Annotated in this window: 42 protein-coding genes; 20 read left to right on the forward strand and 22 right to left on the reverse strand. The window is 34.2% G+C overall.

From position 1 onward, the window contains the following. Positions 1–439 precede the first annotated feature (439 nt). The 3 genes from HNS38_RS13005 to rsmD are packed head-to-tail and all read left to right on the forward strand — an operon-like array spanning position 440 to position 2,474. Positions 440–1,048, forward strand: coding sequence for a hypothetical protein (locus HNS38_RS13005; protein WP_172281588.1), 609 nt, complete (start codon positions 440–442; stop codon positions 1,046–1,048). Positions 1,049–1,053: 5 nt separating this feature from the next. Further along, positions 1,054–1,944 carry a DUF3822 family protein gene (locus tag HNS38_RS13010; RefSeq protein WP_172281589.1) on the forward strand — a complete coding sequence of 297 codons (891 nt, stop codon included), beginning with the start codon at positions 1,054–1,056 and terminating at the stop codon, positions 1,942–1,944. After that, positions 1,935–2,474 (forward strand): 16S rRNA (guanine(966)-N(2))-methyltransferase RsmD, encoded by a 540-nt coding sequence (gene rsmD / locus HNS38_RS13015; RefSeq protein ID WP_172281590.1) that lies wholly within the window; start codon positions 1,935–1,937, stop codon positions 2,472–2,474. Before HNS38_RS13010 ends, rsmD begins: the two co-directional genes overlap by 10 nt. On the opposite strand, the gene HNS38_RS13020 is transcribed toward rsmD, so the two are convergent. From HNS38_RS13020 to HNS38_RS13030, 3 genes are all read right to left on the reverse strand, one after another. After that, positions 2,449–3,834, reverse strand: coding sequence for a redoxin domain-containing protein (locus HNS38_RS13020; RefSeq protein ID WP_172281591.1), 1,386 nt, complete (start codon positions 3,832–3,834; stop codon positions 2,449–2,451). The two genes, rsmD and HNS38_RS13020, sit on opposite strands and share 26 nt — an antisense overlap. A gap of 91 nt (positions 3,835–3,925) precedes the next feature. Then, positions 3,926–4,402: a pantetheine-phosphate adenylyltransferase gene (gene coaD, locus HNS38_RS13025; protein ID WP_172281593.1), complete on the reverse strand. Its 477-nt coding sequence runs from the start codon at positions 4,400–4,402 to the stop codon at positions 3,926–3,928. 55 nt (positions 4,403–4,457) lie between these two features. Next, positions 4,458–4,985 (reverse strand): gamma carbonic anhydrase family protein, encoded by a 528-nt coding sequence (locus HNS38_RS13030; protein WP_172281595.1) that lies wholly within the window; start codon positions 4,983–4,985, stop codon positions 4,458–4,460. A 103-nt stretch (positions 4,986–5,088) separates the two neighbouring features. On the opposite strand from HNS38_RS13030, the gene HNS38_RS13035 reads away from it, so the two are divergent. The 6 genes from HNS38_RS13035 to HNS38_RS13060 all read left to right on the forward strand — a co-directional run bounded on the left by HNS38_RS13035 (position 5,089) and on the right by HNS38_RS13060 (position 10,800). Then, positions 5,089–5,994: an LD-carboxypeptidase gene (locus HNS38_RS13035; RefSeq protein WP_172281597.1), complete on the forward strand. Its 906-nt coding sequence runs from the start codon at positions 5,089–5,091 to the stop codon at positions 5,992–5,994. 50 nt (positions 5,995–6,044) lie between these two features. Beyond that, on the forward strand, positions 6,045–6,422 hold the full coding sequence (locus HNS38_RS13040) for a DUF5684 domain-containing protein (RefSeq protein WP_172281599.1): 378 nt from the start codon (positions 6,045–6,047) through the stop codon (positions 6,420–6,422). Between the two features lie 2 nt (positions 6,423–6,424). Beyond that, positions 6,425–6,787 (forward strand): YraN family protein, encoded by a 363-nt coding sequence (locus HNS38_RS13045; RefSeq protein WP_172281601.1) that lies wholly within the window; start codon positions 6,425–6,427, stop codon positions 6,785–6,787. Positions 6,788–6,806: 19 nt separating this feature from the next. Then, positions 6,807–8,135 (forward strand): tRNA lysidine(34) synthetase TilS, encoded by a 1,329-nt coding sequence (gene tilS, locus HNS38_RS13050; RefSeq protein WP_172346588.1) that lies wholly within the window; start codon positions 6,807–6,809, stop codon positions 8,133–8,135. Positions 8,136–8,207: 72 nt separating this feature from the next. Then, positions 8,208–10,046, forward strand: a complete 1,839-nt coding sequence (locus HNS38_RS13055) for a DegV family protein (protein WP_172281606.1) — start codon at positions 8,208–8,210, stop codon at positions 10,044–10,046. Positions 10,047–10,065: 19 nt separating this feature from the next. Beyond that, positions 10,066–10,800 carry a DNA-binding protein gene (locus HNS38_RS13060; RefSeq protein WP_172281608.1) on the forward strand — a complete coding sequence of 245 codons (735 nt, stop codon included), beginning with the start codon at positions 10,066–10,068 and terminating at the stop codon, positions 10,798–10,800. 407 nt (positions 10,801–11,207) lie between these two features. Here the strand turns inward: HNS38_RS13060 and HNS38_RS13065 are convergent, their stop codons facing one another. After that, positions 11,208–13,367 carry a S9 family peptidase gene (locus HNS38_RS13065; protein ID WP_172346589.1) on the reverse strand — a complete coding sequence of 720 codons (2,160 nt, stop codon included), beginning with the start codon at positions 13,365–13,367 and terminating at the stop codon, positions 11,208–11,210. Between the two features lie 361 nt (positions 13,368–13,728). Between HNS38_RS13065 and HNS38_RS13070 the strand changes: the two genes are divergently transcribed. Further along, positions 13,729–13,950 carry a DUF2795 domain-containing protein gene (locus HNS38_RS13070; RefSeq protein WP_172281612.1) on the forward strand — a complete coding sequence of 74 codons (222 nt, stop codon included), beginning with the start codon at positions 13,729–13,731 and terminating at the stop codon, positions 13,948–13,950. A 48-nt stretch (positions 13,951–13,998) separates the two neighbouring features. Here the strand turns inward: HNS38_RS13070 and HNS38_RS13075 are convergent, their stop codons facing one another. The 6 genes from HNS38_RS13075 to HNS38_RS13100 form a co-directional block, all read right to left on the reverse strand. Then, the gene (locus HNS38_RS13075; protein WP_172281614.1) at positions 13,999–14,919 is read right to left on the reverse strand and encodes a GYDIA family GHMP kinase; all 921 of its coding nucleotides are present in this window, start codon (positions 14,917–14,919) and stop codon (positions 13,999–14,001) included. Between the two features lie 63 nt (positions 14,920–14,982). After that, positions 14,983–16,299 (reverse strand): hydroxymethylglutaryl-CoA reductase, degradative, encoded by a 1,317-nt coding sequence (locus HNS38_RS13080; protein ID WP_172346590.1) that lies wholly within the window; start codon positions 16,297–16,299, stop codon positions 14,983–14,985. 2 nt (positions 16,300–16,301) lie between these two features. Then, positions 16,302–17,285 carry a type 2 isopentenyl-diphosphate Delta-isomerase gene (locus HNS38_RS13085; protein WP_172281618.1) on the reverse strand — a complete coding sequence of 328 codons (984 nt, stop codon included), beginning with the start codon at positions 17,283–17,285 and terminating at the stop codon, positions 16,302–16,304. A 150-nt stretch (positions 17,286–17,435) separates the two neighbouring features. Further along, positions 17,436–17,969, reverse strand: coding sequence for a DUF4468 domain-containing protein (locus HNS38_RS13090; protein WP_172281620.1), 534 nt, complete (start codon positions 17,967–17,969; stop codon positions 17,436–17,438). 225 nt (positions 17,970–18,194) lie between these two features. Next, complete coding sequence (gene groL, locus HNS38_RS13095; protein ID WP_172281622.1) at positions 18,195–19,847, reverse strand: chaperonin GroEL; 1,653 nt, start codon at positions 19,845–19,847, stop codon at positions 18,195–18,197. Positions 19,848–19,882: 35 nt separating this feature from the next. Beyond that, on the reverse strand, positions 19,883–20,152 hold the full coding sequence (locus HNS38_RS13100) for a co-chaperone GroES (RefSeq protein ID WP_172281625.1): 270 nt from the start codon (positions 20,150–20,152) through the stop codon (positions 19,883–19,885). A 196-nt stretch (positions 20,153–20,348) separates the two neighbouring features. Here HNS38_RS13100 and HNS38_RS13105 point away from each other — a divergent pair, with 196 nt between their 5' ends. The 3 genes from HNS38_RS13105 to HNS38_RS13115 all read left to right on the forward strand — a co-directional run bounded on the left by HNS38_RS13105 (position 20,349) and on the right by HNS38_RS13115 (position 23,541). After that, on the forward strand, positions 20,349–20,693 hold the full coding sequence (locus HNS38_RS13105) for an MmcQ/YjbR family DNA-binding protein (RefSeq protein WP_172281627.1): 345 nt from the start codon (positions 20,349–20,351) through the stop codon (positions 20,691–20,693). A gap of 263 nt (positions 20,694–20,956) precedes the next feature. Next, positions 20,957–21,532, forward strand: coding sequence for an acyltransferase (locus tag HNS38_RS13110; RefSeq protein ID WP_172281629.1), 576 nt, complete (start codon positions 20,957–20,959; stop codon positions 21,530–21,532). A gap of 59 nt (positions 21,533–21,591) precedes the next feature. Next, complete coding sequence (locus HNS38_RS13115; protein WP_172281631.1) at positions 21,592–23,541, forward strand: long-chain fatty acid--CoA ligase; 1,950 nt, start codon at positions 21,592–21,594, stop codon at positions 23,539–23,541. A gap of 83 nt (positions 23,542–23,624) precedes the next feature. On the opposite strand, the gene fabD is transcribed toward HNS38_RS13115, so the two are convergent. The 8 genes from fabD to HNS38_RS13155 all read right to left on the reverse strand — a co-directional run bounded on the left by fabD (position 23,625) and on the right by HNS38_RS13155 (position 30,255). Beyond that, positions 23,625–24,512 (reverse strand): ACP S-malonyltransferase, encoded by an 888-nt coding sequence (gene fabD, locus HNS38_RS13120; RefSeq protein ID WP_172281633.1) that lies wholly within the window; start codon positions 24,510–24,512, stop codon positions 23,625–23,627. A gap of 144 nt (positions 24,513–24,656) precedes the next feature. Continuing rightward, complete coding sequence (locus HNS38_RS13125; protein WP_172281635.1) at positions 24,657–25,391, reverse strand: Bax inhibitor-1/YccA family protein; 735 nt, start codon at positions 25,389–25,391, stop codon at positions 24,657–24,659. An 86-nt stretch (positions 25,392–25,477) separates the two neighbouring features. Beyond that, the gene (gene folE, locus HNS38_RS13130; RefSeq protein ID WP_172281637.1) at positions 25,478–26,077 is read right to left on the reverse strand and encodes a GTP cyclohydrolase I FolE; all 600 of its coding nucleotides are present in this window, start codon (positions 26,075–26,077) and stop codon (positions 25,478–25,480) included. 28 nt (positions 26,078–26,105) lie between these two features. Next, entirely contained in the window at positions 26,106–26,519 is a 414-nt protein-coding gene (locus HNS38_RS13135) for a 6-carboxytetrahydropterin synthase (RefSeq protein ID WP_172281639.1), read from the reverse strand. Positions 26,520–26,588: 69 nt separating this feature from the next. Next, positions 26,589–26,978: a hypothetical protein gene (locus tag HNS38_RS13140; protein ID WP_172281641.1), complete on the reverse strand. Its 390-nt coding sequence runs from the start codon at positions 26,976–26,978 to the stop codon at positions 26,589–26,591. Between the two features lie 4 nt (positions 26,979–26,982). Beyond that, positions 26,983–27,195 carry an AtpZ/AtpI family protein gene (locus HNS38_RS13145; protein ID WP_216663719.1) on the reverse strand — a complete coding sequence of 71 codons (213 nt, stop codon included), beginning with the start codon at positions 27,193–27,195 and terminating at the stop codon, positions 26,983–26,985. Further along, a complete protein-coding gene (locus tag HNS38_RS13150; protein WP_172281645.1) occupies positions 27,170–27,538 on the reverse strand; it encodes a polymer-forming cytoskeletal protein in 369 nt (122 codons plus the stop codon). The genes HNS38_RS13145 and HNS38_RS13150 overlap by 26 nt, the downstream gene beginning before the upstream one ends. A 50-nt stretch (positions 27,539–27,588) precedes the next feature. Next, a complete protein-coding gene (locus tag HNS38_RS13155; RefSeq protein ID WP_172346591.1) occupies positions 27,589–30,255 on the reverse strand; it encodes a lipopolysaccharide assembly protein LapB in 2,667 nt (888 codons plus the stop codon). Positions 30,256–30,499: 244 nt separating this feature from the next. Here HNS38_RS13155 and HNS38_RS13160 point away from each other — a divergent pair, with 244 nt between their 5' ends. After that, positions 30,500–31,318, forward strand: coding sequence for a M23 family metallopeptidase (locus HNS38_RS13160; protein ID WP_172281649.1), 819 nt, complete (start codon positions 30,500–30,502; stop codon positions 31,316–31,318). A gap of 62 nt (positions 31,319–31,380) precedes the next feature. Here HNS38_RS13160 and HNS38_RS13165 read toward each other — a convergent pair whose 3' ends face one another. From HNS38_RS13165 to galE, 4 genes are all read right to left on the reverse strand, one after another. Next, entirely contained in the window at positions 31,381–33,366 is a 1,986-nt protein-coding gene (locus HNS38_RS13165; protein ID WP_172281651.1) for an LruC domain-containing protein, read from the reverse strand. A 74-nt stretch (positions 33,367–33,440) separates the two neighbouring features. Continuing rightward, positions 33,441–35,480: an LruC domain-containing protein gene (locus HNS38_RS13170; protein ID WP_172281653.1), complete on the reverse strand. Its 2,040-nt coding sequence runs from the start codon at positions 35,478–35,480 to the stop codon at positions 33,441–33,443. Positions 35,481–35,663: 183 nt separating this feature from the next. Further along, positions 35,664–36,725 (reverse strand): dTDP-glucose 4,6-dehydratase, encoded by a 1,062-nt coding sequence (gene rfbB, locus HNS38_RS13175; protein WP_172281654.1) that lies wholly within the window; start codon positions 36,723–36,725, stop codon positions 35,664–35,666. Positions 36,726–36,741: 16 nt separating this feature from the next. Beyond that, positions 36,742–37,761 (reverse strand): UDP-glucose 4-epimerase GalE, encoded by a 1,020-nt coding sequence (gene galE / locus HNS38_RS13180; protein ID WP_172281655.1) that lies wholly within the window; start codon positions 37,759–37,761, stop codon positions 36,742–36,744. A 187-nt stretch (positions 37,762–37,948) separates the two neighbouring features. Between galE and HNS38_RS13185 the strand changes: the two genes are divergently transcribed. The 6 genes from HNS38_RS13185 (at position 37,949) to HNS38_RS13210 (ending at position 43,479) form a co-directional block, all read left to right on the forward strand. After that, on the forward strand, positions 37,949–39,262 hold the full coding sequence (locus HNS38_RS13185) for a polysaccharide deacetylase family protein (RefSeq protein ID WP_172281657.1): 1,314 nt from the start codon (positions 37,949–37,951) through the stop codon (positions 39,260–39,262). Further along, on the forward strand, positions 39,259–40,194 hold the full coding sequence (locus HNS38_RS13190; RefSeq protein WP_172281659.1) for a hypothetical protein: 936 nt from the start codon (positions 39,259–39,261) through the stop codon (positions 40,192–40,194). The genes HNS38_RS13185 and HNS38_RS13190 overlap by 4 nt, the downstream gene beginning before the upstream one ends. A gap of 187 nt (positions 40,195–40,381) precedes the next feature. Next, on the forward strand, positions 40,382–41,038 hold the full coding sequence (gene upp, locus HNS38_RS13195; RefSeq protein WP_172281669.1) for a uracil phosphoribosyltransferase: 657 nt from the start codon (positions 40,382–40,384) through the stop codon (positions 41,036–41,038). Positions 41,039–41,086: 48 nt separating this feature from the next. Next, entirely contained in the window at positions 41,087–42,328 is a 1,242-nt protein-coding gene (locus tag HNS38_RS13200) for an ABC transporter permease (protein ID WP_216663721.1), read from the forward strand. Positions 42,329–42,512: 184 nt separating this feature from the next. Further along, a complete protein-coding gene (gene rplS / locus HNS38_RS13205; RefSeq protein ID WP_172281661.1) occupies positions 42,513–42,866 on the forward strand; it encodes a 50S ribosomal protein L19 in 354 nt (117 codons plus the stop codon). A 79-nt stretch (positions 42,867–42,945) separates the two neighbouring features. Further along, positions 42,946–43,479: a DUF5063 domain-containing protein gene (locus HNS38_RS13210; protein WP_172281663.1), complete on the forward strand. Its 534-nt coding sequence runs from the start codon at positions 42,946–42,948 to the stop codon at positions 43,477–43,479. Positions 43,480–43,528: the final 49 nt, after the last annotated feature.

The following is a 43,528-nucleotide window of genomic DNA, read 5'->3' on the forward strand; positions in this document are numbered from 1 at the left end:
TTTATTCTTTTTCACAACTAGAATAAGCTCAAAGCACTATCTTTGCTCGCTAAAAGTAAGATGTTTTCCATATCTTACTTTTGATTTAACTTTTATAATCCCTCCTCTCCTTATATTATTTTAAACAAGAAAAACTATTTTAATATCTTAGCCCAATTCCCTTTTAGTTATAATTAATCATAAAAGTATTCGAGCATTTTGTTTATAAACAAATGATTAGGCAATTGTTAAGAATATGTCAAGATTAAGTATACTATAATAATGAGTCTCTTCATATTTCAATAAAATATGGAATGATATTTGCTAGATATTGTTGATTATTAGATAAATGAAAAAACGAAGAAATATTTTTAAAATATATGCTTTCTTCTAATCAAAAATCTTATTTTTGCCCTTAGTTGAAGTATTTAATTTGAGATAATAATAAAAAGATAGAAAGATGAAAATCATACTTAAACTTGTTCTACTTGTTACAATTATAGTATTAGGTTACTTTGTAGTTGAAAGTATTATGGAACCCGTAAGATTCAATAAAGAAAAAGACCTAAGAGAAGAACTAGTCATTCAAAAATTAGAAGACATTAGAGCAGCACAATTGGCATACAAAACCATTAATGGGACTTACATGGCTGACTGGGATACTCTAATCTCCTTTATTAAGGATAGCGAATTTCCAATTATTAAAGAAATAGCAGACCCTAATGATACCACAAATACTTTAATTATACGTGATACTCTAGGGTATATTCCTATTGTTGATTCATTATTTAGTCATAGAGAGCTATTTAATGCAGATCATCTTAAATATGTACCCATTCCGCAAAAATACTTTGCAAACGAAAAATTTGAACTCGCTTCTGGAGCTATTACTAGAGGAGGGTCGCCTGTAAATGTTTTCGAATGTCAGGTTTCATATGACGTTATCTTAAAGGGATTGGACAAACAGTTAATTATAAACTTGAATAAGAAATTAACTGAAATGAGTAAATACCCAGGTTTAAAAGTTGGAAGTCTAACAGAAGCTTCTACTGAAGGTAACTGGAAGTAATATTTATGCCAAGGCAAGATTCTTTAAAAGCAAGGGCAGAATATTTCGATTCAACTTATTCAGTTGAAAATCATAAAAATTACAGACTATCCATTCAGCTTCGGCTGAATGGATTTTCTTTTGCCATATTTTCTGCAGAGACCAAGAAGATTTTGAAAATTCAGGAATATGGAATTCATTGGAATAAAGATGGTAGTTCTGAGCAAAAATGGCAGATGCTCAACCAATCCTTATTGGATACTCTAGAAAAAGAGAATTTTGAATTTATGGTCTTTCCCTCAGTAAAGGTAATCCTTGACCATAAAGAATATCATCTACAGGCTCCAATATATGCAGATGATGCAAAAAAAGATAAAGAAATTGATTTTAATCAAAGCATTGGATATTCTCATACTACTCTTAGCAAAAAAATTTCAGGTGTTGATAGTATCATCTCATATGCCATCCCCTCCTTTATAAAACATACAATATCAGACTATTTTTCAAAAGCTCAAACCTTACACATAATAGATGTGTTAATCAATGATATTAGAATTCTACATCAAAACAAGGTTATTGGTAAAAGGCTTTATGTTAATATTTCAGATAGAGATATTCATATTATAGCCTATGATAGTGAACTTATCTTCTCAAACTCTTTTACTTATAGTACTAAAGAAGATTTCATCTATTTTATTTTATTAGCTTTTGAACAGCTAGCAATGAATCCGGAAGAGGATCCTCTCTATTTCATGGGAGAAATCAGCCGTTCTTCAGCCCTATTTAATATTGCTTGGCAATATATTAGAAATGTACATTTCATGGGAATGCAATTACCTGCAATGCTAAGTCAGGATTTTGATCAATTACCTATTCACCAATATTACTTACTCTTACAATCGAATATATGCGAATAATTGCAGGGAAATTTGGAAGGAGACGCCTTAAAACTCCAAAAAACCTATTGCTCAGACCTACAACTGATATTGCAAAAGAGGGCCTTTTTAACATCTTAAACAATCGCCTTTATTTTGACGAGCAAAAGGTTTTAGACCTATTTGCAGGAACAGGTAGTATCTCCTTTGAATTTATTTCTAGAGAAGCCGAACACGTAACATGTGTTGAGAATAATCTAATACATTTCAAGTTTATTACTTCGGTAAAGAATGATTTGTCTATGGAGAATCTACAGCCTTTAAAAACTGATGTATTCAAATTCCTAAGTATTAACAAAAGGTCATTTTCTTTAATTTTTGCTGATCCTCCATTTGAGTTAGACCATATTGAAACCTTACCTGGGTTAATATTTAATGGAACACATTTATCAGAAGGTGGACTATTCATATTGGAACATTCCGATAAGCATAGTTTTGAGAAACATGAGCACTTTGTAGAACTCAGAAAATATGGAAAAGTTCACTTTAGTTTTTTCGAAAGAAATCACTAGCTTCTTGCTCCTGTTCCTCTTTTAGTTTGTCAAGACTTTGCAAATAAGATCTCAGATTTTCTCGAGGGTTAGGTGGGAAGTAATCTAATAAATGGGTTTGCTCATCGAGGAGGATATATTGAGGGAAAATTTTTACTCTATATTCATTGAGCAGGGCAAAATCATCATTAAACCATAAGAAATCCCAATTTGCATTTTGGGCTTTTGCCCATTTTACAGATTCCTCTTTTTCCAGACCAGTAAACACAGTTAGTACTTGCAAGTTACTGTTTTCTTTAATCAACGATTTTAAAACTCTTATATCTGCCTCGCAAGTTTCACAGTTTGGTGAGACAAACATAAGATAAGTTCTTTTTCCTTTAAAATCTTTTATTGATTTTTGCTGATCGACTAGATTAGATAAAGAAAATGGAGGCACTTCCCCTCCCGAAACAAACGTGTTTAAACTTTTCAGAAGGTTAGCAGAAATCTTTCGATTCTCTACATACTTGCTATCCATTGCTAATTGATTGATTATTTCATTCAATTGTACTTTCTTCATTCCACTATTATAGAATAATTGCTTAATAGAATAGAGGAGAACCAGCTCTCTCAGTTTTTCTTTGACAAGTATAGGGTCTTTTCCCATTTTATCTTTCAATTCAAAAATAGGTAAGCCTTCGTTTAAAAGGTTTTTATATTCACTAAAATGAATTCCTTTATCATAATCATTCATATATTTATCAAAATATTTTAAGAAAAACATAGAATAAGCGGTATTAGAAAATTTAATGGGCTGTTCTGTCAGCCAATCATTAGCGATTTTTTCTCGTCCCTCTACCCTTGCTGTCCATCTTAACTCAGCCATTCTATAATCTATATAAGTATTGAAATAATTGGCTGTAGCAGAGTCCTCTATAATAGTCTCCTCAAGAATACTAGCTATTTTGTTTTCAAAACTATAATACAAACTTTTCTCTCTCAGTTTAATTAGATATACAAAGTTATTCTGCAGAAAGTTTTGGTATTCATATTCAAAACCATCAATCACTAGATTGAGTATATCTTCTTCCTCAAAAACAACATGCAGGGGCTTTTCAGGAAGGAAAATACTCTGATCCTCCAAAGTGATTTCATTGAAATCAAGTTTATAGGATTTACCAGGAATTACATAAAACGAAACGCTTTGGAGTCCAACTCTTATAGATACTTTCTGTATTTCGGTTGCTTCAAAACCCAACATAAAGACACCATTTTCATCGGGCCTTTGTTGATCTAATAAAACCTCTAAGCCACTTATGGGATCTGCTTCATGGTAAACCCTAAATACAAATGCATCAGCTGCTGCAGACTTACCATTAATAATGACAGGTAATGCCATATTATTAGCTATTGAAACAATCAATATTGCAAACAACAAACTAAAACGAAAAAAAAAGGAGTTTTTCATATTATGAAAACGGTGAATTGGACTAAATATTTTCTAAAATAATATTCCAAGCTTTTTTAGGTACAAATTGCTGTGCATTCCCACCATGTTTCAAAATATCCCTAATAATGGAAGAGTTTAAAGGAGTATGCTCTGGCTGAGTGAGCATAAATATGGTTTCAATTGAAGTATCCATTTGTTTATTGATTTGACCAATGCTTCTTTCAAATTCAAAATCTGCAGCTGTTCTTAGTCCTCTCAATAAATAATTTGCATTAACAGATTTGCAATAATCAACAGTTAAGCCAGAATAATGGCTTACACTTATATTATCGAAATCCTCAAAAGTAGCTTCTATCATTTTAACACGAACATCCATATCAAAAAAAGTATTTTTCTGAGAATTAACTCCTATGGCTACAATAATTTTATCAAATAATAAAGCTGCCCTTTTAATAACAGACTCATGACCTTTCGTAATTGGGTCAAAAGAGCCGGGGAATACCGCAATTCGTTCCATAAGTATTGTTTAAGATTCAAAAGTAGTAAATAATATGATGATGAAGAGATCCGAATTATTTGTTCTCCTCTTCACCATACCAACTGGCATACATATTATAGGATGAAGAGATTCTATTCACTTCACCTTCCAATAATGATTCATCAATATCCTTAATTTTCTTGGCGGGTACTCCAGCCCAGACCTCCCCTGATTTCACTCTAGTTCCTTTTGAAACTAATGCACCTGCAGCAATAAGGCTATTGCTCTCCACATAAACATCGTCCATTAAAATAGCACCCATTCCAACTAACACATTGGCTTCTATGGTACAACCATGGATAATGGCATTATGAGCAATGGAAACATTATCACCAATAATAACTCCTGCTTTTTGATAAGTACAATGGATAACAGCACCATCCTGAATATTTACATTCTTACCAATTCTAATAGAATGAACATCGCCTCTCACCACTGCATTAAACCATATACTACAATCGTCGCCGATTTCAACATCACCAACTAGGGTTGCATTGTCAGCTAAAAATACATTTTTGCCTATAATGGGTTCTATCCCTTTTACTTTTTTGATCAGTGCCATAATTTTCTAAATAAATATTCTGCAAATTTAAACAGATAAATATGTAATCGCATCAATAAAAAGCCATAAATCTTATTAAATTTGTTAAATCAAAATCGATATCATGAAAAGACCTCCCTACTTAAAATCAGGTGATAGAATTGGTTTGGTTTCACCAGCAAGAAAAATATCATCACAAGAAGTAAAATCAGCGGTAAAGTTATTGCAAAGATGGGGTTTAGAACCCGTTTTTGGACGCCACATTTTCTCATCTCACCATCAATTTGGAGGGAAAGATGCTGAAAGGACTTCCGATATGCAAGAGTTTCTTGACGATATTAATGTGAAAGGAATACTATCGACCAGAGGAGGATATGGAAGTGTAAGGATTATTGACCAATTAGATTTCTCTAAATTTAAAGTTCACCCCAAATGGCTAATAGGGTATTCTGATATCACTGTTTTTCATTCGCATATTCATCAAGTTTTAGAAATTGAAACCATTCACGGCACTATGCCCATTAATTTCCCAACAAATCTAGTGGAAAATGAGTCTATACTAAGTTTGAAACAAGCTTTATTTGGCGAATTAGAGGCCTATCAATTAAAGAATTGTCAAGTTTTACGAGAAGGAAATGTAACAGCTCCACTAATTGGTGGCAATTTATCCATACTATACAGCTTATTAGGTAGTATAAGTGATATAAATACGGATGGAAAAATACTATTTATTGAAGACTTGGATGAATATCTATACCACATGGATAGAATGATGATGAACCTCAAACGCACTGGTAAACTTCATCATCTAAAAGCCCTAATCGTTGGTGGAATGAATGATATGAATGACAATACCATCCCCTATGGACAATCTGCAAAAGAAATTATTTGGGAGACGGTGAAAGAATATGATTATCCAGTTATTTTTGATTTCCCTAGTGGACATATAGAACCCAATATGGCACTTTATTTAGGACGAAAGATTGATTTACAAGCATATAATAATGAATTGAAAATAAGTTTTTTGTAACTTAGTCGCATATTGTTCATCTAAGAGTTATCAAATTAAAAAATATCACTATGAGCGAATTTCAAGAATTATTTTTAGGGCTTACCGTTTCAACTTGGTTATCCATCTCTCTATTTATTGCTGTTGTATATATTGTAGCCCAGTGGAAAATATACGAAAAAGCTGGTCAAAAGGGTTGGGCAGCACTTATTCCATTTTACAACCTTTATATTCTTTTAAAAATTGTCGGTAAACCTGGATGGTGGTTATTACTCATCATTTTTGTACCATTTTTCAATATTATCCTAATCATTTGGATGACAAACCTTCTTTCAAAAAGTTTCGGTAAAGATGTGTTATTTACTATAGGACTAATATTCTTTGGAATTATCTTCTACCCCATTTTAGGTTTTGGTGACGCTAAATATATAGGCCCAGCAGGAAAATAAAAATGGCAGATCACAATGACTTAGGAAATTTTGGAGAAAAGTTAGCTCTCGAATATTTGGTAAAAAAAGGATACAAAATCTTAGAAACCAATTGGAGATTCATTCACAAAGAAATAGACATCATTGCCCGAAAAGATGATTTCATTGTTTTTATAGAAGTAAAAACCCGGAAAACTAACTATTTTGGAGAGCCATATACCTTCGTTAACAAGACTAAACAAGGCTTTTTAGTTAAGGCGGCCAATGAATATATTGTCCGTTTTAACATTCAAGAAGAAGCCCGATTCGACATTATTTCAGTGCTATATAACGAAAACAAAAAAGATATTACTCATATTGAAGATGCTTTTTATGCCAGAATGTAAAGATTCCTAAATTTGCATCATGTTAAAATCCTTTTTAAATTTTAGTCAGCACCATCAACTCACCTCCTCCTCTCCCGTTTTAATTGGTGTATCAGGAGGTAGAGATTCTGTAGTTTTATGTGATTTATACCATCTTGCAAAAATTGATTTTGCGATTGCTCATTGCAATTTCGGATTGAGAGCTGAAGAATCTAACGAAGACGAAAAATTTGTAATCCAATTGGCCAAAAAGTATCAAGTCCCATTGTTTAGAACCAAAATTCCTACTAAAGCTTATGCTGAAGAATCGGGGATTTCCATTCAAATGTCGGCTAGAGCACAAAGAGTGAATTGGTTTAAAAAGCTTTGCAAAGAAAACGAATTCGAATATTATGCAACCGCTCATCATTCTGACGATGCCATTGAAACCTATTTTATCAATCAAATTCGAGGTACAGGAATATCTGGGCTGCATGGAATTTTACCTAAGCAAGGCACATTAATTCATCCCCTATTATTTGCCAGCAGAGAAGATATTACTCAGCATGCAGAAGTAAATAATTTAAGTTGGCGAGAAGATAGTTCCAATGCGAAAACTAAATATCTAAGAAACAAAATAAGGCATCAAGTTTTACCTCTTCTACAAGAAATTAATGGAGGTGTTAAACAGACTATCATTGAAAATATGGGTCGATTTTATGAAACTGAACAAATATATCTACAAAAAATAGAGGAGCTCAAGAAAGAATTACTGCTCAAAACTAAAGAAGGCTGGAGTATCCCTTTAGAAACCTTGAGGAGCCATGCTCAAGCAACAACAATTTTATACGAGTTTTTAAAAGAATTTGGTTTTAATTATAGCCAATGCAAACAAGTACTGCAAGAAAACGAGTTCAGTCAAGTTGGAGCCTTATTCTACTCGTCCAGCTATCAATTACTAAGAGACCGAAAATACCTTCTCCTCAAGGAAACAATTTCTGATGATGTGCAGGAGTATGATATTAAATCAACTTCCTCGCCAATAGAAACACCCATAAAATTAAAAATAGAATCCTCAGAAAATACCGATATCATTGCTGATAAGAATATAGCCAAACTGGATGCAGATTTAATAGAATTCCCATTGAAAATTCGTAAATGGAAACAAGGTGATTATTTTTATCCACTGGGAATGAAAGGACAAAAAAAACTTGTTTCTGATTTTTTTATAGACCACAAAATGAGTCTTTTTGAGAAACAGAATACCTGGGTTTTATGCTCTAAAAATAAAATTGTTTGGATTATTGGTCACCGAATTGATAACCGATTCAAAATCAGCTCTCAAACCTCTAAAACTATTATTATCAGCACACTCCCTACTGATTGTTAATACATTAACAGAGTTTTATTACCTTTAAAAAAGTCTTAAAATTTAAGCTCTCAATATTAAATTGATATCTTTGTGTTCATTAACAAAGGAGGAACATTGAAATACGAAGGTATTAATACCAATGTGCTAAATGGCAAAAGATTCTATTACAGTTTCTTAGCTGGAGCTCAGAGAATATTCGAACATCAAAAGGCTATAAATAAGATAAATGTTTTCCCTGTTCAGGATGGAGACACTGGCACAAATTTAGCTAGTACCATGCGTTCCATTATAGACACCTATATTCCAACCTCAAATTTAAAAATAACTGCTGATGCCATTGCTGATGCTGCATTGGTAGGAGCTAGAGGAAACTCAGGAATTATCTTCGCGCAATTTATTTATGGTTTTTCTGATATTTTAGACAAAGACAAAGATAATATCTCTGTTGAGGATTTTTCAAAAGCCTTAAAATCTGCTGTTATATATAGCTATGAAGCTATTAGTAATCCTGTAGAAGGTACCATGATTACTGTGATGCGTGAATGGGCAGAATCCGTGGATAAGCTAAAAGACAAATTCCAAGATTTTAATGAATTGATAGCCGCATCATTAAGCAGTGCAAAAAAAAGCTTAGAGGAAACTCCGAAAAAGCTTGAGGTTTTAGCAAAAGCAAAAGTGGTAGATGCTGGTGGAAAAGCATTTGTTCATTTCTTAGAAGGTATGACCGACTTTTTCCTACACGGAGAAATTCGTTCTATACTTCAAGCCAGAAACGTAGTTAAAATACAAGATGTAAGTGAGCATATTTCTCATGAAGAAGTAAACTACAGATACTGCACTGAATGTTTAGTAGTTATGGATAAAGCCAATGATAATTTGAAAAATATTTTTAAAAACAAATTATCAAGCTATGGGGATTCATTAGTTATTGCGGGGTCACCTAGAAAATTACGTCTACACATACATACCGACGATCCAGCACATGTGTTTTCACATATAGAACCATATGGAAACATTACCTTTCAAAAAGTTGATGATATGGTGATGCAAAAGGAAATAGTAAATAATCGTAAACTGCCTATTGGTTTCATTACTGATAGTGCTTGCGATTTACCTAAAGAACTCATTGATAAATACCAGATTCAAGTAGTTCCACTTAAAATACATTTTGGAGAGCAGTTTTTCCTAGATGGTCTGACTTTAAAGCCCAAAGAATTATATAAGAAAATGGACTCCTCTCCTATTTATCCCAATTCAGCACAACCTAGTTATCATGATTTTTTAAATAAATATGATTATTTGGCTACTCATTATGATTCTATCATTGGGATACATATCAGCGCTAAACTAAGCGGAGTTTGGAGTAATTCTAATAAAGCGGGAACAAGTATTGCTCAACAGCAAAATAAAGACATATCGATAGTTAATTCAAAGAATGCTGCATGTGGGCAAGGCTTAATCGTGTTACGTGCTGCTATGGCAGCTGAATCGGGTATGACAAAAGACCAAATCGTTAATAAAATGGACGAGTGGGCTATAAAAACCCACACATTAGTTAGCAGTAAAACCATGAAATATATGGTGAAAAGTGGAAGAGTGAGTCCTGTTAAAGGTGCTATTGGTAAACTGCTCAGCCTAAAACCTCTTGTAAAGGTTAATAATGAAGGATCTGCTGATATATTTGGCAAACCACTTAGTGAAAAGGGTAGCATTAAATTAGTGATGAATGAGATGAGAAAGCTCATTTCAGATCACGAAATTTGGGGATTTGCCATTTCACATGCCAATAATGAATCTACAGCTAATCATTATGCAAAAGAAGTCGAAAAACTAACAGGTATTAAACCTGCTTTTATTAGCGACGCCACTCCTGCCCTTGCATTAAATGCAGGACCTGGAGTTGTTGCTTTATCATTAATGTTGAAATAATTAAAATCGAAATTAAAATATGAAAAATCTAATCATTATTATTGCTTTAGGTCTGGGATTAATGGCTTGCAATAATGCCGAAAAAACCAATACCACGAATACCCAAAGTGATGCTTCCTATGAAGATGCTTTGGCAAAAATAAATAGTACTATGCATGAGGCTAAAGTACTAGAAGCTACAACTAGTGGATCCTATACTTATGTAAAATTAGAAGAAAATGGTAAAACTTTTATGGCAGCTGTAAGTGCTCGTGAGGTAAAAATTGGCGATACCTACTATTATAAAGATGCCATGGAAATGAAAAACTTCGAAAGTAAAAGCTTAGGTAAAGTATTTTCATCAATCTTTTTTATCAATGATTTTTATGCAACTAAACCAGAACAAAAGGAAAAAACTATCGGTGGAGAACATAAAAATGATCAAGATGTTCATACAAAAATAAAAGTTGAAAAAGCTGCAAATGGATATACATTAGCCGAAGTTTTTGAAAAGAAATCAAAATTAAAAGACCAAGAAATTATAGTTAAAGGTCAAGTGGTGAAAATTAACGAAGAAATCATGAATACCAATTGGGTTCATATTCAAGATGGAACAGAGTATAATGGGGTGTTTGATTTAACGGTAACTACAAGCGATGCTATTGACTTTAAAATAGGCGATGTGGTGACTTTTAAAGGTAAACTAATCCTTAACAAAGACTTTGGTCATGGTTATAAGTATGACTTTTTATTGGAAGATTCTAAGAAGCAATAGTAATTTCAGAGCAATACTGTCCAAAAGAAGTTCCATATTAAAAAAGATTCTTCACTTCATTTCATTAGGTTCAGAATGACAGGGTGTTAGAATTTGACAGGAAGGAAGAAGGGCTTTGCTTTTAGCATTAAAAAAAGCAAAGCCCTTCTTCCTTATGAGTTACCAAAACACCTGTCATTCAGATGCGTAGCGAGGAATCTTTAATAATAATTAGGCCGCTAATGATTTCAGAACAACAACAAAAGCGAAAATCACATGATTTTCGCTTTTTTTTTTAGAATCATACTAATTGTATAATGAAATTAACTCTTAAGCATTTCATTATTACAATGGTTAATGCCGATAGGAAATGATCCATTTTTATTAAGGTTAATTTTAACGCTAAGTTCATTTCATCATCGGTGTCACTATTCTTTAATATCTTCTAAATCGAGGAAGAAAGCATACATCAATGCAATTTCTTTATATCTCTTGAAACGTCCAGAGGCACCTCCATGTCCTACATCCATATTGCAATCCATCATTAACAGATTATCATCGGTTTTATAGGCTCTTAGTTTAGCAATCCATTTAGCTGGTTCCCAATACTGAACTTGGCTATCCCAGTACCCTGTGGTGATTAAAAGGTTAGGATAAGCTTTTCTTTCGATATTATCATAAGGAGAATAAGACTTCATATAATGGTAGTATTCTTCGTTTTTAGGATTTCCCCACTCGTCGAACTCACCAGTTGTTAGTGGAATACTCTCATCCAACATGGTAGAAACCACATCAACAAAAGGTACAGCAGCAACTACACCATTCCATAATTCTGGATCCATATTGATAATTCCACCCATTAATAAACCGCCGGCAGAACCACCATAAGCATAAAGATGATCGCTAGAAGTATATTTCTCGTCCACTAAATATTTCCCACAGTCGATAAAATCATTGAAAGTATTCATCTTCTTTAGGAGTTTTCCATCCTCATACCAATGCCTTCCCATTTCTTGACCTCCTCTTACATGAGCAATGGCAAATATAAAGCCACGATCGAGTAAGCTGAGTCTAACAGAACTAAAATAAGGATCGGTACTACTACCATAAGAACCATAAGCATAAAGCAATAGAGGATTCTTTCCCGTACGCTCCATTCCTTTCCTATAAACCATAGAAACCGGAACCTTAACACCATCTCTAACTTCTACCATTACTCTCTCCGAAGCATAATTTTCTGGGGAGAAATTAGGATCCATAATCTCTTGTTGTTTGAGTAATTCTTGTTCCTTAGTCACCATATTATAGTCAAAAGTACTATTTGGTGTAGTTAAAGAAGTGTAGCCATATCTTAAAATCTCAGTATCAAATTCAGGATTTGCTGAAACATAAGCCATATAGGCAGGATCATTAAACTCCATATAATATTCGTCATTAGTTCTCCAGTTAATGACTCTGATTTCACTTAAACCTTCTTTCATTTCAGAAACCACTAAGAATTTTTTAAATATTTCGATTCCTTCTAACAAAACATTATCTCTATGCGCAATCACTTCTGTCCAGTTATCCTTGGTGGTTTTATTCACTGGAGTTTTCATTAAACGGAAGTTTTTTGCATCCCAGTTAGTGGTGATATAAAAATCCTTACCAAAATGAGAAACGCTATAAATCATGTCCTCTTCTCTAGGTTGTATCACTTTCCATTCCCCATTTGGAGTATTGGCATCGAGGAAACGGAACTCAGTAGATAAAGTCTGGCTGGAACCAATCATTAAATACTTATCCGATTTGGTTTTGTATACAAAAGTATTATAGGTTTCGTCAGACTCTTCATACACCAATTTATCTTTTGATTGATCTGTTCCAAGAACATGCTTAAAGATTTTATTGGAACGTAAGGTAACAGGATCTTTAGTTGTGTAAAAGATAGTTTTGTTGTCATTCGCCCAGGTAGCTCCACCGGTGGTATTCTCCAATACATCTTTTAATAACTCACCTGTAGCTAAGTTCTTGACAAAAAGAGTATACTGACGACGAGAGACCGTATCTACGCCATACACCAAAAGTTTATTGTCTGGACTTACTGCTTGACCACCAACAGCAAAATAGCTAAGTCCTTCAGACATCACATTCTGGTTTAGCATCACTTCTTCTGTAGCTCCGTCAGTATCTTTCTTACGACAATTGAATGCATAATCCATACCTTCCTCATATCTTGAATAATACCAGTATCCATTCTTACGAACCGGAACACTTTGATCCGTTTGCTGAATTCGTGCAATTATTTCATCATATAACTTTTGTTGTAGTGGAGCTGTATGTTCCATTACCTGCTCGGTGTATGCATTTTCTGCATTTAAATAATCTAAAACTTCTTGGGTTTGACCATCTGGAGTTTCTGCATTCTTTTGTTCATCAGATAAACGCATCCAAAAATAATCATCTACTCGTTTATCGCCATGTGTTACTAACTCTTTGGCGTCTTTACGTGCAAGGGGTTTCTCCATAGTCATTTTATTATGCTCACCATTTTGACAGGAACTGAACATGATTAATGCTCCCATTCCCAAATACATTAATTTTTTCATCTTTTGTTTTATTAATAAGATCAATTTTAATTATTTAATTTGTGTTTATGTTTGAATATAACCTTCAAAAATAAATGAAAAATATTAGATTTTTCTACTATACACTTGGAAAACTAACTACAAACTGTGAAGAATGAAATCATTCAGTAAATAACTCAGTATTTATAGGGATTTCAGCCATTAAACTATCCTCCAATACATGAAACTTTATTATTATATTTACTGAAAATGCATTCCGAATGGCTTACAATTATTATTGTTTTTCAAAATAATGTTCAACTTATCAACAAGTATTTTAAAAAAGGCTTGTATGGAATGGAAAAAAAATTATTTTTGCAAAAAATATAAAACCACATAAGGTATGTATTGGACATTAGAATTAGCTTCAAAACTTGAAGACGCTCCTTGGCCAGCCTCAAAGGAGGAGCTTATTGACTTTAGCATCAGATCTGGCGCACCCGATGAAGTAATTGAAAACTTAAGCGAATTGGAGGACGAAGGTGAAATTTATGAGAGAATCGAGGACATATGGCCTGATTATCCCACGAAAGAGGATTTTTTCTTTAACGAAGACGAGTACTAAAAATATTAAAGCCTGATTCATTTCAGGTTTTTTTATGCCTTATCGTTTCTATAAGACCATGTCATCGTAACTCAATATGGTTTGATGACCTTTGTTTCGGAAGTATTTTTTTAAATCTTGCTCATCACCAGAATAGGTAGCCAATACAAAATCTCCACCCCAGGCACCTAGAGATTTTATTTCTCCATCAAAATCGTTGAAATAGGTATCCTTTATTCTTGGTTCCCCTATTAAACTGGAAATAATTTTCTCATGCTCTGCCAATGCTTTATCAAAATCGAAGAGGGATTTTGTTTTTGATATGACCTCACTTAATAGACTTACCTCCACTATATTTTGACTGGAAGCTTTTACTTTTTGCTTATAAGAAGCTACACTATTGGAAGAATTCTGCTTCTTGCCCAAATGAACAAAATATATATTCTTCTTAAATAAGGGATTAAAGTCGATGGTTGTCACCTTGGGTTCTCCATTGACCAACTGATAGAATATAGGACTATTACTGCGAGCAGTTGCCACATCTACCCCACTACCATTACTGGTTTGACGCACCAATTGATGAGGATTTACATCGAGCCAATAACCTATATTCGATAATAAAGTAGAACTAGAGCCCAAACCCCAATTTTTATCAAAATCTAGATTGGTTCTTATTTTAATGCCTTTCTGATTATCTACAGAAATACTTGCCAAATCGAAAGCTTTTTTGAGGATGTTTTTCAAATGTAAAGCCATCTTCTGATCGTTGGTGTGGATGATATTAAATAGTCTGGACCCGAAGTTTACTTGAAGCCATCCTTTATTTAATACTTTGGCTTCCCAACGAATACCACTGAACTCTTCATGCAAACTCACTTCGAGGCGTTGTCCATATTTTGTAGGGACAGCCATAGCCAAAGCACCATCAAGAACTAGGTATTCCCCAGTAATGAGTAATTTTCCGTTGGAATGAAATGCGGCTATGTTCATATATTAGCACTTAAAGTACTTCAAGTATTTAGAGTACTTAAAGTTATGAATCCTCTATTTAAATTATTGTCGAATATCATTAATAAAATCTTCTACTACTGAAAAAGAAACTTTACGAGTCTTAAAATATTCTACAGCAGTCTGTTTTTCAGTTTCAGTGGCGCCAAAGTTATTCAAAATATTTAATAAGTGCATTTTCATATGACCTTTTTGAATTCCCTTGGTGGTTAGGGATCTCAACGCACCAAAATTATTCGCTAATCCAGCCACAGCAGCTATTTGCATTAAATCATCGGCATGAGGGTCACCAAGCAATTCCATAGTAAAACGTGCTAAAGGATGCAATTTGGTTAATCCTCCAACGGTTCCTAAGGCCATGGGAACTCTCAAAACATATTTAAAACGCCCCTCCTTTATCTCAATAGAAGTCAAACTACGGTATTTTCCATCGCGGGCAGCATAGGTATGCCCACAAGCTTCAACAGCTCTAAAATCGTTCCCCGTGGCTAATACCACAGCATCTATTCCGTTGAAGATTCCTTTATTATGGGTAGTGGCACGATAAGTATCCACAGTAGCAACTTGTACCGCTTTTTCAAACTTCCAAGCAAAATCCTCCGCTGAAATATCGGGGTCCACTCCCTCTAAGTCTTTAATATCACATTCCACCCAAGCTTCCACCAAGCAATCTGGGGTGTAATTACTCAGAATTGACATGATGACTTGTATGGGATACTCGTTCAACTCTATGTTCTCACTTACTTTTTCTTTTAAAATCTCAGCAAATTCCTCTAAACAAGAGTTAATAAAATTGGCACCCATGGAATCTACTGTATTAAAACTGGCTTTGAGCTGATAATAATCATCAATTTCAGTTCGCATGTCCACCAATTCAATATCGAGGATTCCTCCGCCTCTTTCCCTCATGTTTTTGGTGATTCCATCAGTTCCTTGAAAGAAATGCTTTTTTAAAACTGGGAAGAATGCATTTAATTTTTCAAAATCACCAGCCCAAGTAAAATGAACTTGACCTATTTTTGTTTGATTAATAATCTGGGTATGAAAACCTCCTCTTGTTGACCAGAATTTAGCGCTATTACTTGCGGCTGCTACCACCGAGCTTTCTTCAATCACCATAGGAATCATATAGTTTTTCCCATTGATGATCACATTGGGTGCAATTCCATAAGGAAAGAAAAAGTTGGAAATGGTATTCTCAGAAAATTCTTCGAAAAGCTTTTGTTTAGCAATTTCGGCATGCCAAAAAGATTTGAGTTCTTTTTCTACTTCTTTTGGATTGGGGAAATAGGCAGCTACCTTTTTAACTTTTTGTTCTTTATCTAGTTTCGAAAATCCTTTGATGATTTCTTTTTCAAGCATAATTATAGTTTGTGTAAAAACTTCTCCGCTATTTGAAGACTTCTCTTCACTAAAGTTACATATTTTTTTAACTCGGAATAATCTTCACGAGCATATTTTAAAAACTGAAATGCCATGCCAATAATAGCAGGTGCAGATAATTGCTGAAGCATGTAATAGCCCCTCAATGGATTCATTCCTCCGCTGACGATCAATTCTTTTTGTTGCACCATATTCATGGGAAGTTCATTTAAAAAACCCACCATATCGGCAGCACTATGTCCCACAGATGCAAAACCACTCATCTGTTCCATCACCATCTCATCGGAACGCATCAACTCAATTAAGCTAAAATTGGTTCCTCCCAAGGCTCCAAATTCTATTCCTGCAATATCAGTTTCCAGCAGCGCATCTAAACTTTTAGGGCCCATTCCTTGTCCAACTTCTTTTACAAAAATCGGGAAATCAATCAACTCTAATAATTCTTGGATAGTTTCTAGAGGAGGCCTTTTATAAATATCACCCTCTGGCTGCATGAGTTCTTGAAGTGGATTGACGTGAAGCATGAGTCCATCTGCTCTGAGTTCAGTGACCAATTCGATGATCTTGTCAACTGCCTTAATGTCCAACAAGTCCTCCACTTGTGCAATTCCTAAATTGGCCATCAATGGTAAATCATTTCCCATGATGTCTCTCACATTAAAATCCTCAAAACGTTCCTTGGATTGTAATAATGGACGGCAAGAGCCCAAGCCCATTCCCATTCCAAACTCTCGACAAGCCTGAGCGAGATTTCTATTAATATCTTGGGCTTCTTTGGTTCCACCTGTCATGCTACTTACCCAAAGTGGCAAACTCAATTCTTTAGCCAAAAACTTCGTCTTCTTCAATTCCTCCAATTGATTAGAGACCAACATGGGTTCATAGTTAAATAATTCTGAGACTTCTTGCTCGAACATCTGAGCTTGATAAGCCAAATTAATATGGTCTTTTTTCCGGGATTCCATAGCATTAGATTAGCTGCAAATATATGGAATTGTGGTGGAGTGGCAAGTATGGTCTTTTGATAAGAGATTCTTAATTCTTCAAGGAATTCAAAAAAAGAAAACCACTCTACTGAATGTAAAGTGGTTTTCAAATATCTTAATAAGAAAATTCTACCATTTCTCTTCCTCATATACTTTTGGTGGCTTCATACCTTCTTTTAGACTTTCTAGCTTTTCTTTGGCAAAAGCATCTAATTGTTGAAGGTTAACTGAGCTAGGTGCTGTTCCTTCTGGTAACCAATTCTCGCAGGGGAATTTTGAAGTTTTCTTCAAAACAAAATTGGTCATCTCGGCACGGTATCGTCCATCTTTAAAACGAATAATCATGTCGTACATCACTTCACCCGCATTTGTGATCGTTCCACTTTCAAGGGCCTGTGTTAGATTAAATCTATGACGGATAACAATTTTTTTATTCACCATATCGCGAGTTGGAGTCACCGATGTAGGATTCTTATATTCCTCATTGATCCACTTTACACAACGTTTGAATAAATCTTTGGCATCCGCATCTTCTTGTACTAGCTCAACGTATCTAATCTGACCCTCCTCATCCAAAGGAATATCTGGAGTAGATAAATCAGTTTGCGCCTTAAGAATAAATGGCGCTATAATGGCTAAAATGATGATTAAATTCTTTTTCATAAACTTTTTTTTTGCATTAATAATTGATGGAAAACTAAAATTTCCCATTTTCAAAAATACACATTAGCATTTTTGAGTTCATCTGAATTCAGAGGACTTTTCAACAGCCTATTTTTTATAAGTGAAACTCTATTTAATCCATAGCCATCATCGTGCCATTATTGTAAAACAAAAAAGTCCTCTGGAAATTTCCAGAGGACTTTTTGAATATAGTATTTTATAGGCTTACATCATTCCGCCCATGCCACCCATTCCACCCATACCACCAGCTGGCATTGGAGGCATAGCATCACCACCTTCTTCTTTGTGCTCAGAAATCACACAAGCAGTAGTTAATAGCATGCTAGAGATAGAAGCAGCATTTTCAAGTGCTACACGAGTAACTTTAGCTGGGTCAATTACACCTGACTCATAAAGGTTTTCGTAAACTTCTGTTCTGGCATTGAAACCATAATCGCCTTTACCGTTTCTTACTTCATTAACAATAACAGAAGACTCTAAACCAGCATTGGCAACGATTTGACGTAATGGCTCTTCAATAGCACGTTTTACTATTTTAATACCAGTTAACTCATCTTCGTTATCGGCTGCTAAATCGTCGAGGCAAGAAATGGCTCTAATGAAAGCGACTCCACCGCCAGGGATAATTCCTTCTTCAATAGCTGCCCTAGTAGCAGCTAAAGCATCTTCGAAACGATCTTTCTTTTCTTTCAATTCCATTTCAGAACCAGCTCCAACGTAGATCACTGCAACACCACCAGCTAATTTAGCTAAACGCTCTTGAAGCTTTTCTTTGTCGTAATCAGAAGTTGTAGACTCAATTTGAGCTTTAATCTGATTTACTCGTGATTCTATTAGAGCTACTTCACCTTTACCGCTTACAATAGTTGTATTGTCTTTGTCGATAACGATTTTATCAGCAGTTCCTAGATTCTCTAAAGTAGCATCCTCTAATTTATATCCTTTTTCTTCAGAAATAACGGTAGCTCCAGTTAAGATAGCAATGTCTTCTAACATTTCTTTTCTACGGTCACCAAAACCTGGAGCTTTAACAGCAGCAATTTTCAATGAACCTCTTAATCTATTCACTACTAAAGTAGCTAATGCTTCGCTTTCTACATCTTCAGCAATAATGATTAATGCTTTTCCAGTTTGAGCGGCTTTTTCTAGAATAGGAAGCAAATCTTTCATATTGCTTACTTTCTTGTCGTAGATTAAGATGAATGGATTCTCATAAACAGCTTCCATTTTCTCAGTATTAGTAACGAAATAAGGAGAAATATATCCTCTATCGAACTGCATACCTTCAACCACATCAACACTAGTTTCGAAACCTTTGGCTTCTTCAATAGTGATTACACCTTCTTTTTTTACTTTAGCCATAGCTGCAGCAATCATTCCACCAATAGCTTTATCGTTATTAGCAGAAATAGTAGCCACTTGCTCTATTTTCTCATTACTATCACCTACAGCAATAGCTTGTGATTTGATATCAGCAACAACAGCAGCAACCGCTTTGTCAATACCTCTTTTTAGATCCATTGGATTGGCACCAGCGGTAACATTCTTTAATCCTGTAGTTACAATTGCTTGAGCGAGAACAGTAGCAGTAGTTGTACCATCACCAGCTAAATCGTTGGTTTTAGAAGCTACTTCTTTCACCATTTGTGCACCCATATTCTCAACAGTGTCAGTCAACTCGATTTCTCTAGCTACTGTAACCCCATCTTTAGTAATGGCTGGTCCACCAAATGATTTGTCAATAATTACATTTCTACCTTTTGGTCCAAGTGTTACTTTAACTGCATTAGCTAATGCATCTACACCTTTCTTTAAAGCTTCTCTTGCTTCGTAATCGAATATAATGTCTTTTGCCATTTTTCTATATTTTTATTTTTGTTATAATCAATGAATTAAATGATAGCCAGAATTTCTGACTGCTCCATGATAAGGTAATTGCTTCCTTCAAGTTCTACTTCAGTACCAGCAAATTTGCCATAAAGTACAGTGTCACCAACTTTTACTAAAAGGTCTTTTCCCTCTTCAGTTTTACCTGTAGCCATCACTTTTCCTCTCGATGGTTTTTCTTTTGCTGTATCTGGAATAATAATTCCACTTGCTGTTTTTGTTTCTGCCGCTAATGGCTCAATTAAAACTCGTTCTCCTAAAGGTTGTATTTTCATGTTTTAAATATTTTAAAATTGATAGTTTGTGCTTATCGAATTTTATGCCAATTGATAAGGAGGTATGTTTTGTCAGGAAGATATGACATGATGACATTGTCTATTTTCTTCAAAAACACAATAATTAGAAACTCTTAAAATGATTACACTGAAATCTATTAATATTTTCCTATTTTCGTAATCGAAATTAAGCATAATGAATATTGAAGAAATAAGAGCCTATTGCCTTTCGAAACCATTTACAACCGAAGGTTTTCCATTTGGAGAAGATACTTTGGTGTTTAAGGTTCATGGTAAAATGTATGCCTTGGCCAACTTAACAAAAGGACATAGCATCAATTTAAAATGTGAGCCAGAAAGAGCAGTTCACCTCAGAGAAATGCATTCAGAAATCATTCCTGGCTATCATATGAACAAAAAACATTGGAACACAATAAATACAGAAGGTTTGCTTTCGGTGGATTTATTGAAAGAATTAATTGACCATAGTTATGATTTAGTTTGGGGGAGTTTGCCTAAGAGGTTAAGAGATAATAGTTAACAACTAACAGTTAAGAGTGAATAGTTAAATGTGAATAATTAAAAGTTTAAATAGATAAAGGACACTGATTTTATCTGGCTACGCAGCTAGACAGGCCTGTCGAAGTGTTCAATGGAGGAGTTAAACAATTAATAGTTTACAGTCAAAACTAAATATTCATTGTGAAGAAAAAGCTCATCAGGCTCCCTTTAGGGTCGGGGCAAAACTGATGAGTTAATAGTAAAGAGCTAATTTAAAAACAAGAAACAAATAAAAAGACATATATGAGTAAAGAATATTTTGCCCACGAGACTGCAGTGATTGATGAAGGCTGCAAAATATCAGAAGGAGTTAAAATTTGGCATTTCAGCCATATTATGAGTAATTGTGAGATTGGAGAAAATTGTAATATTGGCCAAAATGTGGTGATTTCCCCTGAGGTAATCCTTGGGAAGAATGTAAAAATACAGAATAATGTATCTATATATACTGGAGTAATTTGCGAGGATGATGTATTTCTAGGTCCTAGCATGGTTTTTACCAATGTGACCAATCCTAGAAGTGCTGTAAATCGCAGAGGAGAGTATTCCAAGACCATTGTGAAAAAAGGAGCCAGTATTGGAGCTAATGCGACTATCGTTTGTGGACACGATATTGGGGAGTTTGCATTTATTGGTGCCGGTGCAGTGGTGACAAAAACTGTTCCTGCTTATGCATTAGTAGTTGGAAATCCCGCTCGTCATCTGGGTTGGATGAGTGAATTTGGCCATAAGCTTAAATTCGATATGGATGGCTATGCTTTCTGCCCTGAAAGTAATGAGAAATACGAACTCAAAGGCGGGGTGGTTAAAAAACTATAAACTTGAATTATAAATATCTATGGAGATAATCCTCAGATTTCTACACCTACTATCATAAAATGAAAAAAAAGTCTACAAGTATCCATACTATTGTATCACAACTGGAATATGCCGCAGAACACTTTGAATCAAAAACCTATCTTGCTGATAAAGAAGATTCGGGTTGGCTGCCTTTATCATTTTCCGATGTCAAGCTACAATCTAGATATTTAGCCCTTTCGCTACATAGCCAAGGGCTGAAAAAGGGAGAACATTTTTCTATTTTGTCTGAAGGCAGTTCTCGTTGGGTTATTTCTGAATTTTCCCTCCTCTATAATGGGATGGCTTCGGTACCTCTATCCGTAAAACTAATGGATGAAGAACTACCTTTCAGACTGAATCATTCAGAATCTAAAGGGATTTTTATTTCCAAAAACAACTTAGCTAAAGTATTGAATATCTGGAATCAAATTGATAATAAGGACTTCAAGCTGATTTATTTGGATCATGATATTGAATACGCCTATCAATTAGCAGAAAAACAACATATCTCCAAAGATCATATTTGGAGCTATTTTGATTTAATTGAAAAAGGGAAAGAGGATTACTTGAATAATGCTTCAATAATTGACCAGCTATTAAAAAACCTGAGTAGCGAAGATGTGGTTACCGTTTCCTACACTTCTGGAACCACCGGCAATCCGAAGGGTATTATGCTTACCCACAAAAACTATATGGCCAATAGCGCTGAAGGAGTTGAAGTTTTCAAAGCTAATGATCAATTAAAAACATTAATCATATTACCCGTCGATCATTGTTTTGCACATACGGTAGCGATTTTCGGAGCCCTATTCAGCGGAATGTCACTATATTTTCTGGATGCCAGAGGCGGCTCTGTTAATGCGATAAAAAACATCCCCATCAATCTAAATGAAGTAAAACCTAATTTTTTACTCACCGTTCCTGCCCTATCTGGTAATTTAATGAAAAAAATTATTGATGGTATCAGTGATAAAGGCGGGTTCGTTGAGAAATTGTTTCACGCCGGACTTAAAGCTGGATATGAAATTCATGGTGATGGATTTCAAAAAGCAAGTTGGCTTAGTCTTATAAAAAACTGGCCTACCTATTTTCTGGCTAAATCGCTTATATTCTCCAAATTAAGTAAAGTATTTGGAGGGAATTTACAATATATGGTTGGAGGAGGAGCACTCCTCGATATCAAACAGCAACAATTTTTCTATACCATCGGCTTCCCTATTTATCAAGGATATGGCTTAACTGAAGCTACACCTATCATTTCTTCAAACACCCCATTTATTCATAAACTAGGTACGTCAGGAATGGTTTTACCTTCCATTAAATGTAAGATTATGAATGAAAATGGAGAGGAATGCAAAACCGAAGAAAAAGGCGAGATTGTTATTTCTGGTGATAATGTGATGAAAGGATACTTCAAAAATACAGAAGCTAGTGAGGAGTATATAAAAAATGGGTGTTTGTGGACTGGAGATTTAGGCTATATGGATAAAAACGGATTTTTGGTGGTAACCGGCCGAGAAAAAGCTTTATTAATTGCTGAAGATGGAGAAAAATATTCACCCGAAGAAATTGAAGAAGGACTGGTATTTCATGCTCCACTTATTCAACAAGCCATGCTTTATAATAATCAGAAGAGGTTAACGACCTCTATTATTACACTTGAAGAACTAAAAATAAAGAAATTAATCAAAGAGCAGCAGATCACATCGGCATCTGAATTATTGGAAGCTATCCATCAAGAAATTAAGCATTTTAAAAACGACCCTGTTTATAAAGTGAAATTCCCAAGTAAATGGATGCCTTCCTTATTTTATATTGCTCAGGAAGCATTTAGTGAAGATAATAAGCAAGTGAATTCAACCTTAAAAATGGTCCGACACAAAATAGAGGAGGCTTATCAAACTCAAATCGATTTAATGTATTCAAGCACTGGAAATGAAAGCATAAAAAAGGTGAACGAGAAGACGCTAGCTGACATGTACTTTTAGTACTAGCACTCAAATCAAGCTTAAAATAAGAAAAGCACCATTTCGATTGAAATGGTGCTTTTTGTATATAGACTTTATAAATCTTAGTATTCCATTTTTGCAGATTCGCTAGGAAGTTTTCTATCCACTTTCTTGAATAAACCTTGCAAAACAGTTCCTGGGCCTACTTCAGTCACATGGCTTAAACCATCAGCAACCATATTGGTCATGATTTGTGTCCAACGCACAGGACCTGTTAATTGCTTCACTAAATTTTCTTTAATGGTAGCAGGATCGGTTACTTTTTCACCACTTACATTTTGATAGATTGGACAAGTACCTAAAGCAAACGTTGTATTCTCAATAGCTTCTGCTAGTTTCACTCTAGCAGGCTCCATAAATGGCGAGTGGAAAGCACCACCTACTTTTAAAGGCAATGCTCGTTTTGCTCCGGCTTCTTTCATCTTCTCACAAGCCAACTCAATTCCTTTCATGCTACCAGAAATCACCAATTGACCTGGGCAATTAAAATTAGCTGGAACAACAATCTCGTCAAGCTCTTCACATACCTTAGCTACTGCATCATCGTCTAATCCGATAATCGCCGCCATAGTACTTGGTTCTATTTCGCAAGCTTCTTGCATGGCTAAAGCACGTTGATAAACTAATTTTAAACCATCCTCAAAGCTTAAGGTTTTATTAGCCACTAACGCACTAAATTCGCCTAAGCTATGACCCGCAACCATATCTGCTTTAAAGTCTTCTCCTAACTCATTAGCCAAAATCACACTATGTAAGAAAATAGCTGGCTGAGTCACTCTAGTTTGTCTTAAATCCTCATCAGTTCCTTCGAACATTAAATCAGTAATACGGAAACCTAAAATTTCGTTGGCTTGTTCAAATAGTGCCTTAGCACTCTCTGAATTATCGTATAGTTCTTTACCCATTCCAACAAATTGAGCACCTTGGCCCGGAAAAACGTAAGCTTTCATAAATATATAATTTTCAATTATTTCTATTTCAAGAGCAATTATTGCCCATAAAAAACGGGCAAATTTGCCCGTGCAATGATATAAAATATTTTTCAAACCCAAAACAAGTGCCAAGATACTAACTACTAGTTCTTTGTGATTATCTTATTGTTTTCTATCACCTAAAAAGCGTAATAGGAAAAGGAACAAGTTAATGAAATCTAGGTATAAAGTTAATGCTCCCATAATGGCAAGCTTATCAGAATCAGCACCACGATTAGGACCAATGGCCAAACCAATATTCTTCAGTTTCTGCACATCATAAGCTGTTAAACCAGTAAATATCAATACTCCTAATATAGAAATAATATATTCCATAGTTCCACTTTGCATGAAGAAGTTCACGATACTTGCTAATATAATCCCCACCAATCCCATCATTAAGATGGAACCAAATTTAGTCAAATCAGTCTTTGTTGTGTATCCAACCAAAGCCATCAAACCAAAGGTTCCGCTTGTCACAATAAAAGTAGAAAACACCGATGCTGAAGTATAAATTAGAAGTACAAAGCTCAAACTCATTCCCATCAATACACTAAAAACAAGGAATAATAATATCATTGAATTTCGTGACATCCTTTGAAATCGGGAATTCAAATAAAATACAAATCCTAGAGGAGCTAACATAACCACCCACCCAAGGATAGACATTCCTCCGGTTTCGTTAACCATTAGTCCCATTAATGATGGAGAACCTGCAAAAACATAAGCAGTAGCAGCAGTAGCAGCAAGCGCAATAAACATCCAAGCAAAAACACGCGACATAAAAGTCTTTGCTAATGTGGCAGATTCAATATTCTGATCGTAAGTTTGGCCATAGCCATTATTTTGTTGTATCATAGTTTTTAAATTTGAATTGTAACCGAACCATCCATAAAAATAATGCCAGCCTTATTGGCTTTAACAATTATTCAGAATACTTGTCATTATGACAGGTTAGAACTAATCAAGTGAATAAATTCTTCTCTAGTTTCTTTTTTACGGAAAGCTCCAGTAAAATCAGAAGTTGTAGTAACTGAATTTTGTTTTTGCACTCCTCTCATTGCCATACAAAGGTGTTTTGCCTCAATAACCACTGCTACTCCTAGCGGATTCAAAGTATCTTGAAGACAATCTTTAATTTGTGTAGTGAGTCTTTCTTGCACCTGGAGTCGACGAGCAAAAGCCTCAACAACACGAGCAATTTTACTTAAACCTGTTATATATCCATTAGGAATATAAGCCACATGAGCTTTCCCAATAAAAGGAATCATATGATGTTCACACATGGAATATAATTCGATATTCTTCACAATCACCATTTCTTTATAATCCTCTTTAAACATAGCTGATTTGAGGATGTCTTCCGGATTTTGATCATATCCTTGAGTTAAAAACTGCATAGACTTCCCAACTCTTCTCGGGGTTTCTAACAATCCCTCTCTTTCAGGATCTTCTCCTATAAGTTTTAGTATTTCGTGGTAATGGAACTGTAATTTTTCTAGCTTTTCGGGCTGCCAAGTATCTATTCTTTCGTAATCTAACATGATATTCAATTTTATTTATGCTTGTTGACTATTCACCCAAATACTCAACAAAATTATTCTCTGTTTCTTTAATCTTTACTTTATGTAATTGTGCGCCTAAGTTACCAACCTCCTCTGATAATTCTTCCCATACAGACATACATAACACCTCGGTAGAAGTAAACTTACCTTTTAAAAAATCTACCTCCTCATTTAAATTCTTATGATCTAGCTTATTTGTAATCTTTTCTCTGATTAACATTTTCAATTCCGTTAAGTTCACCAAGAAACCTGTTTCTGGATTTACTTTTCCCTTTATGGTTACAAATAGCTCATAATTATGACCATGCCATTTAGGATTAGAACATTTTCCAAACACTTCTGCGTTTTTTTCATCGTTATAATCGGCTCTGAAAAGTCGGTGTGCGGCGTTAAATCTTTCTCTGCGGGTAATATAAATCATTTATTTTTGTTTAATCATTTAATCACAAAGTTAATCAAATAATCGAGATAATACAATTTTAATAATTCTTTATGATTTGGGCTTATTAAGCATTTTCATAATAATAGTTAGTTCAAAACCTGTAAACAAGAAATAATTGATGAAGAATATAATAATAAATGCAACGGCATCGGCTCTATTCAAAAGCACATATACCAATATAACCCCAAGATACAGGAGTATCTTTATTGTGGTCATCATAAGAAATGCGAATACAAATTTCTTTGGATTCCCTTCTGTAGATTTCAACAAATAGCGATGCATAAGGATGGTAAAAGAGAGAAAGAATAGAATCACAAAAGGCCATGAATTGCTTATCCACTTTGGATCTAGCTTTAGGCTAGCCAAGAATTGAAGGGCAGCAATAATGACGGTGAATATAACTAAGTTTTTAATAAACTTTTGAAATGTATCTTTCATGTTATTATTTTAATAAATCTTTGACTGAAATATATATGGCTAAAATCACTGACAATAATGATAAAACCACTGTAAAAACTGGGAATCCCCAATCCAGTAGCTCATCTAGCTTAAATCCACCGAAAGTTCCAAGTAAAATAATGGCTATCATTTGAAAAGCCATATTGGAATATCTGGCATAGGCATTAAACTTATCTTTTTGCTTTTGTTGTTTCATTAGCATTACTCATGTGACATTGCCCTGAGAAAACAGCACCTGCTTCTATTGCTATTCGTGAGGTCACCACATCTCCTTCCATTTTGCTAGTAGTGGCTAAGCTCAATAACTCATCAACCTTAACGCTTCCTTTCACATGACCAGAAACATCAGCATTTTTGCAAATGATATCTCCTTCAACAGAACCATTTTTTCCTATAACAACTTTGCCTTTCGATTGTATGGTTCCTATTAATTTTCCAACTATTCTAAAGTCACCATCTGAGGTGATGTCACCTTTCACAATAGTTCCTGCTCCAATTGTGTTTATTGAATTGGTATCGTAATCGTTATTTTTTGCCATTGGGTTTTCAGTTTGCGTTTAGAAGGTATTTATCTCATCAAGCGAATTTACTATTTTATATATTCTTTTTCAAATAGTTTTAGATATTTCTCAACGTCCTTATCCTGATAAAGTTTTGGATAGTTATCAAGAGAAATGACCATCTTTTTAAACTGGTCTTGTTTAGCATCAGGGAATACATAAGAACTAGTAATAATATCTCTATAATACACCATAGCATCTAAACCATTTGGAAACTGAGATATGGTAATCATATACCACTCTCCATCAAATACAAGGCCACTCACATTTAAATTATCTAAAGAATGTGATTTCTTATTATAATCAGAAATCCTAGTCTTCATGGCATTCATATTCATTTGAGCACTATTAAATATCATAACAAAATGATGAGGAATATCCATTCGTACTTCATACATAGACATGGCCGCATCCATTTGCTCTTGAGCTTCCAATTCCTCCGGGCTTAAAGAGGCATTAGGATCATACAGACCAAGATTTGTCAAAATATTCTCAGCCAAAGGTCTGACTTCACTATTTGGATATTTTTCTATAAGTTTCTCTAAATTCACCGTCATAGAATCCACAATATCAGTTTTTGCCATAGAAATGGCTTTTAGATATAAGAATTTTGGAATAATCTCATGTTCCTCTTGAACTTCTAATGCTTGATCACTATTATAAACGACCATGGTATATTGGCCTTTTTCGTAGGCTTTATATGTTTTTTCGTATAAATCAGTTAAATAATTATGTTTTTTCTGAAGTTCTTTAAAATATTCTGGGTTTAGAATTAATTTAGCATAATCACTCTCTGGATAGCTTTCTATAATGATAGCTTGGTATTCTTCCATTCTCTCTTGATTTCCAATCTCTTTATAAAGCAGATATAATTGAAAATATACTTGAATGCTTAATTCATGTTCTTCCATATTTCTAGAATGAAAATCAGAAAAGGTCAAGATAGCTTCAGGAGATTTTTGTAGACTTTCTTTATAAATAAATCCTGCATTATACAATGCTTCACTTATTTTCTCATCAGAAGCTTCCATTTGCTCAGGAGTTAAAGGAATATTCTGCAAGTAATAATTTCTATCTTTAGGATTAGAACTAGGAGCAACGTAATTTGAATCCGCAATCATCAAACTATCTGCAATAACCTCTTCATCCATCTCATCATCCATTTCAAAATTAGTTTGTTGTTTATTGCTTAAGCGCCAATTATCCTCCAATTTTCTATTTCCCCATTTTGCAAGAAACTCTGAGTACCCCATACTCATAGCCTGAGTATTATAAAAATACCATCCTCCACCTACGGCAACTCCACCACCAGGTCCGTTACGACTTCTGTTTTGAGCACCCATGGCTATGGCTTGCTGACGTAATAATTCTTCTTCCCTTTGTCTTTCTTCTTCCTCTACCACAATTTCAATCAGAGAATCCACTAATGCATTCAATTCCGGTCGTGGCATAGCCGCCAATTTCTGAAGGGAGTCTTCTATTTGAACCACCGTTAGATGGTTGACCAAATCACTAATTATAGCCGTTTGTCTTTTAACGCTTTTATAATTAGGATAATCCTCAGGTAAAAACATCATAGCGGTATCATAATATGCACCACTCATTTGATAATTCTCTCTTTTATAAAATAAATCCGCTGCTGTTAATGAAGAAACTGCTTTTTGAAATTCATTCTCTACTGACTTAGCCACAGACAATCGCAGGTATTCTAGTGCTTGACCAAACTCTTCATCAATAACAGCAACTTCAGCCAATGCATAATATACCTGATCCAAATAATTGATATTTTTAGAATCTTTCAACATCTTCTTCAAACTCTTCACCAAATCTTGACTGTCCGAGGTTTCAGAATCATAGAGTTTCGCCAAATTGATTTTAGCATTGAATGTTGTTTTATAATCAGTATTCTTTTTTAATACTTTTTTAAACAGGTTTGTAGCCTCTTGCTTATTGCCTTGGTCTTGGTATATTTGAGCCAAGATAAATACCATTCTTGTATTGAGATTCTTTTCACGGATGTCAAAAATGGCATCCTTTAAAAATGGGATGGCCAACTCAGGAGATCCTTGCTTGATATATAAATCAGCATAAACAGCATTTACATCATGAGTCACATATCTTTCCATGTCTTCACGACCGATTTTGCTACTTAAAAGTTCTAAATAAGTTTCTGCCTTTTGATAGTTCTCTATCTCCACAAAAGTTTTTGCCAACCAAAGCATCGATTCATATTGTATTTCATCATAATGATATTTTTTTATAATGAAATCGAAAGTCATTCTCGCGCTTTGATATTCGTGTTTTAAGAAATATGCCTTTCCAATAAGGAAATAACTTTCAGGAACCCAACTGCAATATTCCCTATTTTTAAACCACATGGTGTGTCGTTGAGCCACCATGGAGCCTTTTTCTATAGCCCTATCGCTATAAGATGCCATACTGGAGCCCATACTTTCATCACCATAATTATAGACAGGAAGTATCTTATTATAATTATCTTCTGAATTTTCCTCTAATTCAATAGCTCCTTCTTTAAGGCTTTCGTTACCATTCCACCATCCATTATAATGTGCTGAAACATTATGGAAGGCCCTTCTAGTCCATGTATTCTTTTTGGTAGAACATCCTGAAACAATTGTACTTAATAGCACCAGGAGAACCAAAAAACGATAAAATTGTATATGTTGTAGTTTCAAAAACTTTTAATTTTCAATGGTTAAAGATTATTGGCCTAACAGGCTCTATGAATCTAACTTCTTTTTTGCAAAAATATTTTATTTTTATGAAAAAACTATCACCCAAACATATAATAAATATCATTACGCATCTAGTTAAAGTTTATTTCAATTTTTAAGCAATTTTTTTTTCATCTTTGCACCAATGTCAGAAAAGGTAAAAAATAAGAAAAGGTTCACAAAGCTACGACATAAATACCGATTGGTGTTAATTAACGAAGACAGCTTTGAACAGAGGTTAAGTTTTAGATTATCAAGACTTAATGTATACTTCACCATTCTTCTGATTTCATTATTTTGGATAGGAATGATGATTTATTTAATGGCATTCACGAGTTTACGAGAATATATCCCGGGCTATACAGATCCAGGATTACGACAAGAAATTTATCATTTAGAATCTTCTTTGGATTCCTTAGAATATCAATTACACGCTAATCAGATTTATTTAAATAACATTAGGCGTATTTTGAATGGTCAAGATATAGATGAGGAATCACAAAATGATTTGAATGCCATTATTGATGTAAATAATATCGAAAATTATCGTTCAGAGGAAGATAGTTTATTAAGAGCTGAATTAGAAAACTTAGGAAGGTACAACATTTACTACCACGAAACTGAGGAGGTTTATAATGAAGATTTCTCTAAAGGACCTAAAGTATACTTTGCACCCTTATCAGGAGTTATCACCAATCAGTTTGATGCCAATAACTCTCATTTTGGAATAGATATTGTAGCTAAAAGAAACGATGCCATTAAAGCCATAGATAATGGCGTGGTCATACTTGCAGAGTGGACCTTAAATACAGGCTATGTGATTATGATTCAACACTCCGGGAATCTTATTTCGGTCTATAAACATAACTCCTCATTATTGAAGAAAACAGGAGAATATGTAAAAGCTGGTGATTTAATTTCCATAATTGGAAATACTGGTGAACAAAGTAGTGGCCCCCATTTACACTTTGAATTATGGATGGATGGTACTGCAGTTGATCCATTAAGTTTCATCTCCTTTTAATAAAAAAAGGGCATCGAAAACTTCTACACCCTCACTAACATTAATTACTTCAAAAGGATGCTTTAATATACCAAATACTGATCGTTACGATAACCATCTTGGTTTTTATACCAATCGGGATAATCTATTCCACCAGATTCAGCCCAATTGGCAAATTTATTATAGCCATTAATGATGGCTTCTTTTTCTTGCAAATAAATAAAATCATGGATGATATCTATACCCCAAGGAAGATTTGTTGTGTTTTTATAATATCGATTAGTATTTGGGCTACTATCATCATCTGCAGTCCCAAAGTAGTCTGTATTTACAAGAGATGTTGGAGGAAAATCTGCAAAATGGACTTCTCTACCTCTTTCACCATTGATAAAGATAAATGGATTTAAATTACCAAACTGCTCAGGTTGAATAGGATTATTGTAGCTCAGGATAAATACCATCTCACCTGAGTTAACTTGGTCCCAAGCATCATCAAAAGGAATAATAACTGGTTTAGCTTGTCCAACTTCTAATCCTTTAGCATTTAATGTTACTATTCCCTCTGTTAATAATGAAGTAGAAAAACTTTCAATGAGAGACTCCTCCATTCCTAGTTCTATACCAAAACCATTATGAAAAGAACCACCTACATTTTTAATTTGGAGGTGAAATTCTGTTTCCACTATTTCATCGTTACTATTGGCGATATTGATAACTCTATAATTGATGATTAAATCATTAAAATCATAATCACCTTGATAAGGCCATAAGTCTTCAAAAGCATAAGATCCCCAACCGTAAATAGATGGTGTATATACATTATAGGCTTTATCGCCATCATTGGGATATTCATCATAAAAATCAATAATACCATCCCCATCGGAATCCGTTTCTTGCACTTGAGTTTCATCTAAAGGTAAATAAGTTAAATCATTAATGGCAACTATTAAATCTTGATATCGCCACTCCCAACCTCCAGTAATTTGATCCATAACCACTACTCTTCCTTTTCCATTACTTATAGAACCAATCCAGAGCTCACCATTTGAATCAAAAGTCATTGAAGTAGGATTAAATGGTAAATTCTCCGCACTAATTCTAACGGCATCATAAGTATTACCACCAGCAGGATCACACCTGTAAAGTCCAGAATAGGTAGACATAAATAGAACCCCATCTGCATCAAATGCCACATCTCCCCAACCTGAATTATGTAAACCATTTACATAAAAAGTTGAAATGACATTTCCATTTGAAGGGTCAACCGTTTGCACTCTATTAGAGGTGGAAAAATACAACAGTCCGTCTTCTTTTCTATATTCTAATCTTGGGCCACTAAGTCCGGTATAGCCTCTCTCTTCCCAAGATTCATTATCAATATCATAAGCATATAGCTTTCTTGAGGAGCTTCCTATTGTATATAAAACTCTACTCACGGGATCTATAGCACAAGTAACACTCCCTCCTGAGCTCGAAGGTAACTGTCCTATCACCACAAAATCACCAGTAACAGGGTTTAAAGTAAATAAATCAGCTTGAGCATTAACACCATAAATTACATCCACAGGATCTTCATTAGTAGATTTCATGGCTGTACTGGCATAAACAGCTTTATTATTAATTATTGGGACTATTTCACTGGTATAATAGCCTAAATCATTTTTAACTATATAAAGATATTCATAGTAAGATGGAATTGTAATATCGATTTCAAACTGACCTGTTTCACTCATGACAGTAGTAACTACATTATTCAGCTCATCGGTAATCTCCAACATTTCTGTTACCATTTCTCCACCTTCATTTTCATAGCTGACCTCCTCAAATACCACTTCATCGGTATAAAGATAGATGCTGTATTTATTTACTCCTGCTTTTGTTATTTTAAAATCATTGAACGATACCCTTACATCCTTCTTAGTCTCAAAACTAAAATCTTGTGGGATATCCAAATTTAATATTGGCTTATCAGTATTTATAGGCTGTTCCACTTCTTCTAATTTTTTTGTGCATGAAGAAAAGAAAAGCAATAACACTGCTATATTAATGATTAAAATATTGTTTTTCATAGTCTTGAGATCTGAAGGTTAATTAAACCATCAGGCAAAAACTACCTGAAGGTCATTTTTATGTAGCATTATATTTAGTAAACTAAATACTGATCGTTTCTATATCCATCTTGGTCTTTATACCAATCACCATATGATTGTCCACCAGACTCTGCCCAATCGGCAAAGCGGTTATAACCATAAATGATAGGTACTTTTTCTTGTAGGTATATAAAATCATGAATGATATCTATAGCCCAAGGTAAATTTGAAGCATTCTTATAATACCTACCTGTAGCAGCATTACTATCATCGTCTTGCGTTCCGAAAAATTCTGCACTTGCTAATGATGTTGGTGTATGATCAGATAGGTGAACCTCACGACTTCTATCTCCGTTGATAAAGATAAAAGGGTTCTTTGTTCCAAAGTCTTCTGTTTCAATAGGAGTAACATAAGTTATTACTAGTTCTAAATCCTGATCCGATGGATAATTATCCCAAGCATCGTCAAATAGCATCACTACTGGCTTAGCTTGGTTGGTTTCTAAACCTTTGCCATTCAAAGTCACAATTCCAGTAGTTAGACTACTTCCTGTCACATCTTGGATAAGTGATTCTTGCATATCTAATTCAATACCAAAACCATTTCTATAAGATCCTCCAACATTTTTAATTCCAAAGGTCAGCTTTGTTTCTACAATTAAATCAGCAGAATTATAAACATGTGTATAACGATAATTCAATACCAAATCATTGAAGTCATAATCCCCTTCATTTGGCCATAAATCCTCAAAAGCATAGGTTCCCCAACCATAAACAGAAGGTGTATATTGATCATATGCTTTATTGCTATCTTCTGGATATTCGTCATAGAAATCTATAATACCATCACCATCAGTATCAGTATCTGGGATTTGGTTTTCATCCAATGGCATCGTTGCTAAATCATGAATATAATTGTTTTCGAAAGACCATCTTTCTTCAAAACCTCCTGTTACAGTATCCATAATAAATGTTCTGCCTACATATTTATTCAATCCATCATCAAATACATTAGAGGCCCACCATAACTCTTGGTTTTGGTCAAAAGTTAATGAATTTGGATAATTTGGCAAATTATCAGCTGAGATTCTTGAGGTTTGAATGGTATTTCCACTCCCAAAAGCACATTTATATAATCCTGATTCACTAGAAATATACATGGTTCCATTATCAGCAAAACATAAATCGCCTCCATCTAAATCGTGTAGGCCTTGGACTACATAATAAGAAACCATGTGTCCGTTATCAGGATTAATTAATAATACATAATTACTAAAAGAATAATATAGCATACCATCGTTTATATTATATCCTAGTCTTGGGCCTTGATAATAAGTCTTACCTCTTCTATCCCATTCCTGTGTATTTAAATCGTAAGCATATAAATAATAAGGATAGCTGATCCCAATTGTATATAACACCTCATCAATAGGGTCTATAGCACAAGTCCAACTACCACCAGTTTGTGAGGGTAAGCTCGGTAAGATTTCAATTTCTCCAGTAATCGGATTGATTGAATAAAGGTCTCTGGCGCTATTCACAGCATAAAGCATAGCTGTAGGATCTTCTTTAGAGGATTTAAATGACCCAAAATCATCATCTTGAAATGAAATACTCATTTTATTTGAAGTAATTGGTATCAATTGACTTGTATAATGCCCCATATTATTTTTAACCACATATAATGTATCATAATAGGATGGGATGGTAATATTCAAATTAAAATCAGGATCGGATGTAATTTGAGTGGCATTTAGGTTATTAAGCACATCTACTAAAACACCGGATTGGCTGATAGCATCCCCATCATCACCTACAACAGAAGTTGTAAATGATGACCCTGCAGCATTATACAAATAAACTTCGTATTTGATGTCCCCATCCGCCTTACTGGATTTAAAATCGTTTATAACAATTTGAATATCTTGCGAAGTTTCAAAGTTGAATGTTTCTGGAATAACCAAATCATTCATATCAGTAATAGTATCTGATGGGTCTACTGGTGCTGGGGCTGCAGGTTCTAGTTCTTTTGTACAATTGGTCATAAAAGCAAGAATGCCTATTAATCCCAATATCCATTTTAAATTTTTCATAATCTTCCTTTCAATAATTAATGTTCGTTTAATTTTTTTTGTAAATGATAGTATTTCAAGTTCTAATCAAAGATAATAAGTCAGGGTGGTGTGGTCAATACCAGTAACGAATCAAAATAATACACTTACGTATTAAAAGAGCCCTATTTAGGAATCCAACAGCCTAAATAGAGCTCAAAGTACTTATCTCTTAGTATATTGATCATCGTAATACGACTGATAATCGCCAGATGTCACATTATTTAACCAATCTGTATTCTCTAAATACCAATTCACTGTTTTCTCTAAACCCTCCTCAAATTGAAGGCTTGGCTTCCAACCTAGGTCTTTTTGAAGTTTGGAACTATCAATAGCATAACGGAGGTCATGTCCTGCTCTATCTTTTACATAGGTGATGAGCTTTTCACTTTCTCCAACTTCTCTTCCCAACTTTTCATCCATTATTTTACACATGAGTTTAATCAAGTCGATGTTAGTCCACTCATTATGGCCTCCAATATTATAGGTAGTACCAAGTCCTGCATTATGGAAAATGACATCGATGGCACGAGCATGATCCTCCACCCACAACCAATCTCTAATATTTTCGCCTTTTCCATAAACAGGAAGAGGTTTCTTATTTTGAATATTATTGATAAATAATGGAATTAACTTCTCTGGAAACTGAAAACTACCATAGTTGTTTGAGCAATTTGAGATAACAGAAGGCAATCCGAAAGTATCAAAATAAGCTCTTACGAAATGGTCAGAACTAGCTTTTGAAGCGGAATAAGGACTATGTGGATCGTAGGCAGTAGTTTCTTCAAACATTCCAGTTTCTCCAAGAGTACCATAGACTTCATCTGTTGAAACATGATAGAACAACTTTCCTTCATAATTATCTTTCCAGATAAACTTGGCGGCATTTAATAAGTTCACTGTACCAATCACATTCGTCATCACAAACTCAAGAGGATTGCTAATCGAACGATCCACATGAGATTCTGCAGCTAGGTGAATAACATGGGTAAATTGATATTCAACAAATAGTTTCTCTATAGCTTCAGCATCAACAATATCTGCTTTTACAAATTCGTAATTTGGTTTGTTTTCGATATCAGTTAAGTTGGCTAGATTTCCAGCATAAGTTAGTTTATCAAGATTCACTATTTTATATTCAGGGTATTTATTTACAAATAACCTTACCAAATGAGAGCCAATAAATCCAGCACCTCCAGTTATTAAAATATTCTTTTTAAAATTCATTTTGCGTATTTATTATTTAGTGTTTATTTTTTAAAGCTTTCTCCCAGTCCCATGCTGTCAGCATCATTTCGTCAAGCGTTTTTTCTGCTTTCCATCCTAATTCGTCATTAGCAAATTTAGTATCAGCAAATACTTGTTCTACATCTCCAGCTCTTCGTTCAACAATTTTATAATTGAGCTTTTCTCCAGAAACTTTCTCGAAAGAGTTGACAACTTCCAAAACAGAAAATCCATTTCCAGTTCCAAGATTGAAGATTTCTACTTTCTTTTTTTGCTTTTCTCCAATCAGGCGATCTACCGCAATAACATGAGCTTTTGCCAAATCTACTACATGAATATAATCCCTAATAGCAGTTCCATCAGGGGTATTATAATCTTCACCAAAAACCGACAATTCTTTTCTTAATCCAATAGCTGTTTGCGTAATAAAGGGAACCAAGTTATTAGGAACCCCAAGAGGCAATTCTCCTATCAAGGAGGATTCATGCGCGCCAATGGGATTAAAATATCTTAGAAGAATCGCATTTACATTGGTTACCTTAGCTGTATCTTGTATAACCTCCTCTGAAATTTGTTTGGTATTACCATAAGGCGACATGGCCATTTGAATAGGTGCATCTTCAGCTACTGGTAAAGCTTCAGGTTGCCCATAGACAGTACAAGAAGAAGAAAAAACTAAATTATCAATCTCTTGGACTTTCATATTCTCCAAAATATTAACTAAAGAAAATAGATTATTCCTATAATACATTAATGGGTCTCCAACAGATTCACCAACAGCCTTAAAAGCCGCAAAATGGATAATTCCAGAGATGTCATTATTTCTACTAAAAAAGTCTTTTGTTTTTTCTACATCAATTAAATCGAATTGTTCAAATTCAGGTCTTTTACCACTTATCTTTTCAATTTGATCTATAACCTGTATGTGAGAGTTACTTAAGTTATCAACTATAATCACTTCATAGCCCTTGTTTTGAAGTTCAACTACTGTATGTGAACCTATATATCCGGTTCCTCCTGTTACTAAAATTTTCATAAGCTAAAATTAATAATCTTCGTTTTGAATAATATTATAAATTTAAGAAAAGTACCTCAACAAAACAAGTGTAAATCAAAAATATTGTATTTCTATAATATTAGCAGCTGATATTTTAAATTTTTAAAAATAATTATTGCCATTAAAAAATCCGTAATTTTGCTGTAACTGAAAAACATAAATAAATTTGGAACAACTCTATATCTATAGTCATAAAAACAGCAAAAGGCTTCAATATATCTTAAAGCTTATCTTTAATGAATTAATGGGTTTAGATTATAAATTCACAACTAATATTGAGGAGTTTCGCTCAGCTGTGCATCCCAAATTTGCTTATACCAATAGCCCTCCAAATGATGCATTGTTTTTGTGCTGTAAAAACCTGCTTTTTGAAACTGATATCAGACATCAAGAATTGCAGTTTGTAGATTTTAAAGATATTCCATCTGCATTTCCTGTTTATCATAAAAAAAGCATATTACCTTTCGATATGTTTGCAGCATCATTTCTGTTCATTAGCAGATATGAAGAATACCTTCCTCATAAAAAAGATCACCATAAAAGATTTGTGGCTGCTGAGAGTTTAGCTTTTCAAAAAGGCTTCCTTCAAAAACCTGTTATCAATATTTGGGCTAAGGAGCTGCACCGAATACTAAAAGAGAAATACCCCATATTACCAGAGTATAAAGGAAGATACAAATTTACTCCCACCTATGATATAGATATTGCTTGGTCATTTAAAAACAAAGGATTAACCAGAAACTTTGGTGGTCTCATGAGAGACATTCTTCATTTTGATTGGAAGCAGGTTAAACTGAGAGTCCAAGTGCTTAATCATAAAGTTAAAGACCCATACGATACCTATCAAATTCAGCACAGATGGACAAAAAAATACAAATTAAATCCCATTTATTTTATTTTATTTGGTGAACTGGGGCCTTTTGATAAAAACATATCATTTATAAACAGCAATTTCCAAAATCTCATTAAAGATTTACGAGACCATGCTCAAATAGGTATCCATCCTTCTTATGCTTCTAACGAAAACCCTAAGCTGCTAAAAAATGAACTAAATAATCTTTCGGAGAATGTTCATATTGATATCACTAGAAGCAGACAGCACTTTTTAAAACTCGACCTCCCCTCCACCTATAGAAACTTACTTAATCTTGGTATTCAGCATGACTATACCATGGGGTTTGCAAGCCAAGTGGGGTTTAGAGCTGGCATTTGTGAATCATTCTTCTTTTATGATCTGGATCTAGAAACAGAAACCAAATTAAGAGTTCACCCTTTTGCAGTAATGGATGGAACCTTAAGAGATTATTTAAAAACAGATTCCGATAACGCTAAGAATATCATCAGTAATCTGATAAAAGAAGTAAAAGCTGTAGATGGTCATTTTATTAGCTTATGGCATAATGAATCCTTAAATAATCTGGACAAATGGAGCGGCTGGCTCGAAGTTTATGAACACCTTTTAAAAGAAGCCACCAAGTGATTAAATACCTGAGAAACAAGGAAATTAACACTGACAAGTGGGATGCCTGCATCGAGGATTCTATGAATAAGAGAATTTATGCATATTCATGGTATTTAGATCATGTTGCTCCTGAATGGGGCGCACTTGTTATGGATGACTACCAAGCTGTTTTCCCAGTAATTACTAGAAAAAAACTTGGCGTTTCTTACGCTTTTCAACCACCATTTACACAGCAACTTGGCATTTTCACTCCTTTATTATTGACTAGCGACCTAGTTCAATCTTTTATAAAAAAGCTTATTGAGCTTCATCCTCTCGTTCAAATTAATTTAAATATCCATAATAAAATATCATTCCCAGCAGATTATATTCACATGAACACCAATCATGAGCTTGATATGATTGAGTCTCATGAAGATTTAAAAAGGAAATATTCAAAGAATTTAAAACGCAATATCAAAAAAGCTCAAAAGGCTGAACTCACCATATTCAAAAACTTAAAACCTGAAATAATCATTGAATTATTTAAAAAAAATAAAGGTAAACAATTGAATGCTTATAGTGAGGAAGATTATTTAACTCTAACTCGACTCATATACAAAGCCATAAAAAAAGGAAGAGCTGAAATATGGGGTTCTTTCAATCCAAAAAATCAGCTCTGTGCTGGAGCCATATTTTTAAAAGAGGAGCGAAGAAGAATATTTCTATTTTCAGCTACAAACAAAGAAGCCAAAACTAATGGTGCCATGCCCTATTTAATTGATTCTTATATTGAATCCTATTCAGGTTCTCAAACCATACTCGACTTTGAAGGCTCAAACGAACCAAACTTGGCTAGGTTCTATAAAAGCTTTGGCTCCAATGTTATCCATTACCCAATTATAAATTATAACTCCCTCCAGTGGTATATTGCCATTCCTTGGAAAATTAAAAAATGGCTGAATAAATGAATCTTTTATATTCATGTGTAACTTTTTATGAATAACTTTCTCTAATGAAAGGATAAACGAAAGTGCAGAAGAGTTTAAATTGTACAAAATAATATAGAATTACTAATCAATCGTTAATGTGCAAACAAGTTGGACTAACCACCACTTAAAATAACTATATTTGTTCATCAAAAAATCCAAAAAAACAATTAATATGGTGCATAATTTAAGTAGCGAGATTTCTATTCTAAATCAGTATGTTTCAGAACTCAGAAATGTAAAAGTACAAAATGATAGATGGCGATTTCGTAAAAATCTAGAAAGAATTGGTGCCGTTATGGCTTATGAAATAAGTAAGCAATTAGAATATGAAGTTAACAACATAGAAACTCCACTTGGGGTAGCACAATGTAATCAACTAAAATCAAATGTGGTGGTAGCCTCCATTATGCGTGCCGGAATACCAATGCACAATGGTTTATTGAGTGTTTTTGATCATGCCGAGAATGCCTTTATTTCCGCATACAGAAAACATGAAAAAGATGGAAGTTTCAAAATAAAACTAGAATATGTATCAAAACCAGATTTAACAGATAAAATCTTGATTTTATGCGATCCTATGTTAGCTACAGGAGCATCAATGGGGCTTACCTATAAAGCACTCATTGAGGAGGCTAAACCCAAACACACACACATCCTATCAGCAATTGCTAGTAGTGAAGGTATCAATTATTTAGAAAGGAATTTTTCAAAGTCTGCTATCACTATTTGGTCTGCGGCCATCGATGATGAGTTGACAGCACAATCATACATTGTTCCTGGTTTGGGTGACGCAGGAGATCTCGCTTTCGGAAAAAAACTATAACCTTGATGCTAAGCTTGAGTGTAGTCTGGCATCACAAAATAATAAAAGATGAAAATCAATGTAAAAGAGAATATTAGAATCTCATTAGAATCGATTAGATCGCATTTTTTAAGGACTATCCTTACGGTTCTTATTATCGCGTTTGGAATTACGGCATTGGTGGGAATCTTAACCAGTATTGATGCCATCAAATACTTTTTCACTAAAGAACTCAGCATGATGGGCGCCAATTCATTTTCCATCAACAACAGAGGCATGAACATCACCATAAATGGTAAAAGAATCAGACCCAGAAACAATAGGATCATCAATTTTGAAGAGGCCAAACAATTTAAAGAGCAGTTCAAAATGGATGGTTACACCTCTGTTAATATTGATGGTACTTGGACAGCAACTGTGAAGTACGAGTCAGAGAAATCTCATCCCAACGTTAATGTAAAGGGAGTAGACAAAGAATACCTTTTCACTTCTGGTGAGACTATTGCTTTTGGTAGAAACTTTTCCGATCATGATATTCAATACGGTCAACATATGGCAATTATTGGTAGCGACATTGTAAAAACTCTATTTAAAAACAACGAAGATCCCATTGGCAAAATCATCACAGTTGGACCAGGGAAATACAAAGTAATTGGTGTAATCAAGGAAAAAGGAAGTAGTATAGGTTTTAGTGGAGACAGAAGTGTCTGGATTCCTCTTAATAACGTCAGGCAATACTTCTCCCGTCCCGATATGAATTACAGAATAAATGTACTACCCAATAAAGAAATGGATGTATCAGCAGCTGTAGGAGAAGCTACAGGTCTATTTAGAATCATCAGAAAGGATAAACTTGGGGATTTAGATAGCTTTGCAATTATTAAAAGTGATAATTTGGCAGAAATGCTTTTAGAGAATTTGAAAGCAATCAGTATCGCTGCCACAGTAATTGGTTTAATTACCCTTGCAGGAGCTGCCATTGGTTTAATGAATATCATGTTGGTTTCAGTTACAGAAAGAACAAGAGAAATAGGTATTAGAAAAGCTTTAGGAGCCACGGGAAAGATGATCAGATCTCAGTTTTTAATTGAAGCAGTAGTTATATCTCAAATTGGAGGTGTTGTAGGAATTATTTTTGGAATTGCAATTGGTAATTTAGTCAGTTTTCAGATTGGGAGTTCCTTTATCATTCCATGGAATTGGATGATAATCGGTGTACTCTTATGCTTTGGCGTGGCATTGCTATCAGGAATACTACCTGCAAACAAAGCAGCAAAACTCGATCCTATTGACTCATTAAGGCATGAGTAAGATTAAAATAATACATTTTAGATTTATTACTAACTCTTGAAAATCAGTAATAATAAAGAATAGCAAGGCATAACATAAAATAATAAGCAATCGAATTATTTTTTTTCAAATTTGCCTTGTAAAAATCAAATTAATAAACGTATATTTGCACTCATTTTTAGAAAACGACAAAACAATATAGACGATGGGTAAGCCAGCACTAATTCAAATAGTAGAAGATTCAGTAGAAATAAAGAAGTTCCCCGCTTTCAAAGCAGGTGATACTATAACTGTTACTTACAAGATTAAGGAAGGTAGTAAAGAAAGATTGCAGAATTTCCAAGGCGTCGTTATCCAGAGAAGAGGAAACGGACCAACTGAGACTTTCACAGTAAGAAAAATATCTGGAAACATTGGCGTAGAGAGAATCTTCCCAATTGCTTCTCCAAATATTGATGATATCAAAGTAATGAGAAGAGGTGTTGTACGCCGAGCTCGTATTTTCTATCTTCGCGGCCTTAAAGGTAAGAAAGCTAGAATCAAAGAAAAAAGAGGATAGTCTTTTTTCTTTCAAAATAAAAACAACCCCGTTATCGGGGTTTTTTTGTATCATTTATTTTTTTAAATTATTCAATCTTATGGAAACAAATACAGTAAGTTCGAAAAATGTAATGGAAATGCTCACCGTTGCAAATGAGTATTGCCATTTTATAGAAAAAGCACATGAATACGAAACCAAAGATATTCTTGATTATCTTCAAAAGATGTTTTCTCTTCTCTATTTGAAAGGTGCATTATTACCAACAATAGAAGTTCAAGTTCCGGAAGCCAATGAGAGGTTTGTTACAGAGCAAACTTGGGAATCTATTTTTAATGAGCTTAGAAACAAATTCAAACCAAATGATGAATTCTGGGTAATGGATCATATAGATTTCAATGATAACGAGCCCATTAAGGCTAGCCTGGCTGACAATTTAACTGACATATATCAAGATCTAAAAGACTTCGTATTACTCTATGCAAAAGGCACCGATGCTGCCAAAGAAAATGCAGTGCACGATTGTAGATTATTCTTTCAAACACATTGGGGATACCGATTGGTTCAGTCCCAAAAGTATATTCATCATTTAATGAATGCTGATATTAAAAAGCAACAGAACGATATCTATTAACCTGAGTTCGGTTTTTAACTATCTGAAATTCAGTTGTTAATCGTAATAT

This window comes from Lentimicrobium sp. L6 (assembly GCF_013166655.1).
Taxonomy (GTDB): Bacteria; Bacteroidota; Bacteroidia; order Bacteroidales; family UBA12170; genus UBA12170.

Bases quoted from the DNA above. Each gene is read 5' to 3' on its own strand.
- HNS38_RS13210 (WP_172281663.1), top strand. From the start codon at position 42,946: ATGGAAACAAATACAGTAAGTTCGAAAAATGTAATGGAAATGCTCACC.
- HNS38_RS13035 (WP_172281597.1), top strand. From the start codon at position 5,089: ATGAAAAGACCTCCCTACTTAAAATCAGGTGATAGAATTGGTTTGGTT.
- tilS (WP_172346588.1), top strand. From the start codon at position 6,807: ATGTTAAAATCCTTTTTAAATTTTAGTCAGCACCATCAACTCACCTCC.
- groL (WP_172281622.1), bottom strand. From the start codon at position 19,847: ATGGCAAAAGACATTATATTCGATTACGAAGCAAGAGAAGCTTTAAAG.
- HNS38_RS13010 (WP_172281589.1), top strand. From the start codon at position 1,054: ATGCCAAGGCAAGATTCTTTAAAAGCAAGGGCAGAATATTTCGATTCA.
- HNS38_RS13145 (WP_216663719.1), bottom strand. From the start codon at position 27,195: ATGAAACAACAAAAGCAAAAAGATAAGTTTAATGCCTATGCCAGATAT.
- HNS38_RS13100 (WP_172281625.1), bottom strand. From the start codon at position 20,152: ATGAAAATACAACCTTTAGGAGAACGAGTTTTAATTGAGCCATTAGCG.
- HNS38_RS13070 (WP_172281612.1), top strand. From the start codon at position 13,729: ATGTATTGGACATTAGAATTAGCTTCAAAACTTGAAGACGCTCCTTGG.
- rfbB (WP_172281654.1), bottom strand. From the start codon at position 36,725: ATGAATTTTAAAAAGAATATTTTAATAACTGGAGGTGCTGGATTTATT.
- HNS38_RS13090 (WP_172281620.1), bottom strand. From the start codon at position 17,969: ATGAAAAAGAATTTAATCATCATTTTAGCCATTATAGCGCCATTTATT.
- HNS38_RS13165 (WP_172281651.1), bottom strand. From the start codon at position 33,366: ATGAAAAACAATATTTTAATCATTAATATAGCAGTGTTATTGCTTTTC.
- HNS38_RS13065 (WP_172346589.1), bottom strand. From the start codon at position 13,367: ATGAAAAAATTAATGTATTTGGGAATGGGAGCATTAATCATGTTCAGT.
- coaD (WP_172281593.1), bottom strand. From the start codon at position 4,402: ATGGAACGAATTGCGGTATTCCCCGGCTCTTTTGACCCAATTACGAAA.
- HNS38_RS13140 (WP_172281641.1), bottom strand. From the start codon at position 26,978: ATGAAAGATACATTTCAAAAGTTTATTAAAAACTTAGTTATATTCACC.
- HNS38_RS13105 (WP_172281627.1), top strand. From the start codon at position 20,349: ATGAATATTGAAGAAATAAGAGCCTATTGCCTTTCGAAACCATTTACA.
- HNS38_RS13075 (WP_172281614.1), bottom strand. From the start codon at position 14,919: ATGAACATAGCCGCATTTCATTCCAACGGAAAATTACTCATTACTGGG.
- HNS38_RS13200 (WP_216663721.1), top strand. From the start codon at position 41,087: ATGAAAATCAATGTAAAAGAGAATATTAGAATCTCATTAGAATCGATT.
- rsmD (WP_172281590.1), top strand. From the start codon at position 1,935: ATGCGAATAATTGCAGGGAAATTTGGAAGGAGACGCCTTAAAACTCCA.
- HNS38_RS13040 (WP_172281599.1), top strand. From the start codon at position 6,045: ATGAGCGAATTTCAAGAATTATTTTTAGGGCTTACCGTTTCAACTTGG.
- HNS38_RS13170 (WP_172281653.1), bottom strand. From the start codon at position 35,480: ATGAAAAATTTAAAATGGATATTGGGATTAATAGGCATTCTTGCTTTT.
- HNS38_RS13080 (WP_172346590.1), bottom strand. From the start codon at position 16,299: ATGCTTGAAAAAGAAATCATCAAAGGATTTTCGAAACTAGATAAAGAA.
- HNS38_RS13020 (WP_172281591.1), bottom strand. From the start codon at position 3,834: ATGGCATTACCTGTCATTATTAATGGTAAGTCTGCAGCAGCTGATGCA.
- HNS38_RS13125 (WP_172281635.1), bottom strand. From the start codon at position 25,391: ATGATACAACAAAATAATGGCTATGGCCAAACTTACGATCAGAATATT.
- HNS38_RS13045 (WP_172281601.1), top strand. From the start codon at position 6,425: ATGGCAGATCACAATGACTTAGGAAATTTTGGAGAAAAGTTAGCTCTC.
- HNS38_RS13115 (WP_172281631.1), top strand. From the start codon at position 21,592: ATGAAAAAAAAGTCTACAAGTATCCATACTATTGTATCACAACTGGAA.
- fabD (WP_172281633.1), bottom strand. From the start codon at position 24,512: ATGAAAGCTTACGTTTTTCCGGGCCAAGGTGCTCAATTTGTTGGAATG.
- HNS38_RS13110 (WP_172281629.1), top strand. From the start codon at position 20,957: ATGAGTAAAGAATATTTTGCCCACGAGACTGCAGTGATTGATGAAGGC.
- HNS38_RS13135 (WP_172281639.1), bottom strand. From the start codon at position 26,519: ATGATTTATATTACCCGCAGAGAAAGATTTAACGCCGCACACCGACTT.
- HNS38_RS13085 (WP_172281618.1), bottom strand. From the start codon at position 17,285: ATGGAATCCCGGAAAAAAGACCATATTAATTTGGCTTATCAAGCTCAG.
- HNS38_RS13150 (WP_172281645.1), bottom strand. From the start codon at position 27,538: ATGGCAAAAAATAACGATTACGATACCAATTCAATAAACACAATTGGA.
- HNS38_RS13030 (WP_172281595.1), bottom strand. From the start codon at position 4,985: ATGGCACTGATCAAAAAAGTAAAAGGGATAGAACCCATTATAGGCAAA.
- rplS (WP_172281661.1), top strand. From the start codon at position 42,513: ATGGGTAAGCCAGCACTAATTCAAATAGTAGAAGATTCAGTAGAAATA.
- HNS38_RS13005 (WP_172281588.1), top strand. From the start codon at position 440: ATGAAAATCATACTTAAACTTGTTCTACTTGTTACAATTATAGTATTA.
- HNS38_RS13060 (WP_172281608.1), top strand. From the start codon at position 10,066: ATGAAAAATCTAATCATTATTATTGCTTTAGGTCTGGGATTAATGGCT.
- folE (WP_172281637.1), bottom strand. From the start codon at position 26,077: ATGTTAGATTACGAAAGAATAGATACTTGGCAGCCCGAAAAGCTAGAA.
- galE (WP_172281655.1), bottom strand. From the start codon at position 37,761: ATGAAAATTTTAGTAACAGGAGGAACCGGATATATAGGTTCACATACA.